This is a genomic window from Aurantimonas sp. C2-5-R2 (assembly GCF_036549495.1).
In the GTDB taxonomy this organism is placed as follows: Bacteria; Pseudomonadota; Alphaproteobacteria; order Rhizobiales; family Rhizobiaceae; genus Aurantimonas; species Aurantimonas coralicida_A.
This window is the reverse complement of the sequence record NZ_JAZHLJ010000004.1, coordinates 112,992-168,570: the sequence shown is the minus strand read 5'-3', so window position 1 is coordinate 168,570 and position 55,579 is coordinate 112,992. Positions and strand designations below refer to the sequence as shown.

Here is a 55,579-nt window from a genome sequence, read left to right as displayed (position 1 = left end):
GGGTCACGAGACTTCTGTCGGCAAGAACGCCTGGAATGCTTGAGCTAGGGAAACGGGGTCCTTCTCCCCCCCTCTCCGCCAGAACTTCTTAGGTTTTATAGCTGTTTCGGTGCTGCTGTGGCGGCTTTCTCTTGAAGCTCGACGCCATGCGGTTTGCGACCGGCACGCTGAGGGCCACGACCGCGGCACGTTGGTGTCGCTGGTCGAGTGTCGCCGAGGGGTTAATCCAGCCCTACGATCGTCGCCGGCTCGAAAGTCTCCAATTTTTTCACGCCGCTCACCATACCGTCTCGAAAGCGCGGCTCGCCGGCAGAGCCCTTCAGCCAACACTCGTCCTTGCTACGGACGAAAGTGAATGCAATGCACTGGTCATTCTTGACGCAGGACAGCCGGCACTGCTGCATGGTTCGCGCGCTTCTCTCAGGGCGCGGGGAGAGATCGCCTCCGGGCAAGTCGACTTTGTCGAATATGCCAGCCTTGGGATCTATCACCCCCATTGTGAACGAGCCGGGATCGCGATCGCTGCTCGTCAGAAGCTCGCCGGAGATGGCAAACATGTTCCCATCGACAGTGCCTTTCGTCGACTTCAGGAAGCAGTTCGGTCCGCTGAGGATGCGCTCGTTCGCGTTGTAGGTAAACGCCTTGCATTCACCGTTCAACGCGAGGCAGGCCCGAGCACAGGATGGCGCATCGGTCACTCGCTGCGAGCCGGTGTCTCCACCATAGAAGTCGAGTCCGGCATAAACCGCCATGCGTGTCGGTCGGCGGGCGTAGTCCTCGATCGCCGACAGCTTCGACGCGGAGGTGCGGCCCAGATCGGGTGCGGATCGGCTGTCCGGATCGCCTGTGGGAGCATTACCATCTGGTGTGCTCATCTCGTCGGGAAACGACTCCGCACTCGCAAGCGGCTCTGACCCCTGGGGAGCCTTATCTCCATGCCGCCGGTTGATCTCGTAGCGGGCGATCTCCTCGTCGGTGAATACATGCATGTCGTCGGGCGGAGTCCGAAACATGACCGTCAGAACTTCCACCGGTGTATCGAAACGGTTCAGGACGTCGAGGATGTCCGAGATGGATAGCTGAGCACTCACGAGGTCCCGATTGTCTGAGTGTCCGTTTCGAAACTCACTGCGGCGGGTTCAAAGGCCCCTCGGATGGTCGCTCCGCAATGACATGATACCCGATTTCCGCGGGTTTGGGCGTCCCGGGTGAACCATGGAGGCTGGTCTTGGCAGGGTTTCGAAACGGCCTCTGAGGTGATTTGATGCACGCCGAGCTCGCCATCCACCTGCCGTTCGTCTCCTGCTAGGAAGATCAATGCGCAAGATGAGTAGCAGCCGGAGCCGGCCGGGATCATCGTCGCCATCTTGCGCTGGTATACATCGTCGGCGATTAGCAACCCCATGGCGACGAGTCCGCCCGGGCTGTTGAGGACGAGGAGCTCGGCATCGGGGGTCGCCGCGAGAGCGCGTCTGAAATTGAGTGCCGAGCCCGCATCGATGTCGCCGGAGAGCGAGATAACGTTCGGTCGGCTGTTATCGATGGAGAAAGGCCCGAAGCGTTGAACCTCGGCGTCTGCGGGAAGCGCGGTCAGAAGGACAAGCGAGAGGGCTGCCATCAGGGGATGCAAACGAGCTGGCATACTGGCGTGGTCCCCCAAGATCATTACGCAAAGGGAGCACGGCGACGGCCTCAGTGGCAAGTCTGTTCATATGCAAGCCGAAACAATCGTGGATCACGGTGAAGACCTCTTCAACGCGTGTCGGCGAAGCTTCCGGGGATACTCCTTGGCACCCAACGCCCCGCATCCTAGACGCTCAGAGCTGCCGCGCCCCGTGAGCAGCAGAAGCAACAAGGATGCCCTACAATGTCCTGCATACCCAATCGTCTTGCCCAGTCGCTGCTGCCGATCGCATTCACCATGCTGACAATCACCAGCGCTACGGCCGACACGATTTCCCGGCTGGAGGTCGAAATTGCGGTCAATGATGAAGCCCCCATATGGATCCTGGGTCCCGACAATCATCACCTCACGGTTGAGCGTCTGAAACTCCCACGACACGCCCGAGAGATGGGTTTTGTCTGCGGGAAGATCGTCTGGAATGGAAGCTCGGGCAGGCTCGTCGATTTTCAGAGCTACAGCGCGCCGCTCAGAGGCCGTTTCGAAACCCTGCCAAGACCAGCCTCCATGGTTCACCCGGGACGCCCAAACCCGCGGAAATCGGGTATCATGTCATTGCGGAGCGACCATCCGAGGGGCCTTTGAACCCGCCGCAGTGAGTTTCGAAACGGACTCTCAGTCTCCAGAACGGTAAGCTTTTCGTTGCTGCAGTTGAACCGTTCTTCAAGCCGCTCAGCGAGCTTCTCCAGGAATCGGTCTGCAACCGATAGGGAAACCTCCTTGGCGCCACTGTGCCGGCGTCCTACGCAATCTCCAGCGAACCACCGGAGATTGCAATGGCGACGATCAGGAAGCTCAGAGGCCGCTGGCAGGCGCAGGTGCGTCGTCGCGGGATGAAGCCGAGAGCGAAGTCTTTCGACAGCAAGGCCGAGGCCGAACGCTGGGCGCGCGATCTTGAGACGCAGGTCGACCGCTTCGGTGCTGCGCCTGACACGCGCCTCCTCGAGTCCACCACGCTCCGGGATCTGCTCGCCCGTTACCAGGGCGAGGTCACGCCGAAGAAGCGGGGCCACGTGCAGGAGAGCCAGCGGATCGACGTGCTGCTCCGGCATGAGCTCGCGCATCGCACGCTGATCGGACTGTCCGCTGCCGACCTCGCAGCCTACCGCGATGAGCGTCTCCAGACGGTCAGTCCCGCGACTGCAGTCCGGGAGCTCGCGATCCTGAGCCACGTCCTCGAAGTGGCGATGAGCGATTGGGGATATCCGCTGTCGCGCAACCCGGCGAAGGCCATCCGACGTCCCCAGATCAGCAACGCGCGGGAGTGTCGCCTGCAGGGCGAAGAGGAGGCTCGATTGCTCACCGCGTGCGATACCGGACGGACCCCATGTCTGAGGGCGCTCATAATCGTCGCTGGAGAGTCAGGGATGCGCCGTGGCGAGCTTCTCGGCCTCCGATGGTCGGATGTAGCGCTGGAGCGAGGGATCGCGTCCCTGAGCCTTACAAAAAATGGATCGTCGCGACAGGTGCCGCTGACGGTCCGAGCGATCGAAGCACTCCGGTCGCAGCGAGTAGATACAGCTACGGAGAATGATCGCGTTTTCCCGATCTCGGCCGGCGCCCTGGAACAAGCATGGCGGCGGCTTTGCGAACGCGCGAGTGTAACCGGGCTGCGCTTCCATGATTTGAGGCACGAGGCGGTCAGTCGGCTCTTTGAGAAGGGTCTGAACGTTATCGAGGTTTCCGCGATCAGCGGGCACCGGGAGCTGAAGATGCTGAAGCGCTACACCCATCTGAGCGCCGACGATCTCGTAGCGAGGATTGCGTAAGCCAACGTAGATTCATCTACGATTCAACGTAGATGAATCTACACTAGCCCGTGTCTTACACGACCGCGTTCAAGCCATTCGCTGATTTTATTGGGATCCAGCGATTTGATCTGATTCCCGGCGTCAATCGCACCGCGAAGCGCGGCATTTAATTTGGTAGGGCTGCCGATCTCGTATGCGGCGTCGCACACTGACTTGCTCTCGAGGTCGAGAATCTGCTGCATCCGGGTCCGTGCCCACGGCTCAAGACGGCGGTCGGTAGTCACAGCAGCGGGTATGGTCGCGGAGGGACTTGGCGAAACGACTAAGGAGGAGGGAGCTGGCGGTCGACCGGGCGCGACTTTCTTTCCGTAGTTGACCTTCAGCCATTGGATGAACTCAGCCCGCTCGCTCTCCGACGCCTTCTTCCACGCGTTCTGCAGCTCCCTCACGCGCGGGCGCGGCTTTCTGATACCGGCAGCGATCACGGCTTCTCCAAGAGAGCGATATCGTCCAGCTTTTAGGTCTGCGTAGGTTGCCGGGTGCTCACGTTTTAGACGCGCCTCGTAATAGACGTTGTCCCGCTTCTGCTTCGCCATCCTCTTTCACTCGCTTCGGTCTCAACTCGCGTAGGCGTATCTACGCTGCGCGCCGACGCTTAGCGTAGATGCACCTACGCGCCCAGAACTTTTTTTCGCATCCCGCGGCGGAGAGAGTGACGAGGTTGCTATAACCGGGATGTCGGCGCCGACAACCCAACAATAGCAACCACTAGCAGGCGATTTCGCCTGAGGAGAACTCATGCCCCATGAGAATAAGGACGCACGTCGGCGTCTCAGCGACATCATCCTCGCCGCGTCCCGCGTCGATCGAAAGAGGCTCGCGCAGGAGAGCGAATTTGCGTTCACGCGCTGGCCCGACTACGCGTTCATGTCGCCGCTCGAGGCGACCCAGCATTTCGCCGACCTCTACCTCGAAGCGATGCGCAGCTTCCGCAAGCGGCATCTCGACCGTAGGCTCGCCGAGAATGTCGCTCCGGTTGACCTTCGGCACCCAGCGACTGCGTCAAAGGTGTTCAACCAGTTCTGGGGCGCTCGTCAGAAGGCCGATCGCCTCGGAGTGCGATACGACGACTACATCTGGTTCTCGTTCGAGTTCGCAACCCGTCGTGGTCACCGCAAGGACGGCGGTCGACGTGAACTGCCGCAACCGAACCAGGTGGGGCCAGCGGGGACCAATCCTCGATCGGCAGACGCTTGGCACAAGCTCTGGGAAGAGTATTGGCAGGAGCGCTACAGTGAGTATCTCGTGCGCCCGAAACACCAGCCGGAGTTCTCGGTCGAGTCTTTCTGTGGCTTGCCTGAACCTGTTCGCCCGCTTTGACAAGCATTTGAACAAGGCCGGCTACCTGTCGATGGGCGGTCAGATTGTGGACGCGACCATCGTCGCCGCGCCGAAGCAGCGCAACAGCGAGGACGAGAAGGCGGCGATCAAGGCCGGTGAGGTGCCGCAGGCCTGGAAGGACAACCCCGCAAAGCTTCGCCAGAAGGATCGGGACGCCCGCTGGACGGTGAAGTTCTCCAAAGCCAAGCCGGCGGCGCCGGGAAAGCCGCAGCACATCGACATTGCGGTGCCGGCCTTCGGCTACAAGGATCACGTCTCGATCGACCGCCGCTTTGGCTTCATCCGCGGATGGTCGGCGACGAGCGCGTCAGCTTACGATGGTGCCCAACTCTGCAACGTTCTCGATCGGTCAAACACAGGATCGAAGGTCTGGGCCGACACCGCCTATCAGTCGATCAAGAACGAGGAATGGCTGGACAAGAATGGCTATGTCTCGGACATCCATCGCAAGAAGCCGAAGGGGCGACCGATGAGCGAGCGCACATCACGGGCCAATGGCCGCCGCTCGGCGATCCGCTCGAAAGTCGAACATGTCTTCGCGCGTCAGAAGGGACCGATGCGGCTGTTCATCCGCACCATCGGCCTGGTTCGCGCCAAGGTGAAGATCGGCATGGCCAACCTTGTCTACAATCTCACGCGTCTCGTCTGGCATCAGGGGCGAGGTGCGCCTGCATGACGGCAAAATCGTCACCAAGGACGCTATCCCGCGTCTCCTGAAGCAGAAACTCACCAAGGTCGTCGGCTCGCATCGTGGCCAAGGCGGATCACCGACCCTGAAAAACGCAACATCGGCGGTAGTTCGAGGTGTCCAGCTGGTTGAGTCGCTCATCGAGAACTACGACACGCTCGACATGGCGACGAAGCAGCTATTACCGATGAAACGTGTGTATTGGCCGGCATGATAAGGTTGTAATTTATGATGAATGCATTCCCCCCAGAAGTCATTCAGCGTCTGGGATATTATGTCTATCGTTTGATCGATCCCCGAAATGGAGAAACGTTCTATATCGGGAAAGGGCGCGGAAATCGCGTTTTTCATCACGTTGCCGCGAGTTTGAAGCAGGAAGAGCTTGAGGATGACGAAGACGAAATAAGCATCAAAATTCAGCGCGTAAGAGACATTTCTGCGGATGGCTTGGAGATAATCCATATCATCCAGCGCCACGGGATGACTTCAGCTGAAGCGTTGCATGTCGAAGGGGCCTTGATTGATGCCTTCCCCGGCTTGTCGAACTTGCAGAACGGACACGGCAATAGCGACATTGGCGCGATGCATGCGCAAGCAGTAATTAATAAATACGCCGCGTCCCGGCTTGAGCCTCAACATCGAATAATTTTCATAACCGTGAGGCGGGACTACATAAGCCAGCGCGGCCCTTATGAAGGGTGTCGGGGCGTTTGGCGCATGAACCGTAATCGAGCTGAGCAGGCAGAGCTCGTCCTGCCGGTAATGGAGGGTATCGTCATCGGCGTCTATCGCCCCGAGCGCTGGCTTGAGGCGAACCTTCATCACTTTCCCACGCATATTACGCAAGATGCGGTTGGCCGGATCGGCTTCGTGGGTCACGAGGCAGAGCCTGACATAGTCACCCTTTACAGAGGAAAGCGGCTACCGGAGGCGCTCGGAACAGCCACACAGAACCCTGTCCGTTACACATATTAGGAACCGCGCAATGACGGCACGCCACACCCTCGGCACGCGCCCAAGCCTTTGATAAGAGAGCCGCGCGCTGATGAAGCGCCGACCAGGCCTCGGTTCACAGAATGAGGGTGCGGATGGGTGACGCGGTTCCCGCGTCGACGCCGCGCCTTTTGCGAAGACACCCCGGAGAATTTCGGGGTTTCGGCCGGAGAGGTGGCAGAGTGGTCGAATGCACCGCACTCGAAATGCGGCATACGTGCAAGCGTATCGGGGGTTCGACCCCCCCTCTCCGCCAGAACTTGATCCAAACCCTTTCTACAAAGGGGTTTCTGCATAGCAAGGCTTTCGTAACCGCCTCCTGGTACACACGGGTGGTACACACGATGGTTTTGCGCATGTCTCGTCCCTGGCTTCATCCCAAGACTGGCACCTACTATTTCCGGCGACGTATCCCGAAGGATCTCGTCACGCTCGTCGGCCGGAAGATCGAGAAAGTTTCCCTTCGCACGAAGAGCGTCGCAGAAGCGAAACATCGATTTGCGGCGCACGCTCTCGAAACTGAAGCGCGATGGGCCAATCTCCGCACCGGTTATCGGTCCTTAAGCCTGATCGAAATCCATTCGATCGCGGGGGAGTTTTACCGAACTCGGATTGAAATCTATCGCCAAGGCGAGTTCTCCCCATTCTTCAATTTCGCCGCTGGTGGTGTCATCCACGACTATATCGAGAATGGACGCGATGAGGCTGCACGCGCCCGCTATCTTGAGTTATTCGGAAAAGAGATCGAGTCCTATTTGTCGGACAAGGGGCTGCTACTTGATACCTCAACGAGGAAGGCGCTCGATTATTCGGTGGCTAAAGCCTTGAGTCAGGCGATCGGTGAAAGCTTCAAGTATATGGGCGGTGATTTCAGTCCGGATCCTGATGCCGGACGCTTCCCGCAGATTGCAGCGCCACCTGCCCGGCCAGAGCCGTCAAAGAAATCATTGGCTGAGTGGTTTGNATCCCGCGTCTCCTGAAGCAGAAACTCACCAAGGTCGTCGGCTCGCATCGTGGCCAAGGCGGATCACCGACCCTGAAAAACGCAACATCGGCAATAGTTCGAGGTGTCCAACTTCGTCTTGTTGTTCGCGCGTAATCCCGATCCACAGCGGTAAACGGAGGAGCCGTTCCGCCGAGGACTCGGTGACCGTCATTGAACCATGCACGCGGCCCAGCCTCTGTCCAGCAGGGGAGTTATGAAGCGGTACGTAATGGAACACAGCGCCTATCGCCCGTTCTCTCAGGAATTCGAGGACGCGGCCGCGGGACAGGCCGTCGCTGAGCAGCACGTAGTACATGTGAGCGTTATGCTCACATCCGGTGGGTATGATCGGCCTGCGAAGCAAGCCTTGCTTGTCGGCTCCCTCCAGCGCGGTATGGTAGCGAGCCCAACTCGCCAGTCGGGTTTCGGTTATCTCACTTGCTTTCTCAAGCTGCGCCCATAGAAAAGCGGCCACAAGTTCGCTCGGCAGAAATGAAGAACCCGGCTCCTGCCAAGTATACTTGTCGACTTCGCCCCGAAAAAATCGACTCCGATCCGTCCCTTTCTCGCGGATGATCTCTGCCCGTTGCTGGAAGGCGGGATCGTTTACCAGAAGCGCGCCGCCTTCGCCGCTGATCACGTTTTTCGTCTCGTGGAAGCTGTAGGCCCCGAGGCATCCGAGACTTCCCAGCGCCCGGCCGTGATACTTCGACATGACGCCCTGGGCGGCGTCCTCGACGATCGCGACGCCGTGCCGACGTCCGATCTCAACGATCTTGTTCATTTCACACGCGACGCCCGCATAGTGAACCGGAACTATCGCTCGTGTGCGCGACGTAATAGCATCTTCGATCAAATTTTCGTCGAGGTTCAACGTATCTTGGCGGATGTCAACGAACACCGGAACGGCACCACGTAAGACGAACGCGTTCGCCGTGGATACGAAGGTGAATGACGGCATGATGACTTCATCGCCGGGCTGGATTTCGAGAAGCAAGGCCGCCATCTCGAGCGCCGCCGTGCACGAATGGGTCAACCTCACCATTCCCGATCCCGACAGCGCCTCAAGCCAGGCATGGCAGTTTCGGGTGAATGGACCATCCCCAGCGAGATGGCCATGGTCGTGAGCTTCGGAGATGTAGTGGATTTCGCGGCCTGTCAGGTAAGGCCAATTGAACGGGATGCCACGTCGCTTTTGAATCATGTACGCTTCATTCTTTACCGGCGACCAATGTCGGGACGAGAGGCGGTGGCCCTCACCCACAGGCAGCAAAAATATGCGACCTAGGCCGCTGCCCCGTAGGCCACTTTCCTAAACCGATCAATCTCGTTGGAAAAGGCCAGAGGACAGAGCAACTTGCGATCAGTGTGCAAATCCGGGCGGAAATCGCCGGGGATGCCGAACGTCACTGTTGCTTGACGTATCGCACGCTTCATCTTCCGCTCGAACTTTCGAAAGACGAATTCGGGCCACCCATCGTTGGCGTGGGCAGAAGCGAGTAGCCTGCCAGTCCAGTCGGGCGGGTCGATTTTTTTGCGGCGCGGAAGAAATTCGGCCGTTGCGGTTCATGTTGCGGGCCGCTGCCTATATGGTCTCGGATCAGAAGTACCGCGAAAGGCCGTTTTCAGGCCCGCGGTGCAGGGCGTGATGGTTCGGAGGCAAAATGTGCGGCATATGCGGTGAAATCCGGTTCGACGGGCAAAAGGCCTCGGCCGAGCGGCTTCAGCGCATGGGCGACTGCCTGGCTCCACGCGGTCCGGACGGCTCCGGCCAAGTGATGCGCGGCCGGGTCGGCCTCGGCCACCGGCGGCTGAAAATCATCGACCTTTCCGAAAAGGCCGAGCAGCCGATGGTCGACCCCGAACTCGGGCTCACCATCGCCTTCAACGGCTGCATCTACAACTATCCGGAGCTCCGCAAGGAGCTCGAAGGCAAGGGCTATCGCTTCTTCTCGCATGGCGACACGGAGGTCATCCTCAAGGCCTATCACGCCTGGGGGCGCGATTGCGTCAAGCGCTTCCACGGCATGTTCGCCTTCGCCATCCACGAGCGCGACTCTGGCCGGGTGCTGCTTGCTCGCGACCGCTTCGGCATCAAGCCGCTCTACCTGTCGCAGAACGCCGGGCGCCTCTATTTCGCCTCCTCGTTGCCGGCGATTCTCAAGACCGGCGACGTCGATACCGCGATCGACCGCGAGGCGCTGCACCACTACATGACGTTCCACGCCGTGGTGCCGCCGCCGCTGACTATTCTCAAGGGCGTGCGCAAGCTCCCCCCCGCGACAACCCGGCTGATCGAGGCGGACGGCAGCTTCGACGACGACATGTTCTGGGCGCCCGAATTCGGACCACGCCCCGGCGACGACAAGCTGTCTTCCGACGACTGGCGCGACATGGTGCTGGAATCGCTCAAGACCGCGGTCGCCCGCCGCATGGTCGCCGACGTTCCGGTCGGGGTGCTTTTATCGGGCGGCGTCGATTCCTCGCTGATCGTCGGGCTTCTGGCCGAGGCCGGGCAGAAGGACCTCAACACCTTCTCGATCGGTTTCGAGGATGCCAATGGCGAGGTCGGCAACGAATTCGAGTTCTCCGACCTGATCGCCAATCACTACGGCACCGAGCACCACAAGATCTTCGTGCCCGGCTCGGAACTGATGGAGCATCTACCCGGCACCATCGCGGCGATGTCGGAGCCGATGGTCTCTTACGACAATGTCGGCTTCTACCTCTTGTCGCGCGAGGTCTCCAAGCACATCAAGGTGGTCCAGTCCGGCCAGGGCGCCGACGAAATCTTCGGCGGCTATCACTGGTATCCGCCGATGGTCGGCGCCAATGATTCGCTCGCCGCCTACAGCCATGCCTTCTTCGACCGCTCGCATGAGCGGCTGCAGAGCCACATTTCGCCGGAATGGCACACCGAAACCGACGTCAGCCGCGAATTCGTCGAGCGGCATTTCGCCATCCCGGGCGCGGAAAATCCCGTCGACAAGGCCCTGAGGATCGATGCCCACGTCATGCTGGTGGACGATCCCGTCAAGCGGGTCGACAACATGACCATGGCCTGGGGATTGGAAGCGCGGGTGCCCTTCCTCGACCACGAACTGGTGGAACTCGCGGCGCGCGTGCCGGCGGCCGAGAAGCTGAAGCAGGACGGCAAGGGTGTCCTCAAGGAAGTCGCGCGTCAGATCGTCCCGTCGGCGGTGATCGACCGCAAGAAGGGTTATTTCCCGGTTCCGCAGCTCAAATACATCTCCGGCCCCTATCTCGACATGGTGCGTGATACGCTGACCTCCGAAAGCGCCAAATCGCGCGGCTTGTTCCGCGGCGACTATCTCGAAACGCTGTTCGCCGATCCGGCCGCCCACATCACGCCGCTGCGCGGCTCGGAACTCTGGCAGGTCGCGCTTCTCGAATTGTGGCTCCAGCAGCAAGGGATCTAGCGCCGCTATGGCAGATCACCGGCCCAGGACCCAGCCCAATATCGACCACCGGCTGAAGCGGATGCGCACCGACGGCATCAAGGCGCCGATCGGCCGGCACGATCCGAATATGCCGGCGGCCGAGAAAAACGCCTATCTCGATTGCGGATGGGGACGGCTGGTCTTCGCCCAGACCTTCGAAGACCCGACGGAACTCGTGCGCAGCCTGCGCGAGGAAGGCCCCGATCGCCGCGATATCGCGTTCTACGCGCGCGACCCGCATGTGCTCTTGAGCCACGCGCCGCAGGAGCTGTTCCTCGACCCCTCGCACACCTACCGCCTCGATCTTTCGACCTATCGCAGCGATCCGCGCCGGCCGCGCGGCTACTTCATCCGCCGCCTGTCCTCCGAGCAGGACGCGACCGAGGTCAACCGCATCTACCAGAGCCGCGGCATGGTGCAGGTGCATCCGTCCTTCTTCTGGTCCAACCGCGACAACCGGGCGTTGACCTATTTCGTCGCCGAGGACGAAACCACCGGCGCAATTCTTGGCACGGTCACCGGCGTCCACAATCGCCGCGCCTTTGCCGATCCGGAGAACGGTTCCTCGCTCTGGTGCCTTGCGGTCGACCCCCAGGCCACGCATCCGGGCATCGGCGAGGCTCTTGTGCGCCGGCTGGCCGAGCATTTCCAGGCGCGTGGCTGCGCCTTCATGGATCTGTCGGTCATGCACGACAACGAACTGGCGATCGGGCTCTATGACAAGCTCGGCTTCTACCGGGTCCCGTATTTCGCCGTGAAGCGCAAGAACGAGATCAACGAGAAGCTGTTCACCGGCTCGGGCGCCGATTACGACAGCCTCAACCCTTACGCGCGTATCATCGTCGACGAGGCGCGGCGGCGGGGCATCCATACCGAGGTGACCGATGCGGCCGGTGGCTTCTTTCGTCTGACTCAGGGCGGCCGCACGATCCATTGCCGCGAAAGCCTGTCGGAACTGACCTCAGCCGTAGCGATGTCGATCTGCGACGAGAAGTCGGTGACCCGCCGCATGGTCGAGGCCGCCGGCGTCGCGGTCCCCGATCAGATCGATGCCGATATCGACGACGAGGCCCTTGCCGCGTTCATCGCCGAGCATGGCCAGATCGTCGTCAAGCCGGCGCGGGGCGAACAGGGACGTGGCATTGCCGTCGGCATCGAAACCGTCGAGGACGCCAAGCGCGCGATTGCCGCGGCGCGCGAGCAATCGGACCGGGTGCTGCTGGAATCCTGCTTCGCAGGCGATGATCTCAGGCTGATCGTCATCGACTATCGCCTGGTCGCCGCCGCCCTGCGCAAGCCGCCGCAGATCACCGGCGACGGTCGCTCCAGCGTCCGCGAACTGATCGAACATCTGTCCCGACGCAGGGCGGCGGCCACCGCCGGCGAAAGCCGGGTGCCGCTCGACGCGGAGACCGAGCGCTGCGTCAGGAATGTCGGCCACGGCATGGACGACATTCCGGCGAAGGGCGAGCGGATCACCGTTCGCAAGACCGCGAATCTTCATACCGGCGGCACCATTCACGACGTGACCGGCGAGGTGCATCCGGTTCTCGTCGATGCGGCCGTCGCCGCTGCCCGGGCAATCGAAATCCCGGTGACGGGGATCGACCTGATGGTCAAGGCGCCGCACTTGCCGGACTACGTCTTCATCGAGGCGAACGAACGGCCGGGGCTCGCCAATCACGAGCCGCAACCGACGGCGGAGCGGTTCATCGACCTCTTGTTTCCCCTGTCGATTCCGTTTTCAGTGCGCGCCGCCAGGTCTCACAAACGTAAATCCAGGAAGGACGACTAAGTGCCAAGGCTTGCCATCGATGCGCAGTATCTGACGGACCAGCTGAAGGCGCTTCTGGATATCCCCAGCCCCACCGGCTACACGGATACCGTCGTTCGCCATGTCGCCAAGGAACTGGAGCGACTCGGGCTGACCGTCGAACTGACCCGGCGCGGCGCGATTTCCGCGCTCCGGCAAGGCTCGCGCCGGGCCTCGGCGCGGGCGATCGTCAGCCATCTCGATACGCTGGGTGCCCAGGTCAAACGCCTGAAGGAGAACGGCCGCCTCGAACTCGTGCCGATCGGCCACTGGTCGGCACGTTTCGCCGAGGGCGCGCGCGCGACGCTGTTCACCGACTCGGGCACCTATCGCGGCACGATCCTGCCGCTGAAAGCCTCCGGCCATACCTATAACGACGAAATCGACACCATGCCGGTCGGTTGGGATTTCGTGGAGTTGCGGGCCGACGCGCTCGGCCGTGATGTGCGCGAGCTGCAGGCCCTCGGCATCGAGATCGGCGATACCGTTGCGATCGACCCGCAGCCGGAGTTTCTCGACAACGGCTTCATCGTCTCGCGCCATCTCGACAACAAGGCCGGCGTCGCCGTCATGCTTGCCGCGATCGAGGCGATGGAGCGCACCGAGGCTGTGACACCCGTCGACATGCACTGGCTGTTCACCATCGCCGAGGAGGTCGGCGTCGGCGCCGCCTCGATCCTGACACCCGACGTCGCCTCGATGATCGCGGTCGACAACGGCACGTCGGCGCCAGGCCAGAATTCCGCCGAATTCGGCGTCACCATAGCCATGGCCGACCAGACCGGCCCGTTCGACTATCACCTGACCAAAAAACTCGTCCGGCTCTGCCAGGAAGAGGATATCCGCTACCAGAAGGATATTTTCCGCTTCTATCGTTCCGATTCCGCCTCCGCGATCGAGGCAGGGCACGACGTGCGCACGGCGCTGATCACCTTCGGCGTCGACGCCTCGCATGGCTATGAACGCATCCACATGCATGCGCTGCGCTCGCTCGCCGAACTCGTCACGGCCTACGCCACCTCGCCGGTCGAGATCGAGCGGGATCGCAACCAGCATGCGGGTATTCAAGGATTCACCCGGCAGCCGGCGGTCGAGGCGGAGCAAGAGCTCGCCGAGGATTCCGACCCGGCCCAGTAACGCGCTGCCGTCCCGCCGGATCAGTCGAAGCGCTCGCGGTTCAGAAGATCGCCCGGCCGCGATAATATCGAATACCGGGGTCCGGCATGGGACCGCGCCGTCGACAACAGGGGAGGACAGGCATGACGTCCGAAAAAATCCTGACGCTGGCCGAGGCGTGGTGGCGCGATATCGAGGCGACCGCCGCGGCCTATCCCTCCATCGCGATCATGGGTCTGATCCTCGCCCTCCTGTCGCTGCTCCTGTCGCGAAGCCTGTTTGTTTTCATCGCCGCGGCGTTCCTCGCCGTTGCCGCCATCCTTGTTACGGAGCCGGTCGCGGACCCGCTCAAGCGCGAGGTCCTGATCGGCGGATTCTTCCTGGCGATCGTCCTCGTCTCCGTCGTGGTGATGATGCTGCGGCTGCGCCTGCGTCAGGCACGCATTGATCTGCGCCGCACGGCAGCGGAAGCGAACGAATGGCAAGCCCTCTATCAGGACGAGGTGCGCTGGCGGCAGGCCGGCGGCGATGTACGGGACCGACTGCCGCCGGGCGGCTGAGGTCGATCGCGGCGCCGAAACCCGCCGCCGTCGTCATGGCTCGTTTTTGACAGAGGTCTCGTGGCGATCGATCGTATCCGCTGCATCGCGTGTCGCCGCATCGCTCCCGACCAGCGTCGTCGCCACCTTCGAGGACGCCTCGAGCGTGCGGTGAACCGGGCATTTGTCGGCGATTTCCAGGAGCTTGGCCTCCCATTCCTCCGGCACGCCGCCCTCGATATGGATGCGGCGGGTGAACCGATCGATCTTGCCATCGCGCCCGCGCTCCGTCTCCGTGCAGGCCTCACAGTCCTTGAAGTGCGTCTTCTCATGCGCGACGTCGACCGTGATCCGGCCGAGGTCGAGCTTCTTGCGATCGGCGTACATGCGCAGCGTCATCGAGGTGCAACTCGCGAGCGCTGCCGACAGGAAGTCGTAGGGCGAGGGGCCGCTGTCGAGGCCGCCGACGCTTTCCGGCTCGTCGGCCATCAGCCGGTGACGCCCCGCATGCACGGCGTTCTGGAACGTGCCGCCGAGGGTCTCGCGCACGCCGACATGCTCGATCGCGGTCTCGCCCTGGGGCTTTTCCGGTCCGATGTAACGGGTCGCCCAGCCGGCGACGACCTCGGCCGCGAACTCGGCGTCGGCGCGCTTGGTCAACAGGTGATCGGCGCCGTCCAGCGACACGAAGCTCTTGGGGTGTCGCGCCGCGGTGAAAATCGCACTGGCATTGTCGATGCCGACGAACTCGTCGACCGGCGAATGCATCACCATCAGCGCCTTGCGCATCGTCGCGATGCGATCCGTCAGGCAGGTGCCGCGAATGTCTTCCAGGAACTGCCGGCGGATGGTGAAGGGGCGGCCGGCCAGTTTCACGGCAACAGCCCCCTCCGCCTCGATGGCGTCGACATGGGCCGCGAACTGCTTTTCGACGTGGCTGGCTTCGGCGGGCGCCGCGATGGTGACCACCGCCCTGACCTCGGGAATGTCGCGGGCAACGGCAAGAACGGCCGCGCCTCCCAGCGAATGGCCGATCAGGATCTTCGGCGCGGCGAAATTGGTTCGAAGATAGTCGGCGGCGCTCTTCAGATCGGCGACGTTGGAGGAAAAGTTCGTCGAGGCGAATTCGCCCTCGCTGGAGCCAAGGCCGGTGAAATCGAAGCGCAGCACGGCGATGCCCTGCCCGGCGAGGCAGTTGGCGATGGTCCGCGCCGCCTGAAGGTCCTTGGAACAGGTGAAGCAGTGGGCAAACAGCGCATAGGCCCGCACCGGGCCGAGTGGCAGGTCGAGCCGCGCCGAAAGAGCGCCGCCGGAATGACCTTTGAAATCGACGCGCAGGATCGAATCGCTCATGCCGCTGAGACTCCGATGGTTGGTTACGACGGGCTGGACGATAGCCACTTTCGGCGCGCGTCGGCAGGTCCCGACGGTCACATGATCCGGAGGCAGAATTTTCTTTTGCCGATCGCGCGCGGCGAACACGATCAGATACGCGGGTTCGCCGATCATCCCGCGTCCTCTATCAACCACCGGCCGATCCACCTACATGGCTCCGATCCGCACAAATATTTCCGATTGGAAGCCACAATGGTCCAGCCCGACGATCTCTCCCAGCTCGGCCGCGACGCCCGCCCGGCCGCCTCTCCCGACGAAGCGGTGCTCGAGACGGTGCCCTATCGGCGCGGCGAGGGCGCGCCGGCCATCGTCCGGTTCACCTGCCCGGAATTCACCTCGCTCTGCCCGGTGACCGGACAGCCGGACTTCGCCCATCTGGTGATCGACTACGCGCCGGACGAACGGCTGGTGGAATCGAAATCGCTGAAGCTGTTCCTGACCAGTTTCCGCAACCACGGCGCCTTTCACGAGGACTGCACCGTCGCCGTTGGGCGGCGCATCGTCGAGGCGACGAAGCCGCTCTGGCTCAGGATCGGTGGCTACTGGTATCCGCGCGGCGGCATCCCGATCGACGTGTTCTGGCAGACCGGCCCGGCTCCCGAAGGCGTCTTCCTCCCCGATCAAGGCGTGCCGCCCTATCGCGGCCGCGGCTGACGCTGCGTCCGGCGCCATTGAACGGCGCGCCGCTTCGGCTTAGGACGCTTCAACCGATTGATTGGGGGCAGACATGGAACTCGACAGCATCGAAGACGCGATCGCAGCGATCGCGGCGGGGGAACCGGTGGTCGTCGTCGATGACACCGACCGGGAGAACGAAGGCGACCTGATCATGGCGGCATCGAAGGCGACGCCCGAGCGGATGGCCTTCATGATCCGCCACACCAGCGGAATCATCTGCGTGCCGATGACCGCGGAACGGGCCGACAAGCTGAATCTGCCGCCGATGGTCGCCAACAATCTCGACCCGATGCGCACCGCTTTCACCGTTTCGGTCGACTACAAGGTCGGCATGACGACGGGCATCTCGGCCGAGGAGCGGACCAACACCGTCCGCGCGCTGGCCAACGACAATTGCGCCGGAACCGACTTTCTGAGGCCCGGCCACATCTTCCCGCTGATCGCGCGGGACGGCGGCGTCTTGACCCGGTCCGGCCATACCGAAGCCGGCACCGATCTCGCCAAGCTCGCCGGGCTGGAGCCGGCCGGCGTGCTCGCCGAGGTCGTCAATGACGACGGCACGGTCAAGCGCCTGCCCGAACTCATCCCCTTCGCGCGCGAGCACGGGCTGAAGATCATCTCGATCGAGGACCTCATCTCCTATCGCATCCGCCGGGAATCCTTCGTCACCTGCGTCAAGGAGGAGGCGATGACCGTCGGCGGCATGGCCGCCCAGGTGCGGATCTACGAAACCCCGTTCGACCAGATGCAGCATGTTGTCGCCGTCTTTGGCGACGTGCGCGACGGCGAAAAGGTGCCGACCCGCATCCATCGCGAACAGCCGGTGCTCGACCTGTTCGGCCGCACCCGCGAGGCGAAGACCTGGGTGGAGGTCGCCGTCGACCAGCTGAAAAGCCACGGGCGCGGCGTCCTGATGCTGCTCCGGACGCCGAATGTCGACGATTTCGAAGCCGGCGACGCCGTGGCGGATCACGCCGACGGCGAACGCCATGGCAGCGCGCTGAAACGCCAGCAGCGCTGGCGCGAGATCGGCGTCGGCGCCCAGATCCTGCGCGACCTGCACATCCGGTCGATCTCCGTGCTGGCGACGCATGAGCGCGCCTATGTCGGCCTCACCGGCTTTGGCATCGAGGTCGCCGGCACCATACTGGTCGAGGACTGACCGGCCCTGCCGAGGGGCGGCGAGCCGCGCCCGCGTAGGATAGCGCCGGGCGGCCCGTCGCGTTCGGCAAAGGTCTCGGAGACCGCGGGTTGCGAGACATGCGGCACCAGTGTCACATAGTCGTTCCAGGATTGACGAGGGCGGCATGGGCGGGCAGCGGGACGATGGCAAAGGCGGGACCGACCGCGAAGACCCCGACCTGACCACCCAACGCCCGACGCTGCGGGTCACCGACATGGCGGTCTGGCGCCCCCATACGGTCAGCAAGGAATTCGAAGTCCACGCGATCCATCCCGGCGCAACGCGCGCGGCGATCGAAGAGAGCTGCGGCTGGAGCGTGCGCTACGCTGACGATTGCGGCGAGACCCAAGCGCCGACGCCGGACGGATTGGCAACCCTTCGAGACCTCCAGCGGCGAACCGCCGAGGCGCACAGGCGGAGCGCCGCGTGAGAAGGATGGAGCGCACCCGCGTCGCCATTATCGGCGGCGGGCCGGCTGGGCTTCTGCTTGCGCTCATCCTTCACCGCGCCGGGATCGACAGCGTCGTCATCGAGCGCAGAAGCCGCGATTACGTCTTGTCGCGCATCCGCGCGGGCGTTCTGGAAAAGGGCACGACGGATATTCTGAGGACCGCCGGCGTCGGCGCGCGCCTTGACCGGGAGGGGCTCGTGCATGACGGGCTCGACATCGCCTGGCGCGGCGAAGTCCTGCATATCGGCCTGCGCGAGCTGACCGGCAAGACCGTCACCGTCTACGGCCAGACCGAGGTTACCCACGATCTTTACGACGCGCTCGACGAAGCCGGCGTACCGGTTATCCACGAGGCCGAGGACATCCATCTGTGGGACATCACAACCGACACGCCGTTCGTGACCTTCCATACGCAGGACGGCGAGCACAGCCTCGAATGCGATTACGTCGCCGGTTGCGACGGCTTCCACGGCGTCTGCCGCCAGACCATTCCGGCCGATCTGCTGCGGACCTTCGAACGGGTCTATCCGTTCGGCTGGCTCGGTATCCTCACCCGGACGCCGCCAATCCAGGACGAGCTGATCTACGCCCATCACGCGCGCGGCTTTGCGCTCTGCTCGCTCAGAAGTCCGCAATTGTCGCGCTACTACCTCCAGTGCGACGCCGCCGACGACGTCGCCAACTGGCCGGACGAGCGCTTCTTCGACGAGCTCGAGGCGCGACTGCCGCCTCGGGTCGCCGCCCATCTCAAGCGCGGTCCCTCGATCGAGAAATCGATCGCGCCGCTCAGATCCTTCGTCGCCGAGCCGATGTGCCACGGCCGGCTGTTTCTGGCCGGGGACGCGGCGCATATCGTGCCGCCGACCGGGGCCAAGGGGCTGAACCTCGCCGTCTCCGACGTCCATTACCTGTCGCGGGCGCTGATCGCCCATTACCGCGACAAGGACGACCACCTACTGGAAACCTATTCCGAGACGGCGCTCGCCCGGGTCTGGAAGGCCGAACGCTTTTCCTGGTGGTTCACCTCGATGATCCACATGTTCGAGGCGGATGGCGCCTTCTCCCAGCGCATCCAGGAAGCCGAATTCGACTATCTCGCCTCCTCGCAAGCGGCCCAGACGGCACTGGCGGAGAACTATGTCGGATTGGCGTATTGAGGGCCGCGACTCTTCAGGCCTCCCAATCTTCCAGTTGGAGGCCCTCGACTCGTTCGAACTCGCGCCGGTTGTGCGTGATGAGCGTCAATGAGCGCGCCATCGCCTGCCCCGCGATGAGGACGTCATAGGGGCCGATCGGCAATCCCACTCCTGCGAGCTTCGCCCGAATCTTCGCGGCCTGCCACGCGTCCTCCCGATCGAGTTCAAGGATCTGGAACCGCAATTCATCCAGCCGCGCCAGATTTTCGGCAACCCGAACGCTCTTGTAGGCACCGTAATAGAGTTCGTGCGCGACGACGACGGAGATGGCGTAGTGCTCGGGCGAATGCTGCTTGAGGCGTCCATGAACCTCGACGTTCCCCTTCAGCACGGCGATGACGGCATTCGTATCGAGCAGAAATGTCATTCGAAGACGCTGAAATCGCGGTCTTGTTCCCCTGTCGGGCGCTCCGTCGCCGCGCTCTCGAAATCACTGTCCACGGGGCCGATCAGATCGTCGAGCCACTTCCAGTCCTGTTCCACAGGCTCCAGAATGACGGCGCTGCCGTGCCGCCGGATACGCACGGTCTCGCCGGCGAATCGAAACTCCTTGGGAAGCCGGACAGCCTGCGAACGGCCCGACCAGAAGACTTTCGCCGTGCTCATTCCAAACCTCCTAATGGTATATGGCAAAAAGATATATCGACTGAGCGGTGGCGACAAGCGCAAAGACGTCATGGCGGGGGATCTTGGGCCGACCGTCTCGATAAGAGAGGAGGCGCCCTCTGAGAGCATCCCATCTTGTCGCGCGGGACCCCACATGACGAAAGACAGCCTCTTTTTACGCGAGAATGCGCAAAATTTCGCCTCGCCTTGTCGCGGGTTCAAGGCTTATGCAGTGTGACTGCAAGCTTGACCTCAACGAGGACGACGACATGGCCGAGCGCCCGTTCATCCGCGACAACGACCGATCCGACGATGGGATCGGCGAGCGTGAGCCTTTGCGCCCGGCGCGCATGGGCGAGCTCGCGACCCTGCCGGTGTTCTTCGACCTCGGAGCCAAGCGTGTCGTCATGGCCGGCGGCTCCGCCGGCGCGGCCTGGAAGGCGGAACTGCTGGCCTCGGCCGGGGCGCATGTCGACTTCTATGCGCCGTCCGACGACCTCGACGCGGAGATGGCCGAGCTTCTGGCCGCTCCGCCGGTTGTGGGCCGCATCCATCATCACGACCAGCCATGGTCGGCCGACATCTTCGCCGGTGCGGCGATCGCCGTCGGCGATGTGGAGAGCGAAGCCGAGGCACAGGCCTTCTATTGCGCGGCCAAGGCTGCGGGCGTTCCGGTCAATGTCGTCGACAAACCGGCCTTCTGCGATTTCCGCTTCGGCTCGATCGTCAACCGTTCGCCGGTCGTCATCGGCATTGCCACCGACGGCGCCGCGCCGATTCTCGGTCAGGCGATCCGCCGGCGCATCGAGACGCTGCTGCCACCGGCACTCGCGGGCTGGGCGGCGCTCGCCTCGAAAATCCGCGCGGACGTGATGGACCGGCTGGCGCCGGGGCCGCTGCGCCGCGCCTTCTGGGAGCGCTTCTCCGACCGCGCCTTTACGACTCGCACGCCCGACGCGAACGCGGAGAGCGACGCCCAGGACTTCGTCGCCGAGCTTGCCCGCTCTCCGCAAGCCGGCGGGCGCGTGACGCTGGTCGGCGCCGGGCCCGGCGAAGCCGAACTCCTGACGCTGAAGGCTGTGCGCGCCCTGCAGGCGGCCGACGTCATCCTGTTCGACGACCTCGTGTCCGACGACATTCTGGAACTTGCCCGCCGCGAGGCCAAACGGATGCTGGTCGGCAAGCGCGCCGCCCGCGAGAGCTGCCGCCAGGAAGACATCAACCGGATGATGGTGCAGTTCGCCAAGGCGGGCAAACACGTCGTGCGACTGAAATCCGGCGATGTCTCGGTGTTCGGCCGGGCCGGCGAGGAACTCGACGAACTGCATCGCGAGAACATCCCGGTGGCGATCGTGCCGGGCATCACCGCGGCCTCGGCGTTGGCCGCGACGTTCGGCGTTTCGCTGACCCACCGCGACCGCGCCCAACAGGTGCGCTTCGTCACCGGGCACTCCAAGCAAGGCGGACTGCCCGAGGACCTCGACTGGCGGGCGCTGGCCGACGATCACGCCACCACGATCTTCTACATGGGCGGCCGGATGGCGCCGAAGATTGCCGCGCGGCTGATCGCCAACGGTCTGCCGGAGACGACGCCGGTGGCGGTCGCGGCGAATCTTTCCCGCGACGACGAAACCAAGGCCGCCGGCACGCTCGCCGATCTCGGCGCGATCGTCGCTCAGATCGGCGTCGACCGGCCGATCCTCATCGGCGTCGGCCGGGTGTTCGCCGATCATGCGCGCGCCGCCGCGACAGACCAGGACGAGGACACGGCCGAAGCAGTTACCGGCTGACCTGTCTCGTCATTCCCGGCTCACACCCCCGGATCGATCTGCACCGTCGAGCGATCGAGGACTTCGCGCAACGCGAAGGACGAGTTGATCCGCACGACATGCGGAAACGCCGACAGATGGGTCTTGTGGATGCGCTCGTAGTCCTCCAGATCGCGGGCCGCGATCCGCAGGAGATAGTCGTATTCGCCCGACATCAGGAAGCAGACGATCACGTTCGGACAGCGCTTCGCCGCCGCCTCGAACTCGGTCAATTGGCGCTCGCTCTGGCCGGACAGCCCGATATGCACGAGGACGGTGATCGGATGGCCGAGCGCGCGATTGGACAGCCGGGCATGATAGCTAAGAATCGCGCCGGTCGCCTCCAGCCGGTCGAGCCGGCGGGAACAGGCCGAGGGCGACAGGCCGACCCGTTCGGCAAGAGTGTTGTTGGCCAGTCGCCCTTCGCGCTCCAAAGCGCGCATAATGGCAAGGTCGAATCGGTCCAAGGCGTCCATGCACCGGATTTTTGCGCCTAACACCAATGTGACGCAAGTTCGTTGTGCAACCTCCCGTCAAACGCCTCAATTTCGAAAGGACATTGCGGCGGCTTCCCGGCGAAATCTGCGAGATCGCCCAGAGGAGGACCATCATGCGCGTCGGCTGCCCGAAAGAGATCAAGAACCACGAATACCGAGTCGGCCTGACGCCGTCGGCGGCCCGCGAATACGTCGCCCAGGGCCATGAGGTGCTCATCGAGACCGGCGCCGGAGCGGGCATCGACGCCAGCGATGCCGATTACCAGGCTGCGGGCGCGACGATCGCCGCCGATGCCGCCGAAGTCTTCAAGGCCGCCGACATGGTGGTGAAGGTCAAGGAGCCGCAGCCGAACGAGTGGGCGCAGCTGCGCGAGGGCCAGATCCTCTACACCTATCTCCACCTCGCGCCAGACCCGAAACAGACCGAGGGATTGCTCGCTTCGGGCGTGACCGCGATCGCCTACGAGACCGTCACCGACGGGCGCGGCGGCTTGCCGCTGCTGGCGCCGATGTCGGAGGTCGCGGGCCGACTGTCGATCCAGGCCGCGGCCCGGGCTCTCGAAAAGGCCCATGGCGGGCGCGGCGTGTTGCTCGGCGGCGTTCCCGGCGTCGCCCCCGGCAAGATCGTCATCATCGGCGGCGGCGTCGTTGGCAAGGAAGCGGCCAAGATGGCGATCGGCCTCGGCGCCGACGTCACCATCCTCGACCGTTCGATCCAGCGTCTGCGCGACCTCGACGACCTCTTCGCCGGCCGCGTCCATACGCGCTATTCGACCAAGACGGCGATCGAGGAAGAAGTGTTCGCCGCCGACGCCGTGATCGGCGCGGTGCTCATCCCCGGAGCCTCGGCGCCAAAGCTCGTCACCCGCGAGATGCTCTCCGGTATGAAAAAGGGCGCGGTGCTGGTCGATGTCGCCATCGACCAGGGCGGCTGCTTCGAGACCTCGCATGCGACGACTCACGCCGAACCGACCTTCGAGATCGACGGCGTCGTGCATTACTGCGTCGCCAACATGCCGGGCGCCGTGCCGATCACCTCGGCGCACGCGCTCAACAACGCGACGCTACCCTTCGGCCTGGCGCTGGCCAACCGCGGGCTCGAAGCGTTGTCGGCCGACCCACACCTGATGCACGGGCTCAACGTTCATCGTGGTCAGATCACCAACCGGGCGGTCGCCGAATCGCTCGGCCGGGCGATGATCGACGCCAACCAGGCGCTGGCCGCCTGAGGCAGCGCTGAGCGGTCAGTCGGCGGTTTCGCTCGCCGTCATCTGCCGCTGGCGCTCGCGCAGCGCCGCGGCTTTCTCCCCGGTGAGCCGGTCGATGCAATGCGGGCAGGAGACGCCGTCCTCGTAGGCCGACGATGCCTGATCATCGGGCGAGAGCGGCGCCCCGCAGCCGAAACACGCGGCCCAGTCGGTCGCCTCCAGCCCGTGGCCGACGGCGACCCGCCCGTCGAAGACGTAGCAGTCGCCCCGCCAGCGGCTGTCGTCTTTCGGCACCTCCTCGAGATATTTCAAAATGCCGCCCTTGAGGTGGAAAACGCTCTCGAACCCCTTTGACAGCATGTAGGCCGACGCCTTTTCGCAGCGAATGCCGCCCGTGCAGAACATCGCAACCTTGCGATGGGCCTTCGGGTCGAGGCTGGCCGCGACGAAATCCTTGAAGTCGGTGAAATTGTCGATGCCGGGATCGATCGCCCCCTCGAAGCCGCCGACCCTGGTCTCGTACCGGTTGCGCGTGTCGACGACGACCACCTCCGGATCGGCAATCAGCGCGTTCCAGTCCAACGCCTCGACATAGGTGCCGACTTGCGTCGACGGATCGGCCTCGGGCGCGCGCATGGTGATGATCTCGGGCCGGATACGGATCTTCAGCCGCGCGAAGGGCCAGGCATCGGCTTCGGAGAATTTGACCTCGCCGCGCCGGATGCCGCAGCGGCGGTCGAGTTCGTCGATGATCGCGGCGATCGCCGGCTTCGTTCCGGCGATGGTGCCGTTGACACCCTCGGGCGCGATCAGGATCGTACCGCGTGCCTCGCGCTCGGCGCAGAAGGCGGCGAGCGCCGCCTTGAACGACGGCAGATCATCGAGCGGGACGAACCGGTAGAAGGCAGCGACGGTGAACGGCATGCCGCCTCATAGCGCCACGAGTCGCGCCTGACAAATGCGCGGGCGCGCCAGCGTTCCTCCAGCGGTGTCGGCCTGTGTCCGGGCGATCGGCGAATTTTCTCCCGCGTTGCGGTGACGGCCGACCGGAAGATGATAAGAGAGGGAAACGAATCCCGCCACCTGCTCGCAACCCTTCGGAGTTCCATCGCCCGTGCTCGACCGTGTCATCGGCGTCGTGCTGATCGTCACCGCCTTTGCCGTCCTCCTGCGCGAATGGACCGGCGACGCGACGGCGTCGATGGTCGGCTCGGCAGGGATCGTGGCATTTCTCGCGCTTGCCGCGCCCCGCGCGCGTCCGTCGCGGCAGGCTTTCGTCGCGGCCGGCCTCGGCCTTGTCGCGGCCGCCGTCATTTTCCGACCCGACTGGCAAGACATCGCGCTTCGCGGACTCGCCCAGGGATCGTTCATCGCGGCATTCTTCATCGCCCTCGCCTCGCTGCGCAATCCTGCCTCGACCTCGCCGGCGATCGCGCGCTGCGGGCAGTATCTGGCGACGCAGCCGCCGGGCAAGCGCTATCTGGCCCTGACGATCGGCGGCCACCTGTTCGCGCTCATCCTCAATTACGGCGCGATCTCGCTGCTCGGCGGCCTGACGGAAAGCATCGCGAATCGGGAGACCAACGCGCAGATTCGCGAGATCCGCAACCGACGCATGCTTTTGGCCATCCAGCGCGGCTTCGTCGCCACCCTGGCGTGGTCGCCGCTCGCCTTTGCCATGGCGATCACCACCTCGATCATCCCGGGCTCCTCTTGGAGCGGCGCGGCGGGCTTCGCCATTCTCAACGCCGTCCTGGTGACCTTCGTCGGCTGGGCGCTGGATTCGCTCTACAAGCCAAAGCTCTCGCAGCCGCGCCCGGCACGCGCGAAGCCGATCGGCAGCTGGCGCGACCTGAAGCCGCTGCTGGCGCTGTTGCTGCTGCTGTTTTCGGGCGTCGCGGCGCTCGAGCTTTTGACCGGCCTGCGGATGATCGCGGTGGTCATGCTGCTGGTGCCGACGCTGGCCGTCGGCTGGCTGCTCGTCCAGACGCGGGGGCCGGAGGGTACCGCGCGGCGCTGGCTCACCCATCTGCGGAACTTTACGATCGCTGAGGTGCCATCCTACCATTCGGAGCTCGTCCTCCTGGTCATGGCCGGGTTCATCGGTACGGTCGGCAGCGCGCTCCTGCAGCCATTGATGGAAAGCCAACCGGCCGACCTTGCCGCGCTTCCCGGCCCGCTCGTCCTGGTCGCATTGGTCTGGATCATCCCGCTGCTCGGCCAGATCGGCATGAACCCTCTGCTGTCGGTTTCGCTGCTCGCCCCGCTGCTTCCGTCCGCCGAAACCCTGGGGGTCTCGCCGAACGCCATCATCGTTGCGCTGACCGCCGGCTGGGCGTTGACCGGCGCGTCGTCGCCCTTCACGGCGACGACCATGCTGGTCGGCCGGCTTGGCCATGCCAGCGCGCTCCATGTGGGCCTGGTGTGGAACCGCGGCTTCAACCTCGTCGCCGGACTGGCGCTTTCGCTGTCGGTGCTCGTTGCGGCGATGCTGTGACCATTCCACTTTGGCCCGGATAGACGGCAAGCGCTTTCCCGCACGCGGCGATTGCACTACTTCAAGCGGCGTCCTGCACGCCGACGCCCAACCCCTCCGGTCGAGACGAACGGCTCCATATTTTCCCGAAAGCTTTCTTGGCGATGGAATTTCTGACGGCAGAATCCCTGACGGCGCTGGCGCAGGTCATCATGATCGATCTGGTGCTCGCCGGAGACAATGCCGTCGTGATCGGTCTCGCCGCGGCCGGGCTGCCGGCCGCGCAACGCGGCAAGGCGATCCTCGTCGGCATCATCGCCGCCACGGTGCTGCGCATCGACTTCGCCACGGTCACGACGCAGCTGCTCAAAATCGTCGGCCTGCTTTTGGCCGGCGGGCTGCTGCTGCTCTGGGTGAGTTGGAAGATGTGGCAGGAGCTGCAGGTGCCGGACCCCGCCCCCGAAGCCGCGCTCTATGGCGACAGCGCAAGCCTGGCACCGCGCAAGTCGCTCAGCCAAGCGATCTGGCAGATCGTTCTCGCCGATGTCTCGATGTCGCTCGACAACGTGCTCGCCATCGCCGGCGCGGCCCGCGAGCACCTCTGGGTGCTGGTGCTCGGCCTGATCCTGTCGATCGCGCTGATGGGCCTCGCCGCGACGCTGATCGCGCGGCTGCTCGGCCGCTATCGCTGGATAGGCTATATCGGCTTGGTGATCATCCTCTATGTCGCGCTGAAGATGATCTACGAAGGCTGGCAGGAGACCGCGCCGTACCTGCTGGGCTGAAGCCGGCGACAGGCAAAAGCGAGGCGATGGTCGGTCGCCCGTGGTGTCGTCAGCGGGCCCTGCGAGGTGAGCCGCCGAGGCCGGAAAACATGGCTAATCCTGAATTTATTTGCCTTTAAGGAATCATCCGCTTGAACGACGCGACTCGATTCGGCGCGGCTTTGTTCGAATGATGTTCTTGTTTCATTCCCAAAATCATGCTTACCTTGAGGCATTCTTGGTCAAGGCGGCCGCACTCCCCGTGGCGGGGAACAGGCCGCCGGTTCGAGGGGGTGACGCCATGGTGTCGCGCGTCAAGACCGTCGCGTTTCAGGGAATCGAGGCCGTCCCGGTCGACGTCCAGGTCATGGTCGCCCCCGGCAAGGTCGGCATCCAGATCGTCGGCCTGCCCGACAAGGCGGTCGCCGAAAGCCGGGAACGCGTCCAGGCGGCGCTGCACGCCTCGGGCCTGTCGATGCCGCCCAAAAAGGTCACCGTCAACCTCGCCCCGGCCGACCTGCCCAAGGAGGGCAGCCACTACGACCTGCCGATCGCGCTCGGACTGATGGCGGCGCTCGGCGCGATCCCCTCCGACATGCTCGCGGGCTACGTTGTCCTGGGAGAACTCTCGCTCGATGGCATGCTGACTGCGGTGGCCGGGACGCTCCCCGCCGCGATCGGCGCCAACGCCATCGGTCTCGGGCTGATCTGCCCGGCCGATTGTGGCGCGGAAGCGGCCTGGGCAAGCGGCGACATGGACATCATTGCCGCCCGCAGCCTGATCCAGATCGCCAATCATTTTCGCGGCACCCAGATCGTCGCGCGGCCGGAACCGGCGGTCAGGGCCGCGCCCGCCAACCTGCCGGACCTCTCCGAGATCAAGGGGCAGACGGTCGCCAAGCGGGCGCTCGAAATCGCCGCCGCGGGCGGCCACAATCTCCTGATGGTCGGACCGCCCGGCTCCGGCAAGTCGATGCTCGCCCAGCGGCTGCCCTCGATCCTGCCGGCGCTGACCCCCAAGGAACTCCTCGAAGTCTCGATGATCGCCTCGATCGCCGGAGAACTCTCCGGGGGAAAGCTCTCCGACCGGCGCCCGTTCCGCGCGCCGCATCATTCCGCCTCCATGGCGGCGATGGTCGGCGGCGGCTTGCGCGCCCGGCCCGGCGAGGTGTCGCTCGCCCATCGCGGCGTCCTCTTCCTCGACGAGTTTCCCGAATTCTCGCCGGTGGTGCTCGACTCGCTGCGGCAGCCGCTCGAGGCGGGCGAGAGCGTCATCGCGCGGGCCAATCACCGCGTCACCTATCCAGCCAAGATGCAGCTGGTCGCGGCGATGAATCCCTGTCGCTGCGGCATGGCCGGCGAGCCCGGCCGCTCCTGCGCGCGCGGGGCCCGCTGCGCGGCCGATTATCAGGCGCGGATCTCGGGCCCACTGATGGACCGGATCGATCTGCGCGTCGACGTGCCGGCGGTCACCGCCGCCGACATGATCCGGCCGCAGCCGTCCGAGACGTCACTGGCGGTCAAGGCACGGGTGGCGGCGGCCCGCGCGCTCCAGATCGAGCGTTACGAGGCCGAAGGCCTGTCCGGGGCGACGGTCAACGCCCATTGCTCGGCCGCCCTCATCGAGACGATCGCCGCGCCCGACGCCGAGGGCCTGAAGCTCCTACGGGATGCCGCCGAGCAGATGAGGTTCTCGGCCCGCGCCTATCACCGCATCCTGAAGGTCGCGCGCACCCTGGCCGATCTCGACCAGGACGAAACCGTCAGGCGTATTCATCTCGCCGAGGCGATCTCCTACCGCGTCGCCGGCGAGCGGCTGGCGGCCGCGGCGTGAGCGCGCAGCGCGATCGCCGGCAGCCGCCGAGGCCGTTGCCCCATTCGCAGTGGAGCGTCAGCCGCGCAGCGTGCCGCCAGTGGCCTTTTCGACCTGGGCGACGATCTTGGCCGAAACCGCTTCCAAATCTTCGTCGGTCAGCGTCCGGTCGGCCGGATTGAGGGTCACCTCGATGGCGACGGACTTCTTGCCTTCGCCGAGCGCTGCGCCGGAAAAGACGTCGAAGACGCGTACCTCGCCGACCAGCTTCCTGTCCGCACCCTCGGCGGCGCGCACGAGCTTCAGCGCCTCCACGCCGGCATCGACGACGAAGGCGAAGTCGCGGCGCACCGGCTGGAACGGCGACAGGGTCAGCACCGGCTTGGTGCGGGTGGCCTTGCGCTTGGGCTCGGGGATCGCGTCGAGGAACACCTCGAAGCCGCAGAACGCGCCGGCAGCGTCGATCTGCTTCAAGGTTTTGGGATGAAACTCGCCGAACTCGGCGAGGATCACCTTCGGGCCGAGCTTGATACGGCCGGAGCGGCCGGGATGATACCAATCGCTCGCAGGTGCTTCGATCATCAGCCGGTCGACGGGCGCACCGGCCGCTTCCAGCGCGGCGATGGCGTCGGCCTTGGCCTCAAAGACGGAGACGGCGGGGGCGTTGCAGTCCCAGGACCGGCCCGCGCCGCTATGCACGGCCGTCCCGCGCCGCACGCCGCCGGCGACGCGCATCTGGCCGTCCGGCTCGTCGGAGGCGTAGACCGCCGCCACCTCGAACAGGGCGGTGTCGCCATAGCCCCGGGCAGCGTTGCGGCTTGCGGCCGCGATCAGGCCCGGCAGCAGCGAAGGCCGCATGTCGGACATGTCCGCCGAGATCGGATTTTCCAGCTTCAGCGCCTCAGTGCCGCCGCCGAAAGCCATGGCGTGGTTCTCGGGAATGAAGCTGTAGTTCACGGTCTCGACCATGCCGCGCGCGGCCAGCGCCCGGCGGGCGGCACGGTCGCGGATCTGCGGAACGGTGAGGATGCGGGTGTTGACGGAAGCCGCGGCCGCCAGCGGCTGGGGTTCGATCGTCTCGACGCCGGTGAGGCGCATGATCTCCTCGACGAGATCGGCCTTGCCGTCCACGTCGGGGCGCCAGCTCGGAACCGTCACGCTTGCCGCCGCGCCGTCGCTCGACACACCGAAGCCGAGCCGCTTCAAGATGGCCACCTGCTCGTCCGGCGTGACGGTCAGCCCGGTCAACCGCTCGACTTCGCCGAAGGGCAACGGGATCGACCGCGTCTCACGCGTCGCTTCCGCGACGACGGTGCGCCGCGACGGCGTGCCGCCGCAAATATCGAGGACCAGACGCGTCGCGAGGTCCAGCCCCGGCTCCATGAAGGCCGGGTCGACGCCGCGCTCGAAGCGGTAGCGGGCGTCGGTAATGATGCCGAGCGTCCGGCCGGTGCGGGCGATGTCGACCGGCTCCCAAAGCGCCGACTCGATGAGGACGTCGGTGGTCGCCGCGTCGCAGCCGGACTGTTCGCCGCCCATGATCCCGGCGATCGATTCCACTCCTTTGTCGTCGGCGATGACGCACATGCCGTCGGCGAGCGTGTAGGTGCGGCCATCGAGCGCCAGCACCGCCTCGCCGGCCTTGGCGTCGCGCACGACGAGATCGCCCGCCACCTTGGCGGCGTCGAAGACGTGCAGGGGCCGGCCGCGGTCGAAGGTGACGTAGTTGGTGATGTCGACGAGGGCGTTGATCGGGCGAAGTCCGATCGCCCGCAGACGCTTCTGCATCCACTGCGGCGAGGCGCCGTTGGCGACTCCCGCCACCTGGCGGAGCGCGAAGCCGGTGCAGGTGGCGCTCTCGACACGAACGGCGACCGGGCAGTCGCCTTCCCCTTCGATCCGCTCCGACGCCTTCGTCTTCAACGTTCCGAGGCCGGAGGCGGCGAGATCGCGCGCGATGCCGGCAACGCCGGTCGCGTCGGGGCGGTTCGGCGTCAAATTGATCTCGATGACCGGGTCGGCGAGATCGGCATAGTCGGCGAATTTGGCGCCGACCGGTGCGTCTTCCGCCAGATCGATGATCCCGTCATGGCTGTCGGAGAGTTCCAGTTCGCGCTCGGAACACATCATGCCGTGGGATTCGACGCCGCGAATCCGCCCGATCGACAGGGTCGTGTCGATGCCTGGCACATAGGTGCCGGGGATCGCGAGGACGCCGACCAGCCCGGCGCGGGCGTTCGGCGCGCCGCAGACGATCCGCAGCGGCTTGCCGTCGTTAATCTCCGGCCCGGCCTCGACGGTCAACACCTTCAGCTTGTCGGCGTCAGGGTGCTTTTCGGCGGAGAGCACCCGCGCGATCCGGAACGGCGCGAACACGGCGCGGTCGTCGACGGCTTCGACCTCCAACCCGATCATCGTCAGGCGTTCGCAGATAGCGGCAAGGGATGCGTCGGTGTCGAGATGATCCTTGAGCCAGGAGAGGGTGAATTTCATGGGAAGCGATCGTCGGTTGGGTTGCGAGCGGGCCTTGCGGCGCGAAGGATGGATGTCTCGAAGAACGGAGCCGGCGCTCGGCGCAAGACACGCGCCGGGCGCGGCCCTGCTGCGTAGGACGCGAAGGTTGTCCGCGTCAACGGAAAGGTCGCCGGCGGAAGACTACCGGAAATGCCCGCTCTACGGATTCGGGCCGTCGGAGGAGGTGATTTCGCCGGCCACGCGACGGACGGCCGCGTTGGCATGGACGAAGCGATAGGTGAACAGCGCGACGACGGCGAAAATCGCATACAGGAACAACAGCGTTCCCCAACTGAGCGGGGAATCGAAGCCGAATTTGTCGAGGATTGCCGGCAGGCCGACGCCGGTGAAGAACGAAGCGAGCGCGGCCGGCGTCGGCGGCATCGAGCGATAGTAGAAGGCGAACAGGCCGACGGTCACCAGCGCCACCACGATGCGGCCGAGCGACGACAGCAGCGCGAAGAAGGCACCATCGGCGAACAGCCAGTGGAAAAAATCGACGACAAGCAAGCCGATGATCGCGCCGGCGACGACGGCGATCACTTCGAGGACGATCATGCGCGGGGACATGGCGGGGTTCCGTTGTTGCCTTGAAGGATGTCCATCTGCGGCATTGCGTCAGAAATCAAGGCCGCTCTACGCTGAACCGCCGATATCGCGGCAGGCCATCCTCGATCGCCGGAAAATCCAGCGCCTCGCACAGAAAGGCGTGATGGGTCGGCGGGTAGCATTGCGGCGCGTCCATCGCTCCGAGAACGAAGTAAATGCGATCAGCCAGCCGATCGTCGCGATAGGCGATCGGCGTCCCGCATTCGGGACAGAACGAGCGCCTGGCCGGGCCATCGCCATAGTCCTTCTCGCCTGCCGCCTCGAAGGTGACGTCATCGCGGTAGAAGCCGACGAAAACCAGAACCGGCGCACCGGACGCCTTGCGGCAGTCACGGCAGTGGCAATAGCTGGTGAAAATTGGGTCGGCCGAGGCACGAAAGCGGACGCGTCCGCAACGGCAGCCGCCAGCGTGGCGGACATCAGGGGGCGCTCTTTCGCTCACCTTCCGGCGGCCTTCACATGTTCGGCCAGAACCGCGTTGATCCGCGACTGCCAGCCCGGACCGCCAGCGCGAAAATGATCGATCACCGAGCGGTCGAGCCTCAGGCCGACGCGCTCCTTGGTCGGCGCTTTCTGGGAGCCGCGTTGAGCCCGAAGCCTGGCGAAGGCATCCACGAGCTCGGGATGGACTTCGCGTGCCCGTTTAAAGTGGCGAAAATCCTCCGCCGTCAGTTCGCGGACCTCGCCGTCCTCGTCGGTCAGCGGCGGTCTATCGTCCGGCAGTCTGCTCATAGTCCTCGATCTCCCGGCTATTGGCCTTTCGGAACGAAATGATCCGGACGCAGTCCCAACGGTACGTATAACAGACGACGCATACGCGACCGCGGAAATAACCGGTGGAGATCATCCGTGCCTCGCCATAGGGACGCCGATTGTCCTCAACGGTCGTTGCCGTTTCGAACTCGAACTCCACGACATCCGCAAAGTCGAGGCCGCGTTCCAAAAGCGTGCGCCGCCGTTTTTCCTCGTCCCATTCAAGCTCCAATGGCGGCGCCCGTCAATCAAATCATGGCCACAATCCGATCCGTCAAGAGCTCAATCCTCCGAACAGGGTCGGCATGTCGAGCGGCCGGAAGCCGTAATGCTCGAGCCAGCGGATGTCGGCGTCGAAAAAGGCGCGCAGATCCGGCATGCCGTATTTCAGCATGGCGAGACGATCGATGCCCATGCCCCAGGCAAAGCCCTGATATTCGTCTGGATCGAGGCCGCCGGCGCGCAGGACGTTCGGATGCATCATGCCGCAGCCGAGGATCTCCATCCAGTCCGAGCCTTCGCCGAACCGCACCTCGCCGGGCTTGGACCGGTCGCACTGGATGTCGACTTCCAGCGAGGGCTCGGTGAATGGGAAGAAGGAGGGGCGGAAGCGCATGTTCAGCGACGGCACCTCGAAGAACGTCTTGCAGAACTCTTCCAGCACCCACTTCATGTTGGCGACATTGGCGGTTTTGTCGACGACCAGCCCCTCGACCTGATGGAACATCGGCGAATGGGTCGCGTCGGAATCCTGCCGATAGGTCTTGCCCGGAATGACGATGCGGATCGGCGGCTTCTGGCTCTCCATGGTGCGGATCTGCACGGGCGAAGTGTGGGTGCGCAGCACCTTGCGTTCGCCCGCCGCGTTCGCCTTCAGGAAGAAGGTGTCGTGCATTTCGCGGGCCGGGTGGCCTTCGGGAAAATTCAGCGCGGTGAAATTGTAGTAGTCGGTCTCGATGTCCGGACCTTCGGCGATGGCAAAGCCCATGTCGGCGAAGATCGCGGTGATCTCGTCGACGACCTGGCTGATCGGATGGATGCGCCCGCGCGCCGCCGGGCTCGGACGCACCGGCAAGGTGACGTCGACCCGCTCGGCGGCGAGCCGCGCCGCGATCGCCACGTCAGCCAATTGCTCGCGCCGTGTCGCGATCGCCGCCTGGACCCTATCGCGCAGCCCATTGAGCCTGGGACCCGCCTCGCGGCGCTCCTCCGGGCTCATCTTGCCGAGGCCTTTCAGCATCTCGGAAATGCGGCCCTTCTTGCCGAGCTCGGCAAGCCGGATCGCCTCCAGCGCGGCCTCGTCGCCGGCCGCTGCGATATCGGCCTCGAGCCGTGCTTCGAACGCTTCGGTGTCGCTCACCTGTCACTCCATGCTTTGCCGCGCCGGCGGCCTGGCGGCCTGATTAGCGCTTGCGGCGCGCCGAGGGAAGTCGCCAGCGCCCTCCCGAAACGCGGAAGGCCCGCGCAGCGGTGCGGCGCGGGCCTTCCTGGCGTCATATGCGGCGTGGCTTCAGGCCGCGCGCTTCTCGCCGACGGCGCGCTCGTAGGCGCCTTCGAACTTGCTGTCCTTGAGATAGGCCAGCGCCGACTTCGCCTGCTCGCAGAGAACCGCGAAGGCCTCCGGCTCGTGGATCGCGATGTCGGACAGAACCTTGCGGTCGACCTCGATCCCGGCCTTGCCCAGACCGTCGATGAAGCGGCCATAGGTCAAGCCATGCTCGCGGACGGCGGCGTTGATGCGCTGAATCCACAAAGCGCGGAAATTGCGCTTCTTTACGCGGCGATCGCGCGTGGCGTACTGCTTCGACCGGTCGACGGCGGCCTTGGCGGCGCGGATGGTGTTCTTGCGGCGGCCGTAGAAACCCTTGGCCTGCTTGAGAACCTTCTTGTGCTTGGCATGGGACGTGACGCCCCGTTTCACTCTCGCCATGATCTTGCTCCTGGAATTCTAGAAATGCGCGACGCCGCTCAGCGGTCGTAGGGCATGTAGGTCTTGACGATCCGCTCGTCGGGCTTCGACAAAATCATCGTGCCACGCGAGTCGCGAAGGAAGTCGTTGGAGCGTTTGATCATGCCATGGCGCTTGCCGGCGGCACCCGCCTTCACGCGGCCGGAGGCCGTCATTCTAAAGCGCTTCTTGGCGCTCGCCTTGGTCTTCATCTTGGGCATTTTGCTCTCCTAACGTGAGGATCGCGACTAGACGGGCCACCGTTTCCGGCCTGCTCCGCTCCGGTCTCATTCGGAATTGTCGCGACAGCATTGAGAACCGCCACGGCATGCCCTGCCGGTCGGTTCGCTTGGACGACGGGCTTATAAGGTGCCTCGCAAGCGGAAGCAAGAGCCCTCGCGCGCGGGCCACGGCGGCCGGACGAAAATCCGCGCCCCTCGCTGGCTCGATTGTTCCGCCGCTTCCTCACTTTCCGACAACCTCCACAACGCGGAATTGGTCCCTTGCCATCCAACACACTCGATGAAAAGATACTGGTGGGGCAAGGGATGGAGAGCAATGACGCTCATTCAATTTCCGGGGCGACTCGGCGATGTCCGGGAAAAAACCGCCTTGGCTTCGATTTGCCCCTGTCACTGGGCCGCGGTTCTAACCTCGCTGGAGCGACTTTTTCCCAGTGCCTCGGCTGTGCTGGAGCGTGTTGGCGCCGGCGCGGCTGATAGTGGGCGATTTTGCGCCGGCAATCCAACGTTGCGCCGGATCGTCGGCGCACGATGGGATGCCCAGGGCCTCGATTACCTTTCCGTCGGTACGATCTTTCGGATGAGCGAATTGCCGGAGACCGGCCTGCCCTCGTCCCGGCGACGCGACGACGGCATCGCACATGGCGGGGCAGGGATTGTCCTTCATCGGCGAGCCTCCCGCCTGTGGGTTCTGTCGGTTCAGGTTCCGCTCCCGCTCGGCGATCGATACGACGCGGCCATCGCGACGCTTCTGCGCCGGCTGGCGCCGGATCTGCGACGGTCGTTTCTGATCTCGTACGGCCTTGGCACGACCGAGCAGCCCGACCGGGCGACGATCGAGTCGATCTGGGACGAACTGTCCGTCGGGGTCGTCTTATTGTCGGCAGGCCTGAGGCCCTTGGCCGTGAACACGGCCGCCGAGGAGATCGTCACCACCCGCCGGTTCTTTGCTCCGCTGGGGTGCCGCGGCTCGTTGCGTGCGGCCGTCAACAACGACAATGACCGCCTGCGTCTGGCAGCCAGCCGTATCGTATACGGGGAAAGCGACGTGGAGACCGTCGACCTCAAAGGGGTCCGATGCACGGCTCCGCTGCCTGTCACGCTTCGCGCCGTGGGGCGCAGGACTGGAAGCAGACGGTTCAACGCGTTGGCCAAGGGCGTCGAGGAAACCCTCGTGGCGATCATCGGGGATTGCGAACCATCATACGGCAACACGAATGCGCTGCGCGCCTCGGCGGCAAATCGATAGGCCCACCTAGGCGAAAGGCCGCCGGCGTTCGGCGCCACAGAATCAGGCCGGGATTTCGCCCGGGCGGTCAGGCGAGCGGCGGCAGGGTTTTACATTCCCCGCGCCGCAAGGTGTGTACCGCGGACCCGGATGAGCCGTTCAGCCTCGCGGTGCCAAGACCATCATCATCTGGCGGCCTTCAAGCTTCGGCTCGGCCTCGACCTTCGAGATTTCAGCCGTTTCCTCACGAACGCGGTTGAGAAGCCGCATGCCGAGTTCCTGATGAGCCATTTCACGCCCACGGAACCGCAACGTGACCTTGACCTTGTCGCCCTCGTCGAAGAAGCGACGGACCGACTTCATCTTGGTCTCGTAGTCGTGTTCATCGATGTTCGGCCGCATCTTGATCTCTTTGACCTCGATGGTCTTCTGGCGCCGTCGTGTCTCAGCGGCCTTCTTTTGACTCTCGTATTTCAGCTTGCCCAGGTCGAGAATCTTGCAGACCGGCGGATTGGCGGTCGGCACGATCTCGACGAGATCCAACCCCGCGTCCTCGGCCATCGTCAAAGCGTCCTGCGTTGCCACAGGCCCGAGGTTCGTCCCCTCGGTATCGATCAACTGAACCTGCGGAACGCGAATCTCCTTGTTGGAGCGCGGCCCCTCTTTCTGGGTCGGCGGTGCACGAAATGGTCTGCGAATGGTCGTTCTCTCCTGTTATTGACGATCCCCGGGTGGGCCATGAAAACGCCAACGGCTGCCGGATTCCCCTGCCTTATGGGAAAACCGAACGTCAAAGTTTCATCACGCGCCCAATCAGCGGCGTCCTCTATAGCATCGACATCGGCGAATGGCACGCCCACGGCGATAAAAAGCTGCCATGACGGTCCTGGCAACCCTTTCGCCAGCTCGTTCTTCGCGTCATTAGCGCACGGACGGTCACTGCCCGACACCATCGAACATGGAACCTGCCAACCGGTTTCGCCAGTACCGCCCATCAATCCGGCAACGAAAGGACCGCGACGATCATGCAGTCAGAGACCAAGGCGGAACAGCCGCGCACCATCACCGTCGGCTCCGGGTCGAGCGCCCGCACGATCGCCTTTCGCACCCAGGCGGGTGACGCGCCGGCGCTCGTCTGGCTCGGTGGCTACCGGTCTGACATGCACGGAACCAAGGCCGAGCACCTGGCGCAACTGGCCGAAAAACAGGCGCTCGCCTTTTGCCGGCTGGATTATTCCGGCCATGGCGAGTCCGGCGGGCGGTTCGAGGACGGCACGATCGGCCGCTGGACCGAGGAGGCCGCCGCGGTCATCGACGCCGCGGTCGACGGTCCGGCGATCCTGATCGGCTCTTCGATGGGGGCCTGGATCGCGCTGCGTCTCGTCCAGACGGCGCTGGCGGCCGGAAAGCCAGCCGAGGTCGCCGGGCTTTTGCTGCTGGCGCCGGCACCGGACTTCACCCATCGGCTGATGGAACCGAAGTTGCGCGACGACCAACGCGCGGCCCTTGACCGCGACGGCTTCATCGCCGAGCCCTCCGACTACTCGCCGGAGCCGAACATCTATACCCGGAAGCTGTTCGAGGATGGCGCCGCGAATCTGGTCATGGAGGGGCTGATCGAAACGCGATGTCCGGTGACAATCATCCAGGGCATGGCGGATCAAGACGTGCCGGTCGCGCACGCGCTCGAACTGGTGACGCATCTGCCGTCGGAGGGCGTCATCGTAACCCTGATCCGTGACGGCGACCATCGTCTGTCGCGGCCGCAGGATCTCGAACTCATCGAGCGCGCCGCCCTCGATCTGGTTACCGCGGCGCGCGACGGTAGCTGACCAAAGGTTCCGTTCCAATCCTTCCGCCACGACTGTTGGCGGGCCGATGTCGTATTTTTATCACTTGCGCCGCGGCCCGCCGCGACAATTCCCTTTTATTCCCTCGACTTAGTTGGCTGCGCTGGCGCGCGATTCCGGCCGCCGGCCGCGGGTAAACTCTCGCTATCGACGATGAGCCTTGAGTGGGGCTGGTCATTGAAGCTTCTGCAACCCTCTGAATGTGTTGACAGTTTTCACGATTGCTTCAACCATGAGCCATCTACGCATTTTTCGTACAAAGGGGAGTACGAAATGGGGGCCTTTCGCGCATTTGGCGCCACGGTACTGCTTTGTCTGTCGGTCACTGCCACTTCGGCGCGCTCGGAGCCGCGTGGCGCCTTCATGGGCCTCGGCAATCCCACCACACAACCGATCGGCCATCTGCTCTTCTGTCAGGAATATTCGCGCGAGTGCGAGCCGCCCGCCGCAGGGATCACCGCAGCTCCACTGAAGCTGAGCCGTCCCCTCATCCTGTCGGTGGCTGCCGTGAACACGACCATCAACGCCCGCATCAAAGCCCGTTCCGACTTGGATATCTACGGTGTCGAGGAGCGCTGGGCCTATCCGGCCGTCGAGGGCGACTGCGAGGATTTCGTCCTCTTAAAACGCCGTGTGCTCTCACAGAAAGGCATCGATCTCGCCAACCTGTTGATCACGGTCGTCCTCAGGCCGGACGGCGAAGGCCACGCGGTGCTGACGTTGCGAACGACGCAGGGCGACTTCATCCTCGACAATCTCGAATGGCGTATCCTGGCCTGGGCGGACACGCCCTACAAATATCTCAAACGACAAAGCAGCGCCGATCCCGGCCGCTGGATCGACATTGGGCACGGCGGGGACGTAATCGTCAGCGCCGTCGAGAAATGACCCCGAGGGCGTCAGGCATTGCCAATGAGAACGCCGGCCGCGAAGACCAGCGCTCCGCCCAGGACCACCTGTAGCGCCGCCCGCAGAAAGGGCGTGTCCATATAGCGGTTCTGAATGAAGGCAATTGCCCACAGTTCGAAGAAGACGACGACGAAGGCGATCGCCGTCGCGGTCCAAAAGTCCGAAATCAGATAAGGCAAGGCATGGCCGAGACCGCCGAGCGCGGTCATCACGCCGGAGGCGATGCCGCGGCGCATGGGAGAGCCACGTCCCGACAGCACGCCATCGTCGCTGGCCGCCTCGGTAAAGCCCATGGAGATGCCGGCACCGATTGATGCGGCAAGCCCGATCAACAGCGTCTGGTGGCTGTCGTGGGTGGCGAAGGCGGCGGCGAAGATCGGTGCGAGCGTCGAGACGGACCCGTCCATCAACCCGGCAAGACCCGGCTGGACATAGGTGAGGATGAACGCCCGCCGCTCGGTCTCGGCCTCCTCCGACCGAACGCCTTCGGTGATCGTCTCATCGACAAGCGTCTGGGCGGTTCGCTCATGCTGTGCTTCGGCGGCGGCGAGATCGCCGAGCAATTGCCGAACGCCCGCGTCCTGACTGCGCTTTGCCGCCTCCCGATAGAAGGTCGCCGCCTGCCGTTCCATGTCAGCGGCCGCCTGACGCGCCCGCTCGATCCCGAGCGGGCGAACCAGCCAATCGGGCTTGCGTTGATAGAAGCCACGAATATCGGAGCGGCGCACCAGCGGGATTCTTTCGCCGAATTTCTCGCGGAACAGCGTGATAAGCCGACGCCGGTGCTCATCCTCCTCCTCCGCCATCGCCTCGAAAATCTTGGCCGACGCCGGATAGTTCTCGCGCAAGCCGTCGGCGAAGGCACCATAGATCCGGCCATCCTCCTCTTCCGCTCCGATGGCGAGTGCCAGAATCTCGGCTTCCGACAGGTCGTCGATCGTTCGGCGGGTGAACGCGGTCATACGGCTCAACATCGGCGATTCTTTCTTTAGAATGATTCCAATCTATTGATTGGTTCTCTCGTTCGCAAGCCGCGCGAGACCGGTGTCAGGCATCCCGATCCGCCTTGGCGCCGCACCCGCGGCGAGGCCGCCTGGCAGTGTTCAGCCGACATTCATCATGATTACGAAAATATAAACACTTGAAAGACACGCCCGATTTATCGGCTGGCCCGATACATCGCTCGGCCGTGTCGGAAGAAGGATGACCCATGCCTATCGACGACGACCGGCAGCTCGCCGAAGAGGTCGAAGCCGCGCTCAAGGCGCTCGGAATCGCCCGTCTGCGTTCGCGCTCGACAGGCCCCGTACAGCGCTATGTCATGGAATTGAGTGGGACAAAGCTGACCGAGACGCCGCCGCCGGACGCGCAAACACCCCGATCCAAAACGGATTCATCGATGCCCGTCGCGCAAGACCAGGTCGGCTCTAGTCGGCGTCTCCTGCCTGCGGATCCGAGGGCTCTTCCTCCGTCGCCGGAATGACGTAGCTTCCGCTCAGCCAACGATGCAGGTCGACGGTTTTGCAGCGCGCCGAACAGAACGGGTAGTTTTCGCGCCCCGCGGCACGGCCGCATTCCGGACAGCGCCGCTTGGGCCGGAGCGGCGTGACCGTGGCCGGACCGGGGCTCATGCGTCCTCCGTCGCGACCGTGGCGGCCTTCCACCGTGCATGGATGTCGTAACCCTCACCCGCCAGCAATGCCAGCGTTTCATAGAGCGGCAGGCCGACGACGTTGGTATAGGAGCCGACAAGCCGGACGACAAAGCTGCCCGCGAGCCCCTGGATGGCATAGCTGCCGGCCTTGCCTCGCCACTCGCCGGACGCGATGTAACTGTCGATGTCCTGGCGCGACAGCCGCTTGAAGCGGACCCGGGTCTCGATCAGCCGTTGGCGCAGGGCGCCCCGCGGGCCGATCAGGCAGACGCCGGTATAGACCCGATGGGTTCGCCCGGAGAGCGTGCGCAGATTGGCGACGGCGTCCTCGACGAGTTCGCCCTTCGGCATGATCTGACGCCCCACGGAGACCACCGTGTCCGCAGCGACGATGTAGGATGGGCCGTCGATGTCGAGTTCGCCGAGCGCCTTGGCGGCGACTTCGGCCTTGGCCTTCGACAGGCGCTTGGCCAGCGAGCGGGGATGCTCGTTGCGCTGGGGGGTCTCGTCCAGATCGGCCGGCAGCAGGCGATCCGGCTCGATCCCGGCCTGATTGAGAAGTTCGAGCCGCCGCGGCGAACCCGAGGCGAGCACCAGGAGGGGGCGCGCTGGCATCAAGACTGTCCGCTCGTCAGGCTATTTGAAACGATAGGTGATGCGACCCTTGGTCAGGTCGTAAGGCGTCATCTCGACGAGCACCTTGTCGCCGGTCAGGACGCGAATGCGGTTCTTGCGCATCCGCCCCGCCGTGTGGGCGATGATCTCATGCTCGTTTTCGAGTTTGATGCGGAAGGTGGCGTTGGGCAGCAACTCGGTGACGGTACCGGGAAATTCGAGAACTTCTTCTTTTGCCATATGGTGTAGAGCCTTGAGCGATGTCGGAGCGGGAAGCGGAAGCTTCGCGGCGAAGGAAAGCCGCCCCGATCGGGCGGCGACGAATTGGAAATTCGCGCCATAAATCGGGGCAAACCGCCGAAAAAGCAATATGCCGCCACGATTTGGCGGCGCCGGGACCGTTCCGTCGGTGGGCGGCGATCCGGATGACGGTCGCGCGGCTCTTCTCCTACGCCGTTTTGGCGGCCGGATCGAGTCCCCGCCGCAGCGTCAGCCGGAAATGCGCTCGATGTCGGCACCGCAAGCGCCGAGCTTTTCCTCAAGCCGCTCGAAACCGCGATCGAGATGGTAGACCCGACTGACCGTCGTCTCGCCCTCGGCGACAAGGCCGGCGATGACCAGAGAGACCGATGCCCGCAGATCCGTCGCCATCACCGGCGCCCCGGCCAGACGCGGCACACCCTCGATCGTCGCGACCTGACCGGACAGGGATATCTTGGCGCCGAGCCGGGCGAGTTCCTGAACGTGCATGAAGCGGTTCTCGAAGATCGTTTCGGTGATATGCGAGGTGCCTTCCGCGCGTGTCATCAACGCCATCAGTTGCGCCTGCAGGTCGGTCGGAAAGCCCGGATAGGGGTCGGTCACGACATCGACGGGCGCGATCCCGCCGCCATTGCGATAGACCCGAATCCCCTCCTCGACCGCATCGATCGTGACGCCGGCGCCACGCAGGGTCCCCAGCGCCGTCTGCAGCAATTCCACATTGGTCCCGGTCAAGGTCACGTCGCCGCCGGTCATCGCCACGGCCATGGCGAAGGTGCCGGTCTCGATGCGGTCGGGCAGCACCCGGTGGCGGGCGCCGGACAGGATCGGCACGCCCTGGATGGTGATCGTCGACGTTCCGGCGCCTTCGATCTTGGCGCCCATGGCGTTGAGACAACGGGCGAGATCGGCGATTTCGGGCTCACGCGCGGCGTTTTCCAAAACCGTCTCGCCCTTGGCGAGACTGGCCGCCATCAGCATGACATGAGTGGCGCCGACCGAGACCTTCGGAAACACGAAGCGATTGCCGACAAGGCCGCCCTTGGCCTCGGCGATGGCGTAGCCGGCCTCGATGTCGATCGTCGCGCCGAGCGCGCGCAAGCCGTCGATGAACAAATCGACCGGCCGCGTGCCGATGGCGCAGCCGCCCGGCAGCGACACCTTGGCTTTGTGCATGCGGGCGAGCAGCGGCCCGATCACCCAGAAGCTGGCGCGCATCTTCGACACCAGCTCGTAGGGCGCCGTGGTATCGACGATGTTGCGGGCGGTGAAGTGGATCGTACGACCAAGGCTGGCGTCCTGCCGCAGGCGCTTGCCGGTCACCGAATAATCGACACCGTGATTGCCGAGAATGCGGATCAGCTGCTCGACATCGGCCAGATGCGGGACGTTTTCGAGCGTCAGCGTGTCGTCGGTCAGAAGCGAGGCGATCATCAGCGGCAGCGCGGCGTTTTTCGCGCCGGAAATCGGTATTGTGCCGCTGAGCTCGTTGCCGCCGCGAATGCGAATGCGATCCATGAAGTCTTCGTCCAGCCTGTGTGCGTCCCCCGCAGGGCGCGTCTGTACACGAGAGGGACCGCCGATTCAAATGACCCTGCCGGGCCTGTTAGGACATTGTTAAGATTTGTGGCGGCACTTTCAGGTCCAACAGTAGTTTTTCGATAATCTCATCGGGGAGGAGTTTTTCGTGAGCGCCAAACGCGTCAATCCGATGCTTTTCATGCTTTCATGCCTGCTGGCCGGAAGCGCATTCATTCTCCCGGCGCTCACACCGCAACCCGCATGGAGCGAAGAGGGAGGCGACGGCGGCGACTCTGGCGGCTCCGATAGCGACTCCGGCGATTCGGGAGGCGACTCGGCTGGCGACAGCGATTCGGGCGATTCCGATAGCGACTCTGGCAATGATTCCGACAGCGACTCCAATGACGACTCCGACGATAATTCCGACTCAGATGCCAGCGACGATGACGATGACGATGATCACGCGAGGAAGGTCGCGACCGAACGAGCGGCCTTTCTGAGTGCAAGTCCCGGTCAGACCCAGGCCTCCCGAATCGCCGCCGCGCGGTCAGCGTCGCGGTCCTTGGAGAGGGCAGTAAAATCCGAAGAGATGACGAGCGTCTCGGCCTCGGAAGAACGGCAGGGGCTGAAGTCTGGATGGCAGTGACAATTCGCGCGTCAAAGGCAGCAATCAGCCTGGCGACAGCGCTGTTGATTGCCGGCTGCACGACGGCAGGCGCAAATCGCTCAGCCGTCATGGCGCTGACAGCGGCGGACCAATCCATCGCCGGGCAAGCGCGGCAGCAACTTTTAGAACGGCAACCCTCCGGTACAAGCCGAAGCTGGAAATCGCGTAGCGGGGCCCAAGGAACGATTACGGTCGTGCGGACCTACCGCGCGCAGGACCGCCGGTGGTGTCGCGAAACTCGGGAAACCGTTGCTCGCGGCAACCGGAAGGATGACTTGTCAGCGATCCTTTGCCGCAATTCCTCCGGTGTGTGGATCCCCTTAGCAACACAGGGGTGACCGCCTGATTGCAAGGGGCGCCAGACTCGCACCTCACCCCTCCTTTCGTGCCTTAAACTTCATAAACTCCCCGGGCGCGTGGCTATCCATGGCGCCCTCACAGACCTGCAGCCGTTGTCACACGTGAATCGCGTGACCGAGCGCCTTGAAGGCGGCTTCCTGGAAGCCTTCCCCTTGCGTCGGATGGGCGTGGATCGTACCGGCGACATCCTCCAGGCAGGCACCCATTTCCAGCGCCAGCGAGAACGCCGCCGACAGTTCGGAAATGCCAGCACCGACCGCCTGGATACCAAGCACGAGGTGATTGTCGGCGCGCGCGACGATCCGGATGAAGCCGTCGTCACGGTCGAGCGTCATTGCCCGGCCGTTCGCCTGGAAGGGGAAGCTGCCGATCTTGATCTCAGTGCCCAACGCCTTCGCCTGTTCGGGCGACAGGCCGACGGTGACGATTTCAGGGTCGGTGAAGCAGATCGCGGGAATGGCGCGTTTGTCCCAGCTCCGGCGCAAACCGGCGACGATCTCGGCCACCATCTCGCCCTCGGCCATCGCCTTGTGAGCGAGCATCGGCTCGCCGGCGACGTCGCCGATCGCGTAGACGCCGCGCATCGCCGTGCGGCAGGTCTCGTCGATCTTGAGGAATGGCCCCTCCATTTCCAGAACCAGTTCCTCGCGGCCCCAGCCCTCGGTCAGCGGCTTGCGGCCGACGGTGACGAGGACGCTGTCGGCGCCGATCCGGCGCTCCGAGCCGTCGGCCAGTTCGACCAGAAGGTCGCCATCCTCGCCGGCAAGCCCCTTCGCCTTGGCGCCGGTCAGGATGTCGACGCCGAGAGCGTCGAGCCGCGCCCGCACCGGCCGCACCAGATCGGCGTCGTAGGTCGGCAGGATGCGGTCCGTCGCCTCGACGATCGTCACCGTCGATCCGGCCTTGGCGAAGGCGGTGCCGAGTTCGAGGCCGATATAACCGCCGCCGACGACGGCGAGTCGTTTGGGTGGCGCGGCAAGACTCAGCGCTTCTTCCGAGGACATCACCTTGCCGCCGAAGGGCAGCATCGGCAGTTCGACGGGGACCGATCCGGTGGCGATGATGATGTTGTCGGCAACGATGCGCTGAACGCTGGTCTCGCTGGTCACCTCTACGGTCTTGCCGTCGAGAAAGCGGGCGCGGCCGGGAACGAGCTTGACCCGCGCCTTCTTGAGGAGGCCGGTGACGCCATTGGTCAGCCGGTTGACGATGCCGTCCTTCCAGCCGACGATTTCGGCCCAGTCGAGACTTGGCTCGGACGCCGAAATGCCGGGAATGCCGCGCTTCGCAGCGGCCTCGCGCATCGCGAAAAATTCGTCCGTCGCGTGGATCAGCGCCTTCGACGGGATACAGCCGATATTGAGGCAGGTGCCGCCCGGCTTGCGGTCGTCAACGATGACAGTGTCGAGGCCGAGCTGTCCGGCGCGGATCGCGGCGACATAGCCGCCCGGACCGGCTCCGATGACAAGGAGTTGGCAGGAGATGTCGGCCACGGTCAGCGCCCCTCCTCGACGAAGATCATCGCCGGGTTCTCCAACAGCGCCTTGACGCGCTGGATGAAGCGGGCGGCGTCCCAGCCGTCGATCACCCGGTGGTCGAAACTCGACGACAGGTTCATCCGTTTGCGGGGAATAAACCGGCTACCGTCCCAGACCGGGCGTATTTCCATCTTGTTGACCCCGACGATGGCGACCTCCGGATGATTGATCACCGGCGTCGTCGCGATGCCGCCGAGCGCGCCGAGCGAGGTGATGGTGATGGTCGAGCCGGACAGTTCCTCGCGCTTGGCCGTGCCGGCCTTCGCCGCCTCGCCAAGCCGCACCACTTCCGCGGCGCAGCCCCAGATGTCACGGGCCTCGGCATGGCGCACGACTGGCACGACGAGGCCGGAATCGGTCTGCGCGGCAATGCCGATATGCACGCCGCCATGCTGGTGGAGGATGCCCGCCTCGTCGTCATAGAGCGCGTTCAGCGCCGGCTGGTCGCGGATGGCGGTCACCATGGCCCGCATCAGGAACGGCAACAGTGTCAGTTTTGGGCGCCCCTCTCCCTGGCCCTCGTGACGGTCGCGGTTGAGGGCGGCGCGCAGCTCTTCCAGCGCCTCGACGTCGATCTCCTCGACATAGGTGATATGGGCGATGCGGCTTTTCGCCAGCGCCATCTTCTCGGCGATCTTGCGCCGCAGCCCAACGATCCTGACGTCGGTGACCGCGGTGTCGGCGACCAGCCCGCGCCCCGCCGATGGCGCAGCACCGCCGTCTAGATAGGCGTCGAGATCGGTCTGCGAGATGCGTCCGGCGGGGCCCGAACCGGCGACGCGGCGCAAATCGACGCCCGCCTCCATGGCGCGGCGCCGCACGGCGGGCGAGGCCAGTGGTTTTTCACCCGGCTTGCGGGGTGGACCGACTGCGCCCCCAGCCCCAGGACTTGTCGTCGGGCGCGCCGACGCCTTTTCAGCTGGTCGACCGGTGCTCCGGCTTGCCGCCTTGCCGTCGTCAACATCAGACGCACCGGTCTTTGGCGGCGCTTGCGGTTCGTCGCCGGTTTTTTCCGTCCCCTCCGACGGGTTCTCGTCGGGTTCGTTGGTGCCGCCCTCGCCGACGACCTCCAGCTTGACCAGCGCCGAGCCGACGGCGAGCGTCTCGCCGACCTCGCCCCCGAGCCACTTGACCGTGCCTTCCATCGGCGAGGGCACGTCGACCGTCGCCTTGTCGGTCATCACCGCAGCGAGGATCATGTCCTCCTGGACCGGATCGCCGATTTTGACATGCCATTCGACGAGTTCGGCCTCGGCGACGCCCTCGCCGACATCCGGCAGCTTGATCGTGTAGGTGCCCACCGTCAGCCCTCCATCACCTGCTTGAGGGCGCCGCCGACCCGCGCCGGACCGGGGAAATAGTCCCACTCCTGCGCGTGCGGATAAGGCGTATCCCACCCGGCGACGCGCAGGATCGGGGCTTCGAGGTGATAGAAGCACGCCTCCTCGACCAGCGCGCAGAGTTCGGCGCCGAAGCCCGAGGTCATGGTCGCCTCGTGGACGACGACGCAACGGCCGGTCTTCTTCACCGAGGCCTCGATCAGCTCCAGATCGAGCGGCACAAGGGTCCTGAGATCGATGATTTCGGCGTCCACTTCGGTCATCCGCGCCGCCTCTTCGGCGATATGCACCATGGTGCCGTAGGCGAGAACCGTGACGGCGGCGCCTTCACGACGGACGACGCCCTTGCCGAGCGGCACGATGTAGCGGCCCTCCGGAACCTCGCCCAGCGGGTGCTTCGACCAGGGCGTGATCGGCCTGTCGTGATGGCCGTCGAAGGGACCGTTGTAGAGCCGCTTCGGCTCCAGGAAGATCACCGGGTCGTTGTCTTCGATCGCCGCGATCAGCAGGCCCTTGGCGTCGTAGGGGTTCGAGGGAACGACGGTCTTCAGCCCGGAGACGTGGGTGAACAAGGCTTCCGGCGACTGCGAATGGGTCTGGCCGCCGAAGATGCCGCCGCCGGTCGGCATTCTGACGACGAGCGGAGCGGTGAAGTCGTTGGCCGAGCGATAGCGCAGCCGCGCCGCCTCCGAAACGATCTGGTCGTAGGCGGGATAGACGTAATCGGCGAACTGCATCTCGACGACCGGACGAAGCCCGTAGGCGGCCATGCCGATGGCGGTGCCGACGATGCCGCTTTCGTTGATCGGGGCGTCGAAGCAGCGGTTCTTGCCGAAACGCTCCTGCAACCCCGCCGTACAGCGAAACACGCCGCCGAAATAGCCGACATCCTCGCCATAGACGACGACGCTGGGGTCTTCTTCCATCTTCACCGCGTGAGCGTCGCGGATCGCCTCGATCATGGTCATGCGCGGCATCAGGCGAGACTCCGCGTTGTGCGATGCGAGGCGCCATCCATATCGGCTTCGTCATCCCGGCCCCCGAGCCGGGATCCATGCCAAGCCACGGCAGCCGCCGGGACGGTGGAGGAAAAACAATCTCCGATCCAACGATTTTGCCGCGTTGGACGACTTGGAGTGGATCCCGGCTCAAGGCCGGGATGACGAGGTTGGAAGTGCGGCGTCCAATTCTGCAAGGTTTCCATCCTCAATACCCCGCCTGCTGGCGCTGGCGCCGAAGATGTGGCGGCATCGTCTCGTAGACGTCCTCGAACATGTCGCGGACCGACGGCTTCGGGCCGGTATGCAGCGTGCCGTGGGTCTCGGCTTCCTTCTGGGCGGCGAGGATTTCCGCGTCGATCTCGGCCTCGGCCTGGACGTGCCGCTCCTCGCTCCAGGCCTCGCGGGCAATCAGATGGTTCTTCAGCCGCTTGACCGGGTCGCCGAGCGGCCAGGCGTCGGTTTCCTCTTTCGGGCGGTATGCGGAGGGATCGTCGGAGGTCGAATGGGCGGCGGCGCGATAGGTCACCCACTCGATCAGCGTCGGCCCGAGATTTTTTCGCGCGCGCTCCACCGCCCATTTCGAGGCCGCGTGGACGGCGAGATAGTCGTTGCCGTCGACCCGAAGCGAGGGAATGCCGAAGCCAAGGCCACGGGCGGCGAAGGTGCCGGAGCCGCCGCGCGCGATGCCCTGATAGGTCGAGATCGCCCATTGGTTGTTGACGATATTGAGAACGACGGGGGCCTTGTAGGTCGACGCGAAAACCAGCGCCGAATGAAAATCGCTCTCTGCGGTCGAGCCGTCGCCGATCCAGGCGGCGGCGATCTTGGTGTCGCCCTTGATCGCCGAGGCCATCGCCCAGCCGACGGCCTGCACGAACTGCGTCGCCAGATTGCCCGAGATCGAGAAGAAGCCATGCTCTTTCGACGAATACATGATCGGCAATTGCCGGCCCTTCAGCGGGTCGCGGCGGTTGGAATAGATCTGGCACATCATGTCGACGAGCGGATAATCGTCGGCGATCAACAGCCCCTGCTGTCGGTAGGTGGGGAAGTTCATGTCGCCGGGGCCGAGCGCCTCGCGGAAGGCGCAGGCGATCGCCTCCTCGCCGAGGCACTGCATGTAGAATGAGGTCTTGCCCTGGCGCTGGGCCATCAACATGCGCCGGTCGAAGGCGCGCACACGCATCATCGTCTTGAGGCCGGAGAGAACCGCTTCGTCATCGAGGGTGCCGGCCCATTCGCCGATGGCTTCGCCGTCGCGGTTGAGCACACGGATGATCGAATAGGCGAGGTCGCGGATTTCGGCCGGGTCGACATCGACCGGCGGACGCCGAACCGCGCCGGCCTTGGCGATCTTGACGCCGGAAAAGTCCGGCGTTCCACCGGGCCGAACCTCCGGTTCCGGCACATGCAGGCTCAGCGGTCGGTCGTCGGCCATAAGCGCATCTCCCCTCGCGGCCGAAGAATCACAGGCCGCGCCCACGATACAATCTAACGGGATTGGATCGGGAGGAAAGCCATGCAGACCGCCGTCACGGTTATTCCGGCCGGATCAGCACCGCGAGGCTGAACAGCACCAGTGCGACTGCCGCGATTTTCCAGAAGTCGCCGCGCTTTTTCAGCCCCGGCAGGCCGAAGGGCTTGATCAGGTGGGCTCCCATCAGAATCACGAACAGGAGAGAAAACAGCTTGCTCATCGCCAGAGCCAGTAGTCGATCCGAAGGGCCAGCGCCACCGACACAGCGCCTGACGGCGAACGTCAGATCGAATGCAACGCGCCCGACGCGACGACCGGGCCGGTCGGAAGGCCGGTGGGCGAACCGCCCTCCGGCTCCATCGAGACCGCCAGCGCGGTCTCCGGAGCGTCGAGTTCGCCGCCCCTGAGCACCACCCGCAGCGGCCGTTCCATGGTGATCAGCCCGAGCGATTGTGGTGCCCCACCGCCGGCCGGCAGCAGCCACAATTCCGGCACGCGGCCAGGTTCTGTGGCACCGGCGACCGGAATCAACGTCGCCGTCGCGGTGTTCATGTCGATCACCACGGTAACCAGCGGCGTGCCGGTGTCGGAGGCGAGCGTCGCCGTCAGGGTTCCGTCCGTGGCGACGGGCGCGCCGAGGTCTTGCCTCGCGACAAAGATCAATGCAGCGAGGCTCGCCGCCGCGAGCCCCATCGCGCCGATGCCGAGCCATTGCCAGATCGCTGAAACCCGGCGGCCCTTCGGCCCGGAACGCTCGGTCGACCGGCGGGTGATGCGGTCGAGATCGGCGGCGATTCGCGGCCAAACTCCAACCAGCGGCTCCACGGGCGGAACGGCAGCGGCCAATGGCCCGAGGCGCTCGGCCCAGGCGTCGATCTCGGCGGCGAAGGCCGGATCTTTCGCGGCGCGGCGCTCGACCGACCGGCGCGTCGAACCGTCCAGCACGCCAAGCACATACTCGGCGGCCAGATCCGCGTCGTCCCGTTCCTGATCGCGCGGCGCGCTCATTGCGACAGACATCCCTTCAACTTCATCAGGCCGCGCCGGATCACGCTTTTCATCGTTCCGAGCGGCACCTCGGCCCGCCGGGCGAGTTCGTCATAGGTCAAGCCACCGAAAAACGCCGCGGCGACCGCGTCCCGCGTCCGCTCGTCGAGTTCGCCGAGACAGGCGGCGAGTTGGCGGCCTTCGTCGGCGCGATGCAGCAATTCCAGCGCATCCGGATTTTTGTCCGCGACGTCCGCCGCCTCGTCGACCGATCTGTCATGGGCGCGGGGCCCGATCTGGCGCAGCCGGTCGATGGACCGGTTGCGGGCAATCGTCGCCATCCAGGTGATCGGGCTCGCCCGACCGGGGTCGAAGCTGTCCGCCCGATTCCATACGGTCAGATAAACGTCCTGCAACACATCCTCGGCCTCTTCGCGATTGCCCAAGATACGCAAGCATATACCGAAAAGCTTCGCCGAGGTGCGATCGTAGACCTCCCGCAAGGCCGCCTTGTCGCCATCGGCGACGGCGCGCAGCCTGTCCACGAGAAAGGCCCGGCCCTCGTCCGCGCTCACCGTGGTCATCTCGCCCGACTATCCGTTCGCTCGCCGATCATGCGACACAGCGGAACAACGTCGCCGCCGCATTGTCAACGCGCCGCGGGTGCGACATTCCGGCAGACGGGTCGCCCGTCAGTACGGCGACTCGCTGACGCCCATTTCGACATAGACCGACTTCACCTGGCTGTAGTGCTCCAGGGCGGCGCGACCGTTTTCGCGACCGAGGCCGGAGCGCTTGACGCCGCCGAAGGGCATTTCCACCGGCGTCAGATTGTAGGCGTTGATCCAGCAGGTGCCGGCCTGGAGCTTCGCCACTACCCGGTGTCCGCGCTGGATGTCCTTGGTATAGACGCCGGCGGCGAGGCCGAATTCGGTGGCGTTGGCGCGCCGGATCGCCTCGGCCTCGTCGTCGAAGTCGAGAACGCACATCACCGGCCCGAAGATCTCCTCGCCAGCGATGCGCATGGCGTCGGCCACGTCGGTGAAGACGGTCGGCTCGACGAAGCTTCCGTCGGCAAAGCCGTCGATCTTTGCCGCGTGGCCGCCGCAAGCAAGCGTCGCGCCCTCTTGCCGACCGATCTCCAGATAGGAGAGTACCTTGTCGAACTGGGCCCTGGAGACCAGCGGTCCGAGATCGGTCTCCTCCTGCATCGGATCGCCGAGCTTGATCGCCTTCACGCGCTCGACCAGCTTTTCGACAAAGGCCGGCCGCACGGAGCGCTCGACGAAGACCCGGGTACCGTTGGAGCAGATCTGACCGGTGGAATAGAAATTGCCGAGGATCGCGCCGGACACCGCAGCGTCGAGATCGGCGTCGGCGAAGACCAGGATCGGCGATTTGCCGCCGAGTTCGAGCGTCACATGCTTGGTCGTCGCGGAGGCGGCTTCCATCACCCGAGCGCCGGTCGGCACCGAGCCGGTGACCGAGACCTTGGCAATCTTCTTGTGGCTTGCGAGCGCCGCGCCGACGGCGCCCATCCCTTGCACGACGTTGAAGACCCCGGCCGGCACGCCCGCCTCGGTCAGGATCTCGGCGAGCTTCAGGGCCGAGAGCGGCGTTACCTCAGACGGCTTGAAGATCATCGCGTTGCCGCAGGCAAGCGCCGGGGCGGCCTTCCAGGAGGCGATCTGGATCGGGTAGTTCCAGGCGCCGATGCCGGCGCAGATGCCCAGCGGCTCGCGCCGCGTATAGGCGAAGGAGCCACCGAGATCGATGTATTCGCCGTTGATGTCGGCGGCGAGCGCGCCGAAATATTCGAGGCTGTCGGCGCCGGACGCAGCGTCCGCCACCAGGGTCTCGGAGAGCGCCTTGCCGGTGTCGAGGGTCTCCAGTTCGGAAAGCTCCCGGTTGCGCTCGCGCATGATGCCGGCCGCCCGACGCAGGATGCGGCCGCGCTCGGCCCCCGTCATCGTCGCCCAGACCGCCTGCCCCCGCTCGGCCGCCTCCACCGCCCGCTCGATCAGCGCGGGCGTTGCGGCATGCAGCCGGGCGATGGTCTCGCCGGTCGCGCGGAATAGGTGCTGTCGAAGACCGCGCCGGCCTCGTCCTCGGCATAGCCGCCGTCGATATAGTGGGAAGCGGTTGGCTGGGCGCGCATGGGCTGTGTCCTCTTCGTTCGTTGAACGGGTTCTAGCGGGGCGGACCCGTTTCGGCCACCGGAACAAGCCGATATTGAAAGCGTGATTGCGCCCTCTTATCTCATGCCTCGGGCCGAGGGAGCCCGCCGCTCGCGGGCGAAAGCCTTTGGTGAACTCCCTTATCGAGCATCCGTGACGCCATCAGCGATGACATGCGGCCGGACGGCAATTGCGAGCCCCGAACCTTCGACGCCGCATGCGAAACCGCGAAAGGTACGCAGATGACCGGCATGACCACATCCGTCAACGACTTCAAGGCCCAGGCCAAGCGCCTGAGGGCCGGCCTCGAGCAGGACGGCCATAGCCTCACCCACAGCGCCACGCTGGAACTCGTCGCCCGCCAGCACGGGTTTCGCGACTGGAACACGCTGCACGCCTCGGCCGAGCGCAGCCGGACTGTTGCCGATCTCCTCATCGGAGCGCCGGTGGAGGGACGTTATCTCGGCAGGAGCTTCACCGGCGAGTTGATCGCCTTGCAGCGGCTCTCGAAGAGCGGCCGTTTTCGGGCGACTATCCAGTTCGACGCGCCCGTCGATGTCGTCGCCTTCGAGAGTTTCTCGTCGTTCCGGCGACGGGTGACCGTCACGATCGACGCCAAGGGCGCGACCGTGGAGAAAACCTCCGACGGACGGCCGCATCTCGAACTGGCGCTCTGAGCGCATCTCAAGCCATACGCCGGGCGGCCTTTCCGCCCGGCGTCGCCGCCTTACAACGGACCGTTCGCCGCAGCGGCGGAACCGGGGATCGCCATCCGGCTTCCCTGGTTGATCGAAGATTGATCGAATCTTTCGCGAAGGGACATGATCATAACCACCGACCTCGCCGAACGCACCAGAGAGCGCATCAGCATCGAGCCGGCCACGGGGCCGGTGACCGTCACCTTCCACGGCGTCGTCATCGCCTCGGCCGACAACGCATTGGTGTTGAAGGAAACGGGCTACGCCCCCGTCCACTACATTCCCAAGGACCGGGTGGAGATGGCCTTCCTGCATCCGACCGACCGCAGCACGACGTGCCCGTTCAAGGGCGAGGCGCGCTACTGGTCGATTTCGGCTGAGGGCACGGCAGCCGAAAATGCCGTCTGGGCATACGATAATCCCCATGACGGCGTCAGGGAGATCGCCGGCCATCTGGCGTTCGACAAGCGCTTCGTGACCGTCGACGCTGCGTGATCAACGATCGTTGTGGCCGAGGTCGCGCGCCGGGTCGAGCCGGTTGCGCACGCGCTGCTTGAGGATTTTCGCCTCGGGAAACCCGCCGTCGGCCTTGCGCTCCCAGATCGTCGCGCCGTCGTAGCGGATTTCGAAGACGCCGCCCGTGCCCGGAACCAAGGCTACCTCACCAAGGTCTGACCCGAAGGTCGACAGAAGCTCCTGCGCCATCCAGGCAGCGCGGAGCAGCCATTGGCATTGCGTGCAATAGGTGATGGTTATTCGCGGGGCGGTGTTCGTCTTGCTCATTGTCTTCTGGTTTCCTGACGCCCGGCAGTGGACCACTGCATGTTAACGCCCCTTTGATACCGACCGGTCCACACTATCGCTCCCCGAGACTAGACCGACGGCCCTGATGCTTCGAACGCTCCTTCCAGCCACCGACACGCATGGCCGAAGCCTCCGGACCCGCGTCACTCGGGCGCGCGTGAGGCTACGCCGGCTTTATCACGGCCATACGCGCAAGGCGCTGCGGTTCCAGATGGCGGTCCTGGTCGTCGATCTGGCCATCATCGCCCTGTTCATCGCCAGTCCGGTGCTGCGCGAAACGGAAGCGTTTCTCATTGTCGATTTTACCGTGGCTGCGATCCTGGCGCTCGATATCGCCGGCCGCGGTTTTGCCGCGCGCGAGCCATTGCGGTGGCTGCGCCAGCCCTTCGTGCTGCTGGACCTGGTCATCCTGGCGACGCTGCTGATGCCGTTCTGGCTGATCAATTTCGGCTTCCTGCGCATCATCCGCCTGTGGTCGATCTCGCAGAGCGGCGTTCTGTGGCGGCCGCTGCGGCGGCACGGCTACCAGGAATGGGAGATCCCGGCCCGCGCCGTCGTCAATCTCATCACCTTCCTGTTTCTGGCGACCGGCTTCGTCTACACGACCTTCTTCCGCAAGGGCTCGGGCATCGAAGGTTATCTCGACGCCCTCTACTTCACTGTCGCGTCGGTGACGACCACCGGCTATGGCGACATCACCCTTGCCGGATCGTGGGGCAAGCTCACCTCGATCGTCATCATGATCATCGGCATTTCGCTGTTCGTGCGGCTCGCCCAGGCGGTGTTCCGGCCGAACAAGGTGCATTTTCCCTGTCCGCAATGCGGCTTGCAGCGCCACGAGCCCGACGCCGTCCACTGCAAGGCCTGCGGTTACGCCCTGAAGATCCCCGACCACGAGCGGTAGGCGGCTGCTTCGAACGCATCGCCGATCCTCTCGGTACAGTGTCGCGGGTTTGCGCCGTCATTGTGATGTTACAAACATCGTTGTATTATTTCAGAATGGATGATGACAACGCTATCGCGGCGCTCGCGGCCCTCGCTCATATCGATCGCCTTTCGGCCTTCCGGCTGCTGGTTAAGACGGGCCCGAACGGCCTAGCCTCTGGCGAGATTGCCGATCGACTGGCGATTCCGCCGACCCGCATGAGCTTTCATTTGACGGCGCTGGAGCGCTCCGGCCTTGTCCGCTCCCGGCGGGTCGGCCGGCACATCTTTTATGCCGCGAACTACCGCGCCATGCGCGAGCTGCTGGCATTTCTGACGGAGGACTGCTGCGGCGGCCGTCCGGAAATCTGCGGCGACCTCAGCGCGCTTCTGGGCGCATGTTCGAAGGAGGTCTGCCAATGACGCCCGACGCGCCGTTTAACGTTCTGTTCCTATGTACCGGGAACTCGGCCCGATCGGTTCTGGCCGAGAGCATTATGAACTGCACTCATGGCGATCGCTTTCGCGCCTGTTCCGCCGGCAGCGATCCACGCGGCGAAGTGCATCCAAAAACAATTGAACTGCTCCGCCGGTTGAATTTTCCAACCGAAGACCTGCGATCGAAATCCTGGGACGAATTTGCCGCGGGCGGGAAAACCGCCGTGCCGCTCGACTTCATCATCACCGTCTGCGACGACGCGGCCGGCGAGACCTGTCCGGTTTGGCCGGGGCATCCGATCACCGCGCATTGGGGCATCGAGGACCCGGCGGCGGAGAAACGCGGCGAAATGTGGGAGCGCGCCGCCTTTCTGCGAACGTTCCATCATCTGCGCAATCGCATCTCCGTCTTCGCGGCGTTGCCGGTCGATAAGCTCGAGCGAACCAGCCTGACCGCCGAAATCCGCGCCATTGGCCGCCTGGACGATACGACCGCGTCCGTTCCCAAGGCAGCAGAGACCTCATGACTGTCACGATCTACCACAATCCCGACTGCGGCAC

General features: G+C 64.6%; 59 protein-coding genes, 1 tRNA gene and 2 pseudogenes (1 of these 62 running past the window's edge). 30 read left to right on the top strand and 32 right to left on the bottom strand.

The window, feature by feature from the left end:
• Positions 1–221: 221 nt before the first annotated feature.
• Entirely contained in the window at positions 222–1,091 is an 870-nt protein-coding gene (locus VQ044_RS03665; RefSeq protein WP_327649842.1) for a PAN/Apple domain-containing protein, read from the bottom strand.
• Positions 1,088–1,618, bottom strand: a complete 531-nt coding sequence (locus VQ044_RS03660; RefSeq protein ID WP_331827624.1) for a hypothetical protein — start codon at positions 1,616–1,618, stop codon at positions 1,088–1,090. The genes VQ044_RS03665 and VQ044_RS03660 overlap by 4 nt, the downstream gene beginning before the upstream one ends.
• An 839-nt stretch (positions 1,619–2,457) precedes the next feature.
• Here VQ044_RS03660 and VQ044_RS03655 point away from each other — a divergent pair.
• The gene (locus tag VQ044_RS03655; protein ID WP_327649839.1) at positions 2,458–3,450 is read left to right on the top strand and encodes a site-specific integrase; all 993 of its coding nucleotides are present in this window, start codon (positions 2,458–2,460) and stop codon (positions 3,448–3,450) included.
• Positions 3,451–3,488: 38 nt separating this feature from the next.
• Here VQ044_RS03655 and VQ044_RS03650 read toward each other — a convergent pair whose 3' ends face one another.
• Entirely contained in the window at positions 3,489–4,028 is a 540-nt protein-coding gene (locus VQ044_RS03650) for a hypothetical protein (protein ID WP_327649837.1), read from the bottom strand.
• A gap of 202 nt (positions 4,029–4,230) precedes the next feature.
• Between VQ044_RS03650 and VQ044_RS03645 the strand changes: the two genes are divergently transcribed.
• The 6 genes and pseudogenes from VQ044_RS03645 (at position 4,231) to VQ044_RS03620 (ending at position 7,494) form a co-directional block, all read left to right on the top strand.
• Positions 4,231–4,812: a hypothetical protein gene (locus VQ044_RS03645; RefSeq protein WP_327649835.1), complete on the top strand. Its 582-nt coding sequence runs from the start codon at positions 4,231–4,233 to the stop codon at positions 4,810–4,812.
• Positions 4,796–5,509, top strand: a pseudogene (locus VQ044_RS03640) (transposase); the annotation flags it as partial. The gene VQ044_RS03645 and the pseudogene VQ044_RS03640, both read left to right, overlap by 17 nt.
• Positions 5,496–5,735: a hypothetical protein gene (locus VQ044_RS03635; RefSeq protein WP_331827621.1), complete on the top strand. Its 240-nt coding sequence runs from the start codon at positions 5,496–5,498 to the stop codon at positions 5,733–5,735. The pseudogene VQ044_RS03640 and the gene VQ044_RS03635, both read left to right, overlap by 14 nt.
• A gap of 14 nt (positions 5,736–5,749) precedes the next feature.
• Complete coding sequence (locus tag VQ044_RS03630; protein ID WP_327650316.1) at positions 5,750–6,496, top strand: LEM-3-like GIY-YIG domain-containing protein; 747 nt, start codon at positions 5,750–5,752, stop codon at positions 6,494–6,496.
• 186 nt (positions 6,497–6,682) lie between these two features.
• Positions 6,683–6,770 (top strand) — tRNA-Ser (locus VQ044_RS03625).
• On the top strand, positions 6,721–7,494 hold the full coding sequence (locus VQ044_RS03620; protein ID WP_442880599.1) for a DUF6538 domain-containing protein: 774 nt from the start codon (positions 6,721–6,723) through the stop codon (positions 7,492–7,494). Before VQ044_RS03625 ends, VQ044_RS03620 begins: the two co-directional genes overlap by 50 nt.
• 9 nt (positions 7,495–7,503) lie before the next feature.
• On the opposite strand, the gene rffA is transcribed toward VQ044_RS03620, so the two are convergent.
• On the bottom strand, positions 7,504–8,703 hold the full coding sequence (rffA, locus tag VQ044_RS03615) for a dTDP-4-amino-4,6-dideoxygalactose transaminase (RefSeq protein WP_327645271.1): 1,200 nt from the start codon (positions 8,701–8,703) through the stop codon (positions 7,504–7,506).
• Between the two features lie 460 nt (positions 8,704–9,163).
• Here rffA and VQ044_RS03610 point away from each other — a divergent pair, with 460 nt between their 5' ends.
• The 4 genes from VQ044_RS03610 to VQ044_RS03595 all read left to right on the top strand — a co-directional run bounded on the left by VQ044_RS03610 (position 9,164) and on the right by VQ044_RS03595 (position 14,449).
• Complete coding sequence (locus VQ044_RS03610; protein WP_327645270.1) at positions 9,164–10,939, top strand: N-acetylglutaminylglutamine amidotransferase; 1,776 nt, start codon at positions 9,164–9,166, stop codon at positions 10,937–10,939.
• 7 nt (positions 10,940–10,946) lie between these two features.
• Positions 10,947–12,755, top strand: a complete 1,809-nt coding sequence (gene ngg, locus VQ044_RS03605; protein ID WP_442872854.1) for an N-acetylglutaminylglutamine synthetase — start codon at positions 10,947–10,949, stop codon at positions 12,753–12,755.
• Positions 12,756–13,910, top strand: a complete 1,155-nt coding sequence (locus tag VQ044_RS03600) for an osmoprotectant NAGGN system M42 family peptidase (RefSeq protein WP_327645268.1) — start codon at positions 12,756–12,758, stop codon at positions 13,908–13,910.
• A gap of 122 nt (positions 13,911–14,032) precedes the next feature.
• Entirely contained in the window at positions 14,033–14,449 is a 417-nt protein-coding gene (locus VQ044_RS03595; RefSeq protein WP_327645266.1) for a hypothetical protein, read from the top strand.
• 33 nt (positions 14,450–14,482) lie between these two features.
• Here the strand turns inward: VQ044_RS03595 and VQ044_RS03590 are convergent, their stop codons facing one another.
• Complete coding sequence (locus tag VQ044_RS03590; RefSeq protein ID WP_327645264.1) at positions 14,483–15,781, bottom strand: bifunctional alpha/beta hydrolase/OsmC family protein; 1,299 nt, start codon at positions 15,779–15,781, stop codon at positions 14,483–14,485.
• Between the two features lie 234 nt (positions 15,782–16,015).
• On the opposite strand from VQ044_RS03590, the gene queF reads away from it, so the two are divergent.
• The 4 genes from queF to pobA all read left to right on the top strand — a co-directional run bounded on the left by queF (position 16,016) and on the right by pobA (position 19,292).
• On the top strand, positions 16,016–16,477 hold the full coding sequence (queF, locus tag VQ044_RS03585) for a preQ(1) synthase (protein WP_327645262.1): 462 nt from the start codon (positions 16,016–16,018) through the stop codon (positions 16,475–16,477).
• Positions 16,478–16,550: 73 nt separating this feature from the next.
• Positions 16,551–17,663: a 3,4-dihydroxy-2-butanone-4-phosphate synthase gene (ribB, locus tag VQ044_RS03580; protein ID WP_327645261.1), complete on the top strand. Its 1,113-nt coding sequence runs from the start codon at positions 16,551–16,553 to the stop codon at positions 17,661–17,663.
• Positions 17,664–17,808: 145 nt separating this feature from the next.
• Complete coding sequence (locus VQ044_RS03575; RefSeq protein ID WP_327645259.1) at positions 17,809–18,114, top strand: hypothetical protein; 306 nt, start codon at positions 17,809–17,811, stop codon at positions 18,112–18,114.
• A gap of 5 nt (positions 18,115–18,119) precedes the next feature.
• Positions 18,120–19,292 carry a 4-hydroxybenzoate 3-monooxygenase gene (pobA, locus tag VQ044_RS03570; protein WP_327624401.1) on the top strand — a complete coding sequence of 391 codons (1,173 nt, stop codon included), beginning with the start codon at positions 18,120–18,122 and terminating at the stop codon, positions 19,290–19,292.
• A gap of 13 nt (positions 19,293–19,305) precedes the next feature.
• On the opposite strand, the gene VQ044_RS03565 is transcribed toward pobA, so the two are convergent.
• Both VQ044_RS03565 and VQ044_RS03560 read right to left on the bottom strand, forming a co-directional pair.
• Positions 19,306–19,698, bottom strand: a complete 393-nt coding sequence (locus VQ044_RS03565; RefSeq protein WP_327645258.1) for a type II toxin-antitoxin system VapC family toxin — start codon at positions 19,696–19,698, stop codon at positions 19,306–19,308.
• Positions 19,695–19,937, bottom strand: a complete 243-nt coding sequence (locus tag VQ044_RS03560) for an antitoxin (protein WP_327645256.1) — start codon at positions 19,935–19,937, stop codon at positions 19,695–19,697. Before VQ044_RS03560 ends, VQ044_RS03565 begins: the two co-directional genes overlap by 4 nt.
• A 350-nt stretch (positions 19,938–20,287) precedes the next feature.
• Here VQ044_RS03560 and cysG point away from each other — a divergent pair, with 350 nt between their 5' ends.
• Positions 20,288–21,727: a siroheme synthase CysG gene (gene cysG / locus VQ044_RS03555; RefSeq protein ID WP_327645287.1), complete on the top strand. Its 1,440-nt coding sequence runs from the start codon at positions 20,288–20,290 to the stop codon at positions 21,725–21,727.
• Positions 21,728–21,747: 20 nt separating this feature from the next.
• Here cysG and VQ044_RS03550 read toward each other — a convergent pair whose 3' ends face one another.
• Positions 21,748–22,221 (bottom strand): Lrp/AsnC family transcriptional regulator, encoded by a 474-nt coding sequence (locus tag VQ044_RS03550; protein ID WP_327645255.1) that lies wholly within the window; start codon positions 22,219–22,221, stop codon positions 21,748–21,750.
• Positions 22,222–22,355: 134 nt separating this feature from the next.
• On the opposite strand from VQ044_RS03550, the gene ald reads away from it, so the two are divergent.
• Positions 22,356–23,471, top strand: a complete 1,116-nt coding sequence (ald, locus tag VQ044_RS03545) for an alanine dehydrogenase (protein WP_327645254.1) — start codon at positions 22,356–22,358, stop codon at positions 23,469–23,471.
• A gap of 15 nt (positions 23,472–23,486) precedes the next feature.
• Here ald and trhO read toward each other — a convergent pair whose 3' ends face one another.
• A complete protein-coding gene (gene trhO / locus VQ044_RS03540; RefSeq protein ID WP_327645253.1) occupies positions 23,487–24,374 on the bottom strand; it encodes an oxygen-dependent tRNA uridine(34) hydroxylase TrhO in 888 nt (295 codons plus the stop codon).
• Positions 24,375–24,564: 190 nt separating this feature from the next.
• Here trhO and VQ044_RS03535 point away from each other — a divergent pair, with 190 nt between their 5' ends.
• The 3 genes from VQ044_RS03535 (at position 24,565) to VQ044_RS03525 (ending at position 28,524) form a co-directional block, all read left to right on the top strand.
• Positions 24,565–25,947 carry a hypothetical protein gene (locus VQ044_RS03535; RefSeq protein ID WP_327645252.1) on the top strand — a complete coding sequence of 461 codons (1,383 nt, stop codon included), beginning with the start codon at positions 24,565–24,567 and terminating at the stop codon, positions 25,945–25,947.
• A gap of 143 nt (positions 25,948–26,090) precedes the next feature.
• Entirely contained in the window at positions 26,091–26,711 is a 621-nt protein-coding gene (locus tag VQ044_RS03530; RefSeq protein ID WP_327645251.1) for a YjbE family putative metal transport protein, read from the top strand.
• Positions 26,712–26,991: 280 nt separating this feature from the next.
• Positions 26,992–28,524 carry a YifB family Mg chelatase-like AAA ATPase gene (locus VQ044_RS03525; protein WP_327645249.1) on the top strand — a complete coding sequence of 511 codons (1,533 nt, stop codon included), beginning with the start codon at positions 26,992–26,994 and terminating at the stop codon, positions 28,522–28,524.
• 57 nt (positions 28,525–28,581) lie between these two features.
• Here VQ044_RS03525 and pheT read toward each other — a convergent pair whose 3' ends face one another.
• The 8 genes from pheT to rpmI form a co-directional block, all read right to left on the bottom strand.
• The gene (gene pheT, locus VQ044_RS03520; protein ID WP_327645247.1) at positions 28,582–30,996 is read right to left on the bottom strand and encodes a phenylalanine--tRNA ligase subunit beta; all 2,415 of its coding nucleotides are present in this window, start codon (positions 30,994–30,996) and stop codon (positions 28,582–28,584) included.
• Between the two features lie 180 nt (positions 30,997–31,176).
• A complete protein-coding gene (locus tag VQ044_RS03515) occupies positions 31,177–31,587 on the bottom strand; it encodes a hypothetical protein (protein WP_327645246.1) in 411 nt (136 codons plus the stop codon).
• Positions 31,588–31,642: 55 nt separating this feature from the next.
• Positions 31,643–32,068, bottom strand: coding sequence for a GFA family protein (locus VQ044_RS03510; protein WP_327645245.1), 426 nt, complete (start codon positions 32,066–32,068; stop codon positions 31,643–31,645).
• Complete coding sequence (locus tag VQ044_RS03505; RefSeq protein ID WP_327624337.1) at positions 32,065–32,358, bottom strand: BrnA antitoxin family protein; 294 nt, start codon at positions 32,356–32,358, stop codon at positions 32,065–32,067. The genes VQ044_RS03510 and VQ044_RS03505 overlap by 4 nt, the downstream gene beginning before the upstream one ends.
• Positions 32,336–32,611: a BrnT family toxin gene (locus tag VQ044_RS03500; protein WP_327645244.1), complete on the bottom strand. Its 276-nt coding sequence runs from the start codon at positions 32,609–32,611 to the stop codon at positions 32,336–32,338. The genes VQ044_RS03505 and VQ044_RS03500 overlap by 23 nt, the downstream gene beginning before the upstream one ends.
• 42 nt (positions 32,612–32,653) lie before the next feature.
• A complete protein-coding gene (pheS, locus tag VQ044_RS03495; RefSeq protein WP_327645243.1) occupies positions 32,654–33,739 on the bottom strand; it encodes a phenylalanine--tRNA ligase subunit alpha in 1,086 nt (361 codons plus the stop codon).
• Positions 33,740–33,889: 150 nt separating this feature from the next.
• Positions 33,890–34,309 (bottom strand): 50S ribosomal protein L20, encoded by a 420-nt coding sequence (rplT, locus tag VQ044_RS03490; RefSeq protein ID WP_327624340.1) that lies wholly within the window; start codon positions 34,307–34,309, stop codon positions 33,890–33,892.
• Between the two features lie 38 nt (positions 34,310–34,347).
• Complete coding sequence (gene rpmI / locus VQ044_RS03485) at positions 34,348–34,548, bottom strand: 50S ribosomal protein L35 (protein WP_327624341.1); 201 nt, start codon at positions 34,546–34,548, stop codon at positions 34,348–34,350.
• Between the two features lie 337 nt (positions 34,549–34,885).
• Between rpmI and VQ044_RS03480 the strand changes: the two genes are divergently transcribed.
• Positions 34,886–35,818, top strand: coding sequence for a hypothetical protein (locus tag VQ044_RS03480; protein ID WP_327645242.1), 933 nt, complete (start codon positions 34,886–34,888; stop codon positions 35,816–35,818).
• A gap of 138 nt (positions 35,819–35,956) precedes the next feature.
• Here VQ044_RS03480 and infC read toward each other — a convergent pair whose 3' ends face one another.
• Positions 35,957–36,496, bottom strand: coding sequence for a translation initiation factor IF-3 (infC, locus tag VQ044_RS03475; RefSeq protein WP_327624404.1), 540 nt, complete (start codon positions 36,494–36,496; stop codon positions 35,957–35,959).
• On the opposite strand from infC, the gene VQ044_RS03470 reads away from it, so the two are divergent.
• From VQ044_RS03470 to VQ044_RS03460, 3 genes are all read left to right on the top strand, one after another.
• On the top strand, positions 36,484–36,678 hold the full coding sequence (locus tag VQ044_RS03470; RefSeq protein ID WP_327645241.1) for a hypothetical protein: 195 nt from the start codon (positions 36,484–36,486) through the stop codon (positions 36,676–36,678). The two genes, infC and VQ044_RS03470, sit on opposite strands and share 13 nt — an antisense overlap.
• Positions 36,679–36,822: 144 nt before the next feature.
• Positions 36,823–37,629, top strand: coding sequence for an alpha/beta hydrolase (locus VQ044_RS03465; RefSeq protein WP_327645239.1), 807 nt, complete (start codon positions 36,823–36,825; stop codon positions 37,627–37,629).
• A gap of 195 nt (positions 37,630–37,824) precedes the next feature.
• A complete protein-coding gene (locus VQ044_RS03460; protein WP_327624344.1) occupies positions 37,825–38,535 on the top strand; it encodes a transglutaminase-like cysteine peptidase in 711 nt (236 codons plus the stop codon).
• Positions 38,536–38,546: 11 nt separating this feature from the next.
• On the opposite strand, the gene mbfA is transcribed toward VQ044_RS03460, so the two are convergent.
• The 13 genes and pseudogenes from mbfA to betB all read right to left on the bottom strand — a co-directional run bounded on the left by mbfA (position 38,547) and on the right by betB (position 52,135).
• A complete protein-coding gene (mbfA, locus tag VQ044_RS03455) occupies positions 38,547–39,530 on the bottom strand; it encodes an iron exporter MbfA (protein ID WP_327624345.1) in 984 nt (327 codons plus the stop codon).
• Between the two features lie 453 nt (positions 39,531–39,983).
• Positions 39,984–40,187 (bottom strand): DNA gyrase inhibitor YacG, encoded by a 204-nt coding sequence (gene yacG / locus VQ044_RS03450; RefSeq protein WP_327645235.1) that lies wholly within the window; start codon positions 40,185–40,187, stop codon positions 39,984–39,986.
• Positions 40,184–40,825 (bottom strand): Maf-like protein, encoded by a 642-nt coding sequence (locus tag VQ044_RS03445; RefSeq protein WP_327645233.1) that lies wholly within the window; start codon positions 40,823–40,825, stop codon positions 40,184–40,186. The genes yacG and VQ044_RS03445 overlap by 4 nt, the downstream gene beginning before the upstream one ends.
• Positions 40,826–40,846: 21 nt before the next feature.
• Positions 40,847–41,065 carry a translation initiation factor IF-1 gene (gene infA / locus VQ044_RS03440; protein ID WP_024349579.1) on the bottom strand — a complete coding sequence of 73 codons (219 nt, stop codon included), beginning with the start codon at positions 41,063–41,065 and terminating at the stop codon, positions 40,847–40,849.
• Between the two features lie 249 nt (positions 41,066–41,314).
• A complete protein-coding gene (gene murA, locus VQ044_RS03435) occupies positions 41,315–42,604 on the bottom strand; it encodes a UDP-N-acetylglucosamine 1-carboxyvinyltransferase (protein WP_327645230.1) in 1,290 nt (429 codons plus the stop codon).
• A gap of 1,125 nt (positions 42,605–43,729) precedes the next feature.
• Positions 43,730–45,127: a dihydrolipoyl dehydrogenase gene (gene lpdA / locus VQ044_RS03430; RefSeq protein ID WP_331827617.1), complete on the bottom strand. Its 1,398-nt coding sequence runs from the start codon at positions 45,125–45,127 to the stop codon at positions 43,730–43,732.
• Positions 45,128–45,129: 2 nt separating this feature from the next.
• Positions 45,130–46,473 carry a dihydrolipoamide acetyltransferase family protein gene (locus VQ044_RS03425; protein ID WP_327645227.1) on the bottom strand — a complete coding sequence of 448 codons (1,344 nt, stop codon included), beginning with the start codon at positions 46,471–46,473 and terminating at the stop codon, positions 45,130–45,132.
• A 2-nt stretch (positions 46,474–46,475) separates the two neighbouring features.
• Positions 46,476–47,489 (bottom strand): alpha-ketoacid dehydrogenase subunit beta, encoded by a 1,014-nt coding sequence (locus VQ044_RS03420; protein ID WP_327645226.1) that lies wholly within the window; start codon positions 47,487–47,489, stop codon positions 46,476–46,478.
• 229 nt (positions 47,490–47,718) lie between these two features.
• The gene (locus tag VQ044_RS03415; protein WP_327645225.1) at positions 47,719–48,951 is read right to left on the bottom strand and encodes a 3-methyl-2-oxobutanoate dehydrogenase (2-methylpropanoyl-transferring) subunit alpha; all 1,233 of its coding nucleotides are present in this window, start codon (positions 48,949–48,951) and stop codon (positions 47,719–47,721) included.
• 100 nt (positions 48,952–49,051) lie between these two features.
• A complete protein-coding gene (locus VQ044_RS03410; protein ID WP_327645224.1) occupies positions 49,052–49,210 on the bottom strand; it encodes a hypothetical protein in 159 nt (52 codons plus the stop codon).
• Between the two features lie 62 nt (positions 49,211–49,272).
• Positions 49,273–49,998: an anti-sigma factor gene (locus tag VQ044_RS03405; protein ID WP_327645223.1), complete on the bottom strand. Its 726-nt coding sequence runs from the start codon at positions 49,996–49,998 to the stop codon at positions 49,273–49,275.
• Positions 49,995–50,561: a sigma-70 family RNA polymerase sigma factor gene (locus VQ044_RS03400; protein WP_327645222.1), complete on the bottom strand. Its 567-nt coding sequence runs from the start codon at positions 50,559–50,561 to the stop codon at positions 49,995–49,997. Before VQ044_RS03400 ends, VQ044_RS03405 begins: the two co-directional genes overlap by 4 nt.
• A gap of 108 nt (positions 50,562–50,669) precedes the next feature.
• Positions 50,670–52,135 (bottom strand): annotated as a pseudogene (gene betB / locus VQ044_RS03395) (betaine-aldehyde dehydrogenase).
• Between the two features lie 261 nt (positions 52,136–52,396).
• On the opposite strand from betB, the gene VQ044_RS03390 reads away from it, so the two are divergent.
• Both VQ044_RS03390 and VQ044_RS03385 read left to right on the top strand, forming a co-directional pair.
• Positions 52,397–52,831, top strand: a complete 435-nt coding sequence (locus VQ044_RS03390; RefSeq protein WP_327645220.1) for a glyoxalase superfamily protein — start codon at positions 52,397–52,399, stop codon at positions 52,829–52,831.
• A 144-nt stretch (positions 52,832–52,975) separates the two neighbouring features.
• Entirely contained in the window at positions 52,976–53,347 is a 372-nt protein-coding gene (locus tag VQ044_RS03385; RefSeq protein ID WP_327645219.1) for a DUF427 domain-containing protein, read from the top strand.
• On the opposite strand, the gene VQ044_RS03380 is transcribed toward VQ044_RS03385, so the two are convergent.
• Entirely contained in the window at positions 53,348–53,635 is a 288-nt protein-coding gene (locus tag VQ044_RS03380; protein WP_327645218.1) for a SelT/SelW/SelH family protein, read from the bottom strand. It lies immediately after the preceding gene.
• 106 nt (positions 53,636–53,741) lie between these two features.
• Here VQ044_RS03380 and VQ044_RS03375 point away from each other — a divergent pair, with 106 nt between their 5' ends.
• The 4 genes from VQ044_RS03375 to arsC form a co-directional block, all read left to right on the top strand.
• Positions 53,742–54,560, top strand: coding sequence for a potassium channel family protein (locus VQ044_RS03375; RefSeq protein ID WP_327645217.1), 819 nt, complete (start codon positions 53,742–53,744; stop codon positions 54,558–54,560).
• A 95-nt stretch (positions 54,561–54,655) separates the two neighbouring features.
• Positions 54,656–55,003: an ArsR/SmtB family transcription factor gene (locus VQ044_RS03370; RefSeq protein ID WP_327645216.1), complete on the top strand. Its 348-nt coding sequence runs from the start codon at positions 54,656–54,658 to the stop codon at positions 55,001–55,003.
• Complete coding sequence (locus VQ044_RS03365) at positions 55,000–55,545, top strand: arsenate reductase ArsC (protein ID WP_327645215.1); 546 nt, start codon at positions 55,000–55,002, stop codon at positions 55,543–55,545. The genes VQ044_RS03370 and VQ044_RS03365 overlap by 4 nt, the downstream gene beginning before the upstream one ends.
• On the top strand, positions 55,542–55,579 hold the 5' end (the start) of the coding sequence (arsC, locus tag VQ044_RS03360) for an arsenate reductase (glutaredoxin) (protein ID WP_327624366.1). Its footprint extends 388 nt past the window's final position; only the first 38 of its 426 coding nucleotides appear in the window; it begins with the start codon at positions 55,542–55,544; its stop codon lies beyond the right edge, outside the window. Before VQ044_RS03365 ends, arsC begins: the two co-directional genes overlap by 4 nt.

Coding starts and splice junctions, on each gene's coding strand:
- VQ044_RS03370 (WP_327645216.1), top strand. CDS start 54,656: ATGGATGATGACAACGCTATCGCGGCGCTCGCGGCCCTCGCTCATATC.
- mbfA (WP_327624345.1), bottom strand. CDS start 39,530: ATGTTGAGCCGTATGACCGCGTTCACCCGCCGAACGATCGACGACCTG.
- VQ044_RS03505 (WP_327624337.1), bottom strand. CDS start 32,358: ATGAGCAGACTGCCGGACGATAGACCGCCGCTGACCGACGAGGACGGC.
- infA (WP_024349579.1), bottom strand. CDS start 41,065: ATGGCAAAAGAAGAAGTTCTCGAATTTCCCGGTACCGTCACCGAGTTG.
- queF (WP_327645262.1), top strand. CDS start 16,016: ATGGTCCAGCCCGACGATCTCTCCCAGCTCGGCCGCGACGCCCGCCCG.
- VQ044_RS03365 (WP_327645215.1), top strand. CDS start 55,000: ATGACGCCCGACGCGCCGTTTAACGTTCTGTTCCTATGTACCGGGAAC.
- VQ044_RS03515 (WP_327645246.1), bottom strand. CDS start 31,587: ATGTCCCCGCGCATGATCGTCCTCGAAGTGATCGCCGTCGTCGCCGGC.
- murA (WP_327645230.1), bottom strand. CDS start 42,604: ATGGATCGCATTCGCATTCGCGGCGGCAACGAGCTCAGCGGCACAATA.
- VQ044_RS03375 (WP_327645217.1), top strand. CDS start 53,742: ATGCTTCGAACGCTCCTTCCAGCCACCGACACGCATGGCCGAAGCCTC.
- VQ044_RS03655 (WP_327649839.1), top strand. CDS start 2,458: ATGGCGACGATCAGGAAGCTCAGAGGCCGCTGGCAGGCGCAGGTGCGT.
- VQ044_RS03565 (WP_327645258.1), bottom strand. CDS start 19,698: ATGACATTTCTGCTCGATACGAATGCCGTCATCGCCGTGCTGAAGGGG.
- VQ044_RS03550 (WP_327645255.1), bottom strand. CDS start 22,221: ATGGACGCCTTGGACCGATTCGACCTTGCCATTATGCGCGCTTTGGAG.
- VQ044_RS03630 (WP_327650316.1), top strand. CDS start 5,750: ATGATGAATGCATTCCCCCCAGAAGTCATTCAGCGTCTGGGATATTAT.
- VQ044_RS03415 (WP_327645225.1), bottom strand. CDS start 48,951: ATGGCCGACGACCGACCGCTGAGCCTGCATGTGCCGGAACCGGAGGTT.
- VQ044_RS03390 (WP_327645220.1), top strand. CDS start 52,397: ATGACCGGCATGACCACATCCGTCAACGACTTCAAGGCCCAGGCCAAG.
- cysG (WP_327645287.1), top strand. CDS start 20,288: ATGGGCGAGCTCGCGACCCTGCCGGTGTTCTTCGACCTCGGAGCCAAG.
- rpmI (WP_327624341.1), bottom strand. CDS start 34,548: ATGCCCAAGATGAAGACCAAGGCGAGCGCCAAGAAGCGCTTTAGAATG.
- ngg (WP_442872854.1), top strand. CDS start 10,947: ATGGCAGATCACCGGCCCAGGACCCAGCCCAATATCGACCACCGGCTG.
- VQ044_RS03610 (WP_327645270.1), top strand. CDS start 9,164: ATGTGCGGCATATGCGGTGAAATCCGGTTCGACGGGCAAAAGGCCTCG.
- ribB (WP_327645261.1), top strand. CDS start 16,551: ATGGAACTCGACAGCATCGAAGACGCGATCGCAGCGATCGCGGCGGGG.
- VQ044_RS03410 (WP_327645224.1), bottom strand. CDS start 49,210: ATGAGCAAGCTGTTTTCTCTCCTGTTCGTGATTCTGATGGGAGCCCAC.
- VQ044_RS03575 (WP_327645259.1), top strand. CDS start 17,809: ATGGGCGGGCAGCGGGACGATGGCAAAGGCGGGACCGACCGCGAAGAC.
- rffA (WP_327645271.1), bottom strand. CDS start 8,703: ATGATTCAAAAGCGACGTGGCATCCCGTTCAATTGGCCTTACCTGACA.
- VQ044_RS03595 (WP_327645266.1), top strand. CDS start 14,033: ATGACGTCCGAAAAAATCCTGACGCTGGCCGAGGCGTGGTGGCGCGAT.
- VQ044_RS03480 (WP_327645242.1), top strand. CDS start 34,886: ATGACGCTCATTCAATTTCCGGGGCGACTCGGCGATGTCCGGGAAAAA.
- yacG (WP_327645235.1), bottom strand. CDS start 40,187: ATGAGCCCCGGTCCGGCCACGGTCACGCCGCTCCGGCCCAAGCGGCGC.
- VQ044_RS03400 (WP_327645222.1), bottom strand. CDS start 50,561: ATGACCACGGTGAGCGCGGACGAGGGCCGGGCCTTTCTCGTGGACAGG.
- VQ044_RS03590 (WP_327645264.1), bottom strand. CDS start 15,781: ATGAGCGATTCGATCCTGCGCGTCGATTTCAAAGGTCATTCCGGCGGC.
- VQ044_RS03465 (WP_327645239.1), top strand. CDS start 36,823: ATGCAGTCAGAGACCAAGGCGGAACAGCCGCGCACCATCACCGTCGGC.
- VQ044_RS03445 (WP_327645233.1), bottom strand. CDS start 40,825: ATGCCAGCGCGCCCCCTCCTGGTGCTCGCCTCGGGTTCGCCGCGGCGG.
- VQ044_RS03405 (WP_327645223.1), bottom strand. CDS start 49,998: ATGAGCGCGCCGCGCGATCAGGAACGGGACGACGCGGATCTGGCCGCC.
- rplT (WP_327624340.1), bottom strand. CDS start 34,309: ATGGCGAGAGTGAAACGGGGCGTCACGTCCCATGCCAAGCACAAGAAG.
- VQ044_RS03530 (WP_327645251.1), top strand. CDS start 26,091: ATGGAATTTCTGACGGCAGAATCCCTGACGGCGCTGGCGCAGGTCATC.
- VQ044_RS03650 (WP_327649837.1), bottom strand. CDS start 4,028: ATGGCGAAGCAGAAGCGGGACAACGTCTATTACGAGGCGCGTCTAAAA.
- VQ044_RS03645 (WP_327649835.1), top strand. CDS start 4,231: ATGCCCCATGAGAATAAGGACGCACGTCGGCGTCTCAGCGACATCATC.
- pheT (WP_327645247.1), bottom strand. CDS start 30,996: ATGAAATTCACCCTCTCCTGGCTCAAGGATCATCTCGACACCGACGCA.
- ald (WP_327645254.1), top strand. CDS start 22,356: ATGCGCGTCGGCTGCCCGAAAGAGATCAAGAACCACGAATACCGAGTC.
- VQ044_RS03380 (WP_327645218.1), bottom strand. CDS start 53,635: ATGAGCAAGACGAACACCGCCCCGCGAATAACCATCACCTATTGCACG.
- VQ044_RS03420 (WP_327645226.1), bottom strand. CDS start 47,489: ATGCCGCGCATGACCATGATCGAGGCGATCCGCGACGCTCACGCGGTG.
- VQ044_RS03470 (WP_327645241.1), top strand. CDS start 36,484: ATGGTCTGCGAATGGTCGTTCTCTCCTGTTATTGACGATCCCCGGGTG.
- pobA (WP_327624401.1), top strand. CDS start 18,120: ATGGAGCGCACCCGCGTCGCCATTATCGGCGGCGGGCCGGCTGGGCTT.
- VQ044_RS03385 (WP_327645219.1), top strand. CDS start 52,976: ATGATCATAACCACCGACCTCGCCGAACGCACCAGAGAGCGCATCAGC.
- trhO (WP_327645253.1), bottom strand. CDS start 24,374: ATGCCGTTCACCGTCGCTGCCTTCTACCGGTTCGTCCCGCTCGATGAT.
- VQ044_RS03560 (WP_327645256.1), bottom strand. CDS start 19,937: ATGAGCACGGCGAAAGTCTTCTGGTCGGGCCGTTCGCAGGCTGTCCGG.
- VQ044_RS03660 (WP_331827624.1), bottom strand. CDS start 1,618: ATGGCAGCCCTCTCGCTTGTCCTTCTGACCGCGCTTCCCGCAGACGCC.
- VQ044_RS03525 (WP_327645249.1), top strand. CDS start 26,992: ATGGTGTCGCGCGTCAAGACCGTCGCGTTTCAGGGAATCGAGGCCGTC.